Source organism: Streptomyces sp. NPDC021115, assembly GCF_044333065.1.
In the GTDB taxonomy this organism is placed as follows: Bacteria; Actinomycetota; Actinomycetes; order Streptomycetales; family Streptomycetaceae; genus Streptomyces.
This window is the reverse complement of the sequence record NZ_JBIRQF010000022.1, coordinates 1-53,225: the sequence shown is the minus strand read 5'-3', so window position 1 is coordinate 53,225 and position 53,225 is coordinate 1. Positions and strand designations below refer to the sequence as shown.

The following is a 53,225-nucleotide window of genomic DNA, read 5'->3' as shown; positions in this document are numbered from 1 at the left end:
ACGCGTTCCGGATCGACGCGGTGGCAGGCGCCGAGGCGGACGCCACGTCGGGGGCGGAGACCGCGCCGGTGCCGGTGCCGCCGGTGCCGGAGCCGGAGCCGGACGCGAGGCCGGATGCGAAGCCGAGCGCCGAGCCCAGCGGCGAGCCGAGCCCCACGCCGACCCCGACCCGCCGCCTGGAGCGGAGCCCGATGGCGGTGCCGCAGAGTCCGGATGCCGCCGAGCCGGACCAGGGCTCCGATGAGGACCTGGACGTGGATACGGATCCGGGCACCGGCACGGACGGGACGGGCGCCGCGGACGAGGCGGATACGGAGGCGGACGACACCGGTACGGACACCAGTGCCGACGCCGGTACGGACACCAGTACCGACAGCGGTACGGACACCGGCACGGAGACGGGCTCCGACACCGGCGCCGACCTCGGCACCGAGACCGGCACCGGCACCGAAACCGACACGGGCACCGGGACCGACCCCGGCTACGACACCGAAGACCCCAGTACCGAAGACCCCAGTACCGAAGACCCCGGCGCCGAAGACCCCGGGGCCGCCGAAACCGACCCCGGCCAGGACCAGGGCGACGACCAGCAGGACGACCAGCGCGAAGATCAGCGCGACGACGAGGGCGACACCGAGCAGGGCCACACCGGGCGACACTGGAAGCCGGAGCTGGCCGCCACAGGCCGTGACGTCCGGCTCGCCGGACTCGGTGTCCTCAGTGCCGGGATGGTGGCCGCGGGTGCCGCCCTCGTCGCGAAGTCCCGGCGCGCGAGGCGCTGAGGGACGCTGCCGCTAACCGCCCCGGGGCCCCTCGCCCCGGCGGCGGAGCTCGTCGTCGACCTTGTCCGAGCCGCGCTGGATCTGCTCCGAGTGCTTGCCGCCGGTCTTCTTGTCGGCGGTGTCCGCCCCCTTGCGTGCGGCCTGTCGGCTCTTGTCGGGGTTCTTGGCGATCGCGTCCTTCAGCTTGTCCATGATGCCCATGGCGGTTCTCCTTACGGTTACCGTCGGCTCGGGTCGCGTTCCCCCTCACCTCAGGATCGGACAGCTGTGCGGGTCTGTCGCGCCGAGGGCGCGCTGAGGCCGCGAAGCCCCCGGTTAGGCTGTTGGCGTCGCCAGACGCCCAGAGGGGTCACACGGTCAAGCCGAGCGGAGAGCAAGCAGTGGCAGAGCGCAAGCCGATCGAGTCATGGCTCACCGACATGGACGGGGTGCTGATGCACGAGGGCATACCAGTGCCCGGTGCCGACGCCTTCATCAAGCGGCTGCGCGAGTCCGGCAGGCCGTTCCTCGTGCTCACCAACAATTCGATCTACACCCCGCGCGATCTGCACGCCCGGCTGTCCCGGATCGGCCTCGACGTGCCGGTGGAGAACATCTGGACGTCGGCGCTGGCCACCGGCCAGTTCCTGGACGAGCAGCGGCCCGGCGGCACCGCGTATGTGATCGGGGAGGCGGGGCTGACGACCGCCCTGCACGACATCGGTTACGTCCTGACCGACGTCGAGCCGGACTACGTCGTGCTCGGCGAGACCCGTACGTACAGCTTCGAGGCGCTGACCAAGGCGATCCGCCTGATCAACGACGGCGCCCGGTTCATCGCGACCAACCCCGACGAGACCGGCCCCTCGGCGGAGGGCGCGCTGCCCGCCACGGGCTCGGTCGCGGCGCTGATCACCAAGGCGACGGGCCAGGAGCCGTACTTCGTCGGCAAGCCGAATCCGCTGATGATGCGCGCCGGGCTGAACGCGATCGGCGCGCACTCCGAGAGCAGCGCGATGATCGGGGACCGGATGGACACGGACGTACGGGCCGGTCTGGAGGCGGGCATGGAGACGTTCCTCGTGCTCACCGGCGTGACCCAGGCCGACCAGGTGGACCGCTTCCCGTACCGGCCGTCCACCGTCGTGGACTCGATCGCGGACCTCGTGGAACGCGTCGTCTGATCGCCCCCGTCTGAGCACCCGTTCGGAGCAGGACCGGGTCCGCAGCGGATGCGGTGCCCGGCCCGGCGCGTGAGCCTCGAGGTGGGAGGTTCACGATGCGCATTGCCACCCTCACGCTCTGTACGGCAACGCTCAGTCTGCTCGCCTCAGGACCCGCCCTCGCCGATCAGCGCCACGACGGAACCGCCACGATCCGGGTCAGCCCGCTGGCCATCGCGCCCGGCGCGGAGGTGGAGGTGCGGGCCTTCGGCTGTCAGGGCACGGTGGCGACGGCGACGTCGCCGGTGTTCGTCGACGACGCGGAGCTGACCCCCGACGGGAACGGGCTGTTCAGCGAGGCGACGATCCGTTCGACGGCGGCCAAGGGCGCGCATCGGGTCGCCGTGGACTGCGGCGGCGGCATGGAACCGGGCGCCCGGCGGGTGTGGGTCGCCGTGGAGCGACCACCCTCGCCCGTCGCGCCCGTCCACGCGGGCGGCGGCGGCGCGCCACGGCCCGCCGAGGGCGCCGAGGGCGACGGGGACGACGAAGGCTGGGACGACGACGAGGGCCGGGACGACCAGGACCGGACGCCGTGGGGCAACGTCGGCGGCGCGGCGGCGTACGGCCTGGTGCTGTCCGGCGGGACGGCGGTGGCCGTCGCGGGGCTCGCGGTACGACGGCGTCGGCAGCGGCAGCGGGTGGGTGGCGATGTCTGACTCGCGTTTCTCCGGAGAGTCCCGCTTCCCGGGGGCCGGACGGCTGGCGATGGGCCTGGCCTGGGCGGCGCTGCTGCTGGGGCTGTGGATGTGGGGCCGGGACATCACTGACGGTACGGGCGCTCCGGCGCCGATGACGGGGGACGCGGCCGCGGTCGGCCGTCCCCCGGCGCATCCGCTGCCCGAGGCGCACCCCCCGCTCGCGGCCGCCCGGCCGGTGCGCGTCGACATCGCGGCGGTGGGGGTCCACGCGCCGGTCATCGGCGCGGGCCTGGACCGCAAGGGGGCGGTGAAGCCGCCGTCGTTCAGCCGCGCGAACTCCGTCGCCTGGTACCGGGGCGGGCCCGAGCCGGGCACGGTGGGCGCGGCGCTGCTGGTCGGCCACGTCGACACCCGCTCCAAGCCCGCGGTGTTCTACCGGCTGAGCGACCTCCGGCGCGGGGAGAAGGTCCGGGTCGCGAGGTCGGACGGCTCGACGGCGGAGTTCACGGTGGAGGACGTGGCGATGGTGTCCGCCAAGCGGTTCGACGCCCGCCGGGTGTACGGGGCGCGGAGCGACGGCCGGGCGGAGCTGCGGCTGATCACGTGCGGCGGACGGTTCGACCGCAAGACCCGGACGTACTCGGCGAACGTGGTGGTGTCCGCGTACCTGACGGCCACGCACCCGGGCACGACGCGTTCCGTACGTCCCACCGCACCCGGGAACGCGGGCTGACGTCCGCCCGTTCCGGTAGCGGGAGACAGTCCCGGGGAGGGGCGGCCGCATGGGCGGGTTCCTGCCGTATCTGATCTTCATCGGCGCGCTGGCCGCCGTCATGGGCTGCTTCGCCTGGCTGGCGGTCCTGGCCCGCCGCCGGGGCGTCGCGGGCTCGGCGATCCGCGCCGCCGTGGCGGCACATGACCAGGCGTGGCAGGTGTCGGGCTATCAGTCCCATCTGGAGATACGGGCACAAGCGGAACGCAAAGCACCGATCGAGTCCCCGGACCTTCCCTGGCATCCCGCGAGCCGTGACCTCGGCTCGCCGCGCCCGGCGGCCCGAGGCCCCCGCCGGGGTGGCCGTCTGCGCCGGACGCTGCGCCGCCGCTTCCGTCGCGGAGGTGCGTAAACACCGCGCGAATCGCGCCGGACGGGCGAAAACCCGCCTCCCCTCGATGATGCGGGCCCGGGCGGCCGAAGCGCTGTGCAAGGATGGATTCGACCGGCTTGTCCCACCCGGGGGCCCACTGTCCACCCCCGGAGCGTGCACCCAAGGGGGAGTGGATGTACGGCAGTTACACCGGCCGTCGGCACACCGTTGCCCGTCACCACGACCGTAAGCGGAATCTCAGGCGCGACGGCGTGGCGGCTGCCGGGGCGCTGCTGTCGCTCGTGACGCTCACCGGCTGCTTCGGCGCCTCCGAGGGCCCCGAGAAGAAGGACCACGCGGCGGCCCCGCCCGCCCGGCAGCAGCAGCGCCCCAAGGCCACCGTCCCCTACTGGGTCAACCCCGACGGCAGCGCCGCCAAGCAGGTCGCCGCGTACCGCAAGAAGGGCGCGAGGGGCGATGCCCAGCTGGTGCAGAAGATCGCCGAGCAGCCGGTCGCCGAGTGGCTGGGGGTGGACAACCCGGAGGGGCAGGCGCGCGGCTTCACCGAGGCCGCGAAGCACGCGGACCGCGACGCGTTATTGGTGTTCTACAACATCCCGCACCGCGACTGCGGCCAGTACTCCAAGGGCGGCGCGGCGGACGGCGCCGCCTACCGGGCGTGGCTCGACAAGGCCGTCCGGGGCATCGGCGACCGCCCCGCCACGGTGATACTGGAACCCGACGCGCTGCCGCACGTGGCGGACGGCTGCACGCCGAAGAAGTTCCACGAGGAGCGGTACGACCTGCTCACCGGCGCCGTCGACAAGCTCAAGGGCCTGCCCCGCACCAAGGTCTACCTGGACGCCGGGAACCCGCGCTGGATCAAGGACCCGCACGCGATCGCCGGGCCGCTCAAGCGCGCCGGGATTGCCAAGGCGGACGGCTTCGCGCTCAACATCTCCAACTACCAGACCACCGCGGAGAACAAGACCTACGGCAAGAGGCTGTCCGCGCTGGTCGGCGGCAAGCCCTTCGTGATCGACACCAGCCGCAACGGGAACGGCCCGGCCCCCGGGAAGAACGACCCGGAGGCCTGGTGCAACCCGAAGGGCCGGGCGCTGGGCGAGCCGCCCACGGTCGACACCGGCGACAAGAGCGTCGACGCCTATCTGTGGATCAAGCGTCCGGGCGAGTCGGACGGCCCCTGCAAGGGCGGCCCCAAGGCGGGCCAGTGGTGGCCGCGGTACGCGCTCGATCTCGCCCGGAACGCCGAGTAGCCATCGCTCAGCGGGAGGCGCCCTTGGCCGCCGCGGGCGCCTTCACCGCGGGCGCCTTCGCCGCGGGCACCTTCACCCACACCGCCTCCGAGGGCGTCCCCTGGTCGTCGACCGCGTTGAGCATGTAGTAGCCCGGCGGCACCAGTGAGCTGTCCTTCGGCAGGGTCACCGTGATGCCGTCCTTCGTCCGCTTGAAGTCGAGTGCGATCGAACGCTGCTCGACGTTGGTCACATGGGTGAAGGAGCTGGGTCGGATCAGCCGCATCTTCTTGATCGCCGAGGCATGCTCGCTCTTGTACGTGGTGCTCGCGCCCAGCTCGACCGTCCTCGGCCCGCCCCCGGCGGCCAGCTTTGGCCGGGAGTCCCGGTACAGATACGGCGGCCGGTAGAGGTCGATCTGCTGCTGGAACTCGCCCGGCTTGGTGTTGGCCTCGTCCTGGAACAGCGAGTCGGAGCCGAAGGTCATGACCCGCCCGTCCGGCAGCAGCAGCGCGCCCGAGTGGTAGTTGCGGCCGACCAGCGGGTCGGCGACCGACCGCGTGCGGTTGGTCTCCGGGTCGTACAGCTCGGCCTTCAGCACGTTGGTGTCGCTGCGCCCCCGGTAGTCGCCGGAGCCATTGGTGGTCAGGACGTTGTCGTCCGGCAGGATGACGCTGCTCGGATAGCGCACCTTCTCGTACAGATCCGGTCCGTCCTTGAACCGCGGCTTGTCGTCCTTCAGATCGACGATCCTGGTCCCGGCGGTGGACCGGGTGGACTCGCCGACCCCGCCGCCGCCCAGCACCATGAACCGCTGGTCCTGCGCCGGCGGCAGCATGACCGACATCGAGGTCTCCATCAGCTTCGGGTCGCTGATGCCCGGCACCACCTGGAACTTGTTGCTCTTCAGATCCCAGATCCCGGGCGTGCGGCCCTGGTCGTCCGGACCGTATCCGGCATTCGACCCGGTGTAGAAGACGCGGCCCTTTTCGGTGAGGAAGAGGGCGGGGTAGGTGGGGAAGAAGCGCTTCTTCGGAAGGTACTTCCACTTCTTCGTCTTCGGGTTGTAGATCTCGTTCTTTCCCGGCACCACCTGGCCGATTTCATCGAGCCCGGACACGGCCAGCACCTTGCCGTCCTGAAGGGACGTCAGGGTCGGATACCAGCGGGCCTCGTTCATCGGGTCGACGGTGATGTACCGCTCCGACTCCGGGTCGAATTCGTAGGCCTGCTTGATGCCCTGGAAGTCCTTCTTGTCGAACGACAGCTTCTGCGCGATGCCGTAGAAGTTGTGCTTGTCCTTGCCCTTCAGTCCGGCGATCCGGTAATTGTCCTCGGTCCCGGTCTGGTACTTCGCCCCCCTGCGGCGCGCCTCGACATAGACGCGCGCCGTGCTGGCGGTGACGGTGACCTTTCCGGTCTTGGCGTTCGTCTTCTTCTTCGCGCGCGGCACGAGGACCGGGTCCTTGGACTCGAAGGTCTTGCCGTTCTCCTTGCCGGTGAAGCGCGTCCCGGCCGGGAAGGTCTTCGGCTTGTCCGGGTCCTCGTTGTGGACGAACATCAGCCCGCCCGCCTTCTCGACGTCGCCCTTGAGCTTCTCGTACCGCTGGGTACCGCCCGCCACCAGCAGTTTTCCGTCCGGGAGCTGGGTGTGCCCGGAGCAGAAGAGGTCCTGGGGCGTGGGGATGTTCCGGTACGTGTTCTTCTTCGGGTCCCACAGGACCGTGCGGAAGGACTTCGCGTCGAAGTTCTTGGCGTTGTTCCCGGAACCGGCGACCAGCAGCACCTTTCCGGTGTGCAGCAGGGCGGCGTGGATCGTATTGATCCGATAAGCCTTCGGGACATTGACGACGTCCCAGTGGCCGTTCTCGGCCTTGTAGTCCGGTTGGTTGATCTTGTAATCGTGATACTGCGCGGAGCTGAATCGGTAGAGCGCCGGGCCGTTCATCCCGGCCAGCACGGTCACGGCCGCCGCACCGATTCCGAAGCGGCGGGTGCGGCGACTCGGTCGGTACTTCACGTCTTATCGTCCCCCAAGAGCGGGCTGCGTTGTCCGTTTCTCCTGGCGGACGGTCCACCGCCAGGCGATGATCGGAGCGGCTGTGATAGCCAGGGCGAGTGATGCCCAAACGGTCATCGCTGGATGACTGTGGCCGAAGTAGAAGGAAGAGGCGAGCGACCCGCCGAAGACCACCAGGAAGAAAAGGTGGATCCGGAACGTACCGAAGAGGGTGTCGGGGCTCGACGAGTCGCCCTTGGGGGTGACGACGAAGCGGCTCTTCCGGCGCAGTACGGCATCCATCAGGGAACGCGCGTAAATCGGTGCGGACATCGCGGACATCACCATTCCGGCCACGCCCCCCGACCCTTCTGGCTCATGCGGGGAGACGTTGTGCCGCCGGTTCCAGACGTAGAGCCCGATCTGGAGTGCGGAGGCGTTGCCGTAGAGCATCATCCAGATGGCGGGGTCGATCTGGATGCCGGACGCCCCGAATCCGAGGAACAGCGCACAGCTGATCCCGGCGAGGATCCAGTTCAGCGCCGACATCGGATAGAAGATGACCATCAGGGTGTAGTTGAAGAGCTTCCCCACCGGCAGCGAGAAGGGTGCCTTCCAGAACTGCTTGAGGATCGTCTCGTAGGTGCCGCGTGACCAGCGCAGCTGCTGGGTGAAGAAGTCCGTCCACGCGTTCGGCCCCTCGCCCACCGCGAGCACGTCCGGGGTGTAGACCGAGCCCCACTTCCGCCCGGTCGCCGGGTTGCGGTGCCGGTGCAGCTCGAAGCCGGTGGCCATGTCCTCGGTGATCGAGTCGTACAGCCCGCCGATGCCCTTGATGGCGCTGATCCGCACCGCGTTGTTGGTGCCGACGAACATCGGCGCGCGGTACGCGTTCCCGGCGCGCTGGATCAGCGCGTGGAAAAGGAACTGCTGGCTCTCGGCCGCCTTGGTGACGGCCGCGTCGTAATTCCCGTACACCTGCGGGCCGACGACGAAGGCGATGTCCGGGTCCCGGAAGTAGCCGAGCATCCGTTCCAGATAGTTCGGCAGCGGGACGTGATCGGTGTCGACCGAGGCGAAGAAGTCGTATGCGTCGCCGTGGGCGTCCAGCCAGGCGTTGTAGTTGCCGTGCTTGGTCTTCGCCCGGTACGGGCCCTTGGCCTGGTTCCACTTCTCGACGCCCTTGCGGGTGAAGTGGCGCACGCCCAGGCGCGCGCAGATCTCTCGTACCTCGAGGTCGTCGCCCTCGTCCAGCAGCCAGACGTCCAGCTCCCCCCGGTGCCGTACGCGGACCGCCGCCTGGAGCGTCTTCGTCACCATCTCGATCGGCTCCTTGCCGGGCACGAACGTGGTGATGAAGGCGACCTTCGTGCCCGCCTCGGGCACGACCGGGACCGGATCGCGGGCCACGAGCGTCGCGTGCGCGTTGGACGCGACGTTCATCGTGCGGAATAACTCGATCAGCCCGATCGAGACCAGCATGACGGCGTCCAGCACCGCCATCGTCGGGCTGACGCCGTCCCGGTCGGTCCAGTGCGCGGGCTGGATCAGCCACACCAGCAGCCCCAGCGACACCAGCGGCGCCGCCCCCAGCAGTAGCGCGGCCCGGATGCGGTGCGGCTCGTCGGCCAGCAGGCTGCGGTAGCGCACGCGGTACGGGGCGGACGGATCGGGCTGGGTGAGCGGTCCCGCGAGCCTGCTGTAGTGCTCGTAGTCGTACTTCGGCAGCGGCCGCCGCCGGTGAGCGCCCCATCGACCGTTCTGCTGCTGTCGCGGGATGCGTAAGCGCGTCGTGGTGGACGGGTCGTACGAATGCTGCCGGGCGCCTGTCGGCGTCGACGTCATGAGTTATTCCCCCCGCACGCGGGCTGGTGCGTGTCGTCACGTATCTCTTGCCGGCACGACCCCCCACGGCCGTACGGGCACGATAGTGGAGGCGATCAATCCGTCGAATGGAATCGAATACGGAATGGTCGCCTTCTGCTTGTGCGCGAAGCGTGCCGGACCCCTCTCGTCCGGTTTCCCCCCGGGGCATCCCAACGGCCCGTGTTCCAGGGCGCGTTGGTGGGTGATGCACCCAGATCAGGGCCTCGAAGGCACTCGCATGATCACAAGGCGAAACGCGTCCTTATGCGGACAAAGGCGCCCAATGTGTTGCGGCTGCGTCTGGTCACGAAAACGGCTTATTCGTGATGCGGGGAACGCAGTCTGTTGCGAATGTTGCAGAAGTGGTCGCGGATCGCCTCTTCGGCGCGTAAGGCGTCGCCGGAGCGCACGGATTCCAGAATCCGCCGGTGCTGGGCCAGGGTCTCCTGAGGATCCGTGGGTACGTCCACCAAATCCGTACGCACCCGGTGGAACGCGTCCCAGAACGCCTCCAGCACCTCGCTGAGCAGCGTGTTGTCCAGGCTCCCGTACAGCGCGGCGTGAAAGGCGCGATCGGTCTCCGCGTGCACGGCCCCCTCGGCCGCCTCCGCCTCCATCCGCCCCACGATCGCGTCCAGCGCGTCGAGGTCTTCCGCCGGTATCCGCCCGGCCAGCCGCGCGATCAGCCCCGTCTCCACGGCCTCCCGCAGCTCCAGCAGCTGGAGCAGGCTGTCCTCGCCCCGGTAGTGACCGGCGACGGTCCGGAAGATCAGCCCCTCGATCATCGGCGCCATCGACATGGGCCCCACGTAGGTCCCGAAGCCGTGGCGGATCTCCACGATCCCCATCGCCTGGAGTGCCTTCAGCGCCTCGCGCACGGAGTTACGGCTGACTCCGAGGAGTTCCATCAGCTCCGTCTCGGTGGGCAGCGGGGCCCCGGAGGGGAGCCGCTGGTCGACGATGAGCCGTTTGATGCGCTCCTGGATGTCGCCCGCCATCCCGCCCCGCGCCTGCCCCTGCGCCGCCACCGCCACCTCCGATTTCGGTCAGCTTAGCGCCAGCGGCGGGCGGCGGTGTCGGTCGGTTGTCGGGGGTTGTCGGCCCGCTGTCGGCGGAGCGCTGGATGGTTGGCAGACATCCAGCCCGCGACACATTTCGCAAAGGACTCACCATGACTGCTGACGTCACCATCATCGGCGCCGGACTCGGCGGCCTGACCCTCGCCCGCGTCCTGCACGTGCACGGCATCCCGTCCACGGTCTACGAGGCGGAGCCCTCGCCAGCGGCGCGTTCACAGGGCGGGATGCTCGACATCCACGACTACAACGGCCAACTCGCCATGCGGGCCGCCGATCTGATGGACGAGTTCCGTGGCCTGATCCTGGAGGGCCGCCAGCAGTACCGGTTCCTCGACCCGGACGGGACGGTCGTGTTCGACCAGCCCGACGACGGTACGGGCGGACGCCCGGAGGTGCAGCGCGGTGAGCTGCGGCAGATTCTGCTCGACTCGCTTCCCGAGGGCACCGTCCGGTGGGGCCACAAGGTCAGCCGTGCTCGTGCGCTCGGTGACGGCCGCCATGAGGTGACGTTCGCGGACGGTGGTTCTGTCGTGACGAAGCTGCTGGTCGGCGCGGACGGCGCGTGGTCCCGGGTCCGGCCCCTGCTCTCCGACGCCACGCCCGCGTACGCCGGTACGTCCTTCGTGGAGACCTGCCTGTATGACGCCGACACCCGCCACCCGGCTGCCGCGAAGGCGGTCGGCGGCGGATCGCTGTTCGTGCTCGGCCCGGGCGGGAGGAAGATCGGCGCGCACCGGGAGCGTGGCGGGACCCTGCACACGTACGCGATGCTGTCCGAGCCGCAGGAATGGTTCGCCGCGATCGACTTCACGGATGAGCGCGCGGCGGTCGCGCGGATCGCGGAGGAGTTCGACGGCTGGGCGCCGGAGCTGACGGCGCTGATCACCGAAAGCGACACCGCGCCCGTTCTGCGCCCCCTCTACGCCCTGCCGGTCGGGCACCGGTGGGACCGGCTGCCGGGAGTGACCCTGCTCGGCGACGCCGCCCACCTGGCACTCGTGGACGGCGAGGGCGCCAACCTGGCCATGCTGGACGGCGCCGAACTCGGCCAGGCCCTGGCCGCTCACCCCGACGACGTCGAGGCCGCCCTCGCCGCGTACGAGCAGGCCATGTTCCCGCGCAGCGAAGCGGCAGCCGCCGAATCGGTAGCGGCCAGCAACCCCACGGCCGAGGACCTGATCGCCTTCTTCACAGCTGGGCGGTGAAGGCGGCCCAGGCGGTGCGGGGGATGGCGAGTTGGCCGGTCTCGGGGTCCTTGGAGTCGCGGACGTGCACGGTGTCGGGGCGTATGGCGACCTCGACGCAGTTGCCGCCGCCTCCGCCGCTGTAGCTGCTCTTGAACCAGTCGAGTTCGGTGCTGCTGCTCATAGCGCTCCTCGCATCTGCTCCAGCAGGCTCGTAGTGGCCTGAGGGCTGAGAGCCTGTGAGCGCAGTTTGCCATAGCGCTGGAGCATCGCACTTACGGCTTTTGGGTCGGTGACCAGGACGCTGGTGTCATGCGCTTCGATGTAGCCGACCCACCGGTGGTCTGCCGTCTCCGCCAGACACATGGGCCCTTCGAAGCCGAAGTGGTCCTCTTGCCGCAGCGGCATGACCTGGATTTCCACGTTCCGGCGGGCCTGCTGTTCAAGGAGGTGGTCAAGGAGGTCCTTGGTGACCTCGACGCCCCCGAAGCACCTGTCCAGTAGCGCCTGCTCGATGATGAAGCTGAACGAGGTGTTGGGCAGGTCGTCGAACAGCCTCTGCCGAGCAAGCCGTGCGATCACCTGCTGCTCGCACTGTTCTGTCGAGACATGCGGGATGTAACGCTCGAAGACTGCGCGGATGTACGGCTCCGGCTGAAGCAGTCCCGGCACGACCGCGCACTCGTACGTGAGGAGCGTTGCCGCTTCCTCCTCAATCCCCGCCCAATGTTGGAACCAGGCCGCCAGTCCCACCTTCCGGGTCAGGCTGCGATACGCCGCGCCCAGAACCCGCGCGGCCAGCGCACCCAGCACCTCCTCCACTCGCGGGACGAGTTCCTTCGGGGGGAAGCGCCTGCCCTGCTCGATCTTCGCGACGTACGTCACCGAGTACCGCACACGCGGGGCGAACTGTTCCTGCGTCAACCCCCCCTTCATCCCGCAGAGCCTTAAGCACCGCGCCAAACGTCTTGAGGCTGTCCGAGACTTCGGGTTCGCTGTTGTCTGCTCCCATACGTACATGCTCACGCGCGGTGACCACCCCAGTCCAGCGAGTCAACTGGTACAGCCAAAACTGGGTGGGTGTCATACCTGGCCGCAGCCCCGCCCCCACCGCAACGCTTCCGCCCATGACCGCACCACAGGACCAAGTCCCCGTCACCGTACGTACGTTCGCGCAGCGATTCTCCGTCACCCGACGTGGGGCCAGGCTCGCCCGGCTGCTGGCTGCGACCCAGTTCGCCTCCTGGGGGCTCGGCCCCAGCGACGCGGCCGTCCTCGTCGTCGCGGAACTGGCCGCCAACGCCGTCCTCCACGGCCGCGTCCCGGGACGGGACTTCGCCCTCCTCCTGCGGTACGACCACGTGACGGGCCGTCTGGAGATCGAGGTGTCGGACACCCACGACCGTCAGCCCGCCCCCAGGGCCCCAGCTCCGTGGACGAACAGGGCCGTGGCCTGCTCCTGGTCGAGGCGCTGGCCGACCGCTGGGGTGTCAAGGAACGCCGTGGCCCCGGCAAGACCGTCTGGGCTCACATCGCCTGCGGCCGCCGATAGACTCCGCCACGCGACGACGGGGGATCTTCCTTCGGCGACCCCGGGAGTCCTCCATGCCGCACACGTCCACCGACCCGTCGGCCACGACCGCCCCGCTCGGGCCACCGCCGCCGTTCGATCCGGAACTCGCCGTGGCGCTCGCGGCCATCACGGAGATCCTGCCGCCGGGCGGGTCCGGGGCCGACCCGGGGGAGACGCCTCCGGAGGACGTACCCGGGATGGCACCCGTGACCGACGCGGACCTGGCGCGCGGCGGGATCTTCCGCGTCGCGGAGCGGTCCGTTCCGGGTCCGGCGGGCGCGCCGGAGGTCTCGTTGCTGATCTGCCGTCCGGCCGACGCGGCCACGCCGACACCGGCGCTGTACCACATCCACGGCGGCGGGATGATGGTCGGCGACAACCGCACCGGCCTGCCCGACATGCTCGACCTGGCCGAGGAGCTGGGGCTGGCCGTGGTGTCCGTCGAGTACCGGCTGGCGCCCGGAACCCCGCATCCGGGGCCGGTCGAGGACTGCTACGCCGGTCTGCGCTGGACCGCCGAGCACGCCGAGGAGCTGGGCGTCGACCCGGAGCGCATCGTCCTCGCGGGTGGCAGCGCGGGCGGTGGGCTCGCGGCGGCCGTCGCCCTGATGGCGCGGGACCGGGGTGGCCCGGCCCTGTTCGGGCAGTTGCTGATGTGCCCGATGCTGGACGACCGTAACGACACCCCGTCCGCCCACCAGATGACCGGCGTCGGGGTGTGGGACCGCGCCTCCAACGAGGCGGGGTGGACGGCGCTGCTCGGTGCCGCCCGGGGCACGGACGACGTCTCGCCGTACGCCGCGCCCGCCCGCGCGACCGATCTGTCCGGGCTGCCGCCCGCGTTCATCGACGTGGGCTCCGCGGAGACCTTCCGCGACGAGGACGTCGCCTACGCCAGCCGCCTGTGGCAAGCCGGGGGACAGGCCGAACTGCACGTCTGGCCCGGTGCGTTCCACGGTTTCAGCGGCATGGCCCCGCACGCCACCATCTCCCGCGACGCGCGGGCGGCGCGGCTGGTGTGGCTGCGGAGGCTCTTGGCGCCGCGATAAATCGATTCCCGGGCCCGGGCCGTCTCCGTACACTGCCGCGCATGGCATGCCGCATCAGTGAGCTGGTCATCGACTGCGCCGACGCCGAACGGCTCGCCGCGTTCTGGAGCGAGGTCCTCGGCTACGTCGAACTCGGCCGGGACGACGACGGAAGCATCGAGATCGGGCCGCCCGACGTCGGCTTCGGCGGCCCGCAGCTCACCCTCGTCCTCAGCCCGAGCAGCGACCCGCGGCCCGAGAAGCTGCGGCTGCACATCGACGTCAACGCCACCGACCGCGACCAGGACGCCGAACTGGCCCGCCTGCTCGCGCTCGGCGCCAGGACCGCCGACGTCGGCCAGACCGGCGCCGAGAACTGGCACGTGCTGGCCGACCCGGAGGGCAACGAATTCTGCCTCCTGCACCGCCGCATCCAGCCGCTCTGACGCAGGGCCTACCTCGTCGTTCCCAACCGGTGTTCGACGGCGCCGCGCATCGCCACCGCCCGTGGACCGTCGTAGTCGCCGAGCAGCCTCAGCGCCTCTGCCCAGTGCCGACGCGCCGCTTCCGGGTCGTCGCCGAGCAACGCGTCCGCCAAGCCGTCGAGCGCGATGGCCTCGTGCCAGGCGTCTCCCAGGGTGCGGTGGGCGGCCGCCGCCTGACGGTGGAAGTCGGCGGCCTCGGCGTGACGGCCCAGGCGGCGGTACGTCTCACCCACCCCGTGCCAAGGCCAAGGCGCCCTCGGCATCGTCCTCGAATAACGCGGACGGGTCGGCTTCCTGGGCCCGGGTCATGGCTGCCTCCCACTCGATGTGACCGCGGGCGCGGTCGTCACCCAGGGTAGTAGCGTCGGTACGCGGGTGGCAGGGTTACCGCGTCGGTCCTGCCGCCCGGGCGACGTGGAGGCAGCTTTCGACGAAGTCCCGGGCGGCGCCCGGGGTGACCGTGTCGGCTTGGTGCACGGCGCGGTTGCGGAGGGTGCGCAGGCGGTTGACGACGGCGACCATGTCGGGCGGCAGGTCGCTCGTCAGCCCGCCGAGCAGCGCGTTCCACGCCATGACGACGGCCCCGGCGGGCGACGCGTCGACCATGGTCCGGGCTTCCTGGAGCTGTTCCGCCTGGGGTGCGGCCGACTGCCGATACGAGGGAGGAGCCCAGGCGCCCCCGGAGGGCTGAGGCTGTACCGGCGGGGGTGGCGGGGGCGGGAACTCCTCGGGTTCCTCATCCTGATCCGGTGCGTAAGGGCCGAGCCCTTCCTCCACGCGCTCGGGGTGCGGCGCCCGCTGCCCGGCCGGTGGGGGGTACGTCGGCCGGGGCTGGGGGCGTGGCGTCGGTACCCCTTGGCCGAAGGGCCACGGCGCGTCGGCGAGGGCCGCCTCCTCCGCCTGGGTCAGCACATCCCGCGCCTGCGTCTCGAACTCGATCGCGCCCGCCGGGGTCTCCAGGCGCGTCATGCGCGTGAACGCCTCGCGGATATGGCTGCGCAAGCCCCACACCAGGCCCACGGTCACGGCGGGCCAGACCAGTGCCTCTATGTACTTCAGAACGAGTTCGGCGATGTCCACCTAGGCATGATCGCAGGTCAGATCCATGTCCTGGGTGCCGATGACGGAGAGGAGTTCCAGCTGCGAGGCGCCCTCGGTGCCGGGCGGGGCGGTGAACCACAGCAGGCGCTGGGCGCCGTCCTCGCTGAACAGGGTGTGGCAGTCCAGCTCGATGACGCCCAGGGCGGGGTGGACGATGCGCTTGTGGTCGATGCGCCGGAGGGCGATGTCGTGGGTGTCCCAGAGGGTGGCGAACTCCTGGCTTCGCCGCCGTAGTTCGGCGACCAGCCCGGCCACCGTGGCGTCACCGCCGCGCCGGGCGGCCACGGCCTGGAGGTCGGCGACGAAGGCCCGGGAGTGGTGGGGGTGGTCCTCGGCCGGGTAGATCGCGCGGGCGCCGGGGTCGGTGAACCAGCGGTGGACGAAGCTCGCCGCCGGCCCCCGTACGGCAGGAGGCGGGCCGAGGAGCGCGACGGCCAGCGGGTTCTGGACGAGCGTTTCGTGGAGGTCGGTGATGACCTGCGCGGGGGTGGTCGTGAGCCGGTCCAGCAGACCGAGCAGCGCGGGCTGGACGTGCGCGGCCGGTCCGTGGGCCGCGGGGGGTACGCGGCGGTCGGCGAGGTGGAACAGGTGGTCGCGCGCGTCACCGTCCAACCGCAGCGCCCGCGCGAGGGCGGCCAGCACCTGGGCGGAGGGCTGGGCACCGCGCCCGCGCTCCAGCTCCGTGTAGTAGTCCGCGGACAGCCCGGCCAGCTGGGCGACCTCCTCACGCCGCAACCCGGGCACCCGGCGCCGCGGACCGGCGGTCAGCCCGACGTCGGCGGGGCGGATCCGGTCGCGGCGGGATTTGAGGAATGCGGCGAGCTGCGCGTGGTTCACGCCGCCCATCGTCGCGCGTGGCGGCGCGCCGAACCAGGGGACGTCAACCCCTGGGTGCGCACAGCCCTGGCTGACGCGGATACACCGGCCCAGGCTGAGGGCGCACGATCCCTCGTACCGGAGAGAGAGAACCACCATGCCTTTCGCGAACTTCAAGGTCCCCGCCGGAACCCTCGACGAGCGGCAGAAGGAGCAGATCATCACGCGCACGACCGACCTGTACGCCGAGATCTACGGCGAACGGGCCCGCGCCAACACCCTCGTCCTGGTCGAGGAGGTCACCGACGGCGGCTGGGGCATCGGCGGCGACGTTCTGACCCTCGCCAAGCTCCAGCAGACCCCCGAGGGCTGACGCGATCAGCTCGCCCGGTCACCGTTCCCCGTCCACTCCATGCCCCAGCCGCTCAGTTGTCCTGGGGCATCGGTGCGCGTTCGGCGGATTCCCTTCGCTCGGGCGTCCCGTACCCCTCGGCTGTCCCCGGATCCTGCCGTACCTCGGAGCTGGACGTGCCCGAGTCGGGCGCTGTCGGGGCGGATGGCGGGGACGGCTCGGCGGAGCTCCCGGGGCGGAGCGCGAGGACGGTGGCGGTGGTGGCCACGACAGCCCCGAGGACGGCGAGCCTGCGTACGGACGAGCGCTTCACAGCGGCCTCCATGAGTTTCTCGGAACCTGGTGTCTGCCTCCGTGTCCGCCCGACGCCCGGGCACACGGAGCGGTTCCCGGGCTGGCCACTCGTCCTCCGCGGCGGCCTGCTCGACATCTGCGAGCGCGCGGTGCCGGTTCCGGCCGCCCGGGGTAGTCGGGCAACAAAGGCTCCTGGGGTCTCAAGTGGGCGTGTTTCGGCCCTGATCCAGCGGTGACGCACGGCATGTATCGCACAGAAGGTAGCGTTCCGGGCGGTTGTCGCAGGCAATATATCTCCTCATATCGCCCTATCAAGAAATACTCGGTCACGATGCGCGACATCGGGGCTCTGCGCCATCTGCCTCGTTCCCGTAACAACACCTCTGGGTTCGAACTGTTTTGCGGCTAGGGTCACCGCCGACCGCGAGGTAAGCGCGTGCTGTGCGGGCGCGTCACCGCACGCAGGGGGATGACGCCTGCGGGCGGCGAGCCTCAGTACCCTCCGCTAGAGGAAGGACCATGAGCGTGTCCAGACGCAAAGCCGTCTTGGGTGTCGTCGTCGCCGTCGGTGCCCTGGCCGCAGCGGCGTTGACCGCACCGCAAGCCGTCGCTGCCGAGAAGCCGGACGTACAGCTCTCGAAGAACGCCGACGCCGCGACTCGCTCTCTCGTCCAGGCCGACCCTCAGGCCGCCGCGGCTGCCGCCACAGTGTGCGGCTCCGGCTTCGACACTGTGAACAAAGCGACCCCGCTGCCCAAGGGCACCGACCCCCAGCTGCGCTTGGCCCTGCTGTTCACCTACATCAACAAGAGCGGCAAGGGGTGCGCGATCTTGGACAACAATGTTGGCCAAGCGCGATACATGTATCTCAAGGTCTGCGAATGGGACGGCACCAACTGTGACACCGACTCCGGGACCTTTAGCGAGTTTGCGGGCCCGGTCTACGTGCCCAGCGTCGCCTGCGCTCCGGTGACCGCCAAGATGGGGAAATCCTCCAGTAACCTTTTCATCGACTACAAGAGCGAATACGAGTTCCTTTGCAACTGAAGGAGCTTTGAGATGAGGGGATCCTGCATGACCCGGAAAGTGGCGCGCTCTCTCACTGTGGCGGCTGTGGCTGCGTCGGTCGCCCTCGTTGCGACCGCGTGTGGAGCTCAGTCTGCCGAGAGCGTAGGCAGCAGCGGACCCTCCTCGGAGGGAAAGCACCTGTCAGCGGAAGGGCGCACCTCTTCTCCCGAGGCAACCCACCAGGATCCCGGCGCCAAGGATCAGCTCTCCCGGAACGCCCGTGACGCTGTGGAGGAGCGGGCCAGGAACAGTGTCAGCGGAGATCCTGTCGGCCCGAGGAACACCGACATTCCCCGGCCGCAAGACTATGGCTTCGGGAAAGCCGTGGACAAGGCGCAGGGCGGAGAGGTCATCGCCTACGAGCCCCGTCTGGACGGCGGTCGGATGGTGGTGCCTGTCACGATCAGCAATGAGGGCAAACAGCGGGCGTCATACGAGGTCACCGTCACGGCAGTGGGGAATACGGGATCTTCCGCGGTGACGGTGACGAAAAAGGCACCTGGCGTTTTCCCGGGATCGACCTGGCCCACACAGGCCGATGTCACCACGAGCGAAGTCAAGGACGCCAAAGAATTGAAGATCACCTTGAGGGTGGTGAAGGAAAATTATGGACGGTGATCCGGTTCCCGTTGGCTGGATTGTGTCCTGATCGAGTCGTTCACGTCGATAAAGCCAGGGCGGCCGTCCTTGGGCGCTTTCGGCATGGGCTATGTCATCGAGATACGAACTTCTGAACCGTACGAGCGGTCGCAATGGGGAAGGGATCGTCATGGCTGATGAAATGGTGAAGCGAGCGCAGCGCTTCGTGAACGACATCTACGGTAGTTCCATCGGAATGACCGTCGACGAAGACGGGAAGACTGGCTGGAACACCATGTATGCCCTGACCCGAGCCCTGCAATACGAATTAGGGATCACGGCGTTATCGAACAGCTTCGGTCCTACCACCCTGTCCAAGCTGACGTCGAAGTACCCGAAGCTCAACGCCGGCACGATGCCGTCGGCGAACTTCTGCCGCATCATCCAGTCCGGTCTGTACTGCAAGGGCTATGACGGCGGTGACATCGACGGCACATACAGTTCACGTGTCCAGGCCAGCATGGCCAAGTTCAAGAAGGACATGGGAGTCGACGCGGCCTATCCCGGCAGCGATCTGACCCCGAAGGTGTTCAAGGGTCTGCTGAACATGGACGCCTACGTTACCGTCAACAACGGCTCCGACCAGATCCGGGCGATCCAGCAGTGGCTCAACGGCCGCTACGTAAACCGTAGCGACTTCTTCATCATTCCCTGCGATGGGCATCACTCCCGCGATGTCGCCAAGTCCATGCTCTTTGCCATCCAGTACGAACTTGGCATGGCTGACGGCACCGCCAACGGCGTCTTCGGGCCGGGTACCCAAGCAGGGCTGAAGTCCCATACGGTCTCGACCGGCTCCTCGGGTACATGGGTGCAACTGTTCTCTGCTGGAATGGCCCTCAACCAACGGCCCGTCGCATTCACGTCCAGCTTCACGTCGGCCTTGGCGTCAGCGGTATCCGACTTCCAGGCGTTCGTTAAATTGTCTGTCACCGGGAAGGGCGACTTCTCGACCTGGGCCTCACTCCTCGTCTCCTACGGCGACCAGGACCGCAGAGGAGAAGCCTGTGACGGCGTCACCAGGATCACCCCCGCACGCGCGGCGGCGCTCAAGGCAGCGGGCATCAAGTACATCGGCCGCTACCTCACCAACCCGGACCCGACCCCGAGTGGCAGCACGGCTGAGAAGGAAATCCAGTCAGGCGAGCTCCAGACCATCGCTGACAACGATCTGCGCTGCTTCCCTATCTACCAGACATACGGACGCGGTGCCGACGACTTCAACTATCCCCTCGGGCGTGCAGCAGGACAGGCCGCGATCAATGCCGCACTCGACCACGGCTTCAAGTCAGGTACCCGGATCTTCTTCGCCGTGGACTTCGACGCCGTCGACAATGAGGTCACCAACAACGTGCTGCCTCATTTCAAGGGCATCCAGGATGCCATGGCCGACGACGGCAACCGATACAAGGTCGGCGTGTACGGGCCTCGGAACGTGTGCACTCGGGTCGCCGAGGCCGGGCACTCCTCGGCATCTTTCGTATCCGACATGTCCTCAGGGTTCTCCGGAAATTTCGGCTACCCGCTGCCCGCCGACTGGGCCTACGACCAAGTCGTCACCCGCACCGTTGGCTCGGGCGATGGAAAGATCGAGATCGACAACAACATCGCCTCCGGCCGGGACGTCGGACAGGGATCATTCAACGCACCGCGTGTCAGCAAGCCCGACGGCCGTCTGGACCCGACCGTCCTCACTGCCATGCAGACGGACGTCGGCAAGTACATGGAGTCCCTCGGGTACCCCAATGATGGCGGCACGAAGAGCTATCAGCACTGGAAGTGTTTTCAGACGACTGTCATGGACCACGATGCACTCATCACGGACCTGTCGAACAGGTACAACATACGTAAGGCGTTGATTCAGACGTCGGCGTACTGGGAGATGCGGCATATTGATCCGCTCGATGAAGCAGCCTGGCTGGCGGTGATCGCCGCGTACAACACAACAGGTGAGTTCATTCGGGACACCTCCACGGGAATCGCCAAGCAACGGGCGGTCAGCCTCGTCGGGGCATGGAACCACTGCCTCAGCATGGGATACGTGACGGGTCGGCCGATCCTCGACGTTTCCAAGGATGCGGACAAGTACTCCATATGGAAGAAGGCGCACGATGATGAGGAGTTCGCACTCACCAGCGTCTTCATGATCGACATGTGGGACATTGACGGAAAGCCGGGCGGGGACGATGACTCGCCGAAGATGAGGCGTCCGAGCCTCAGCTACACCGATTCGGAGATCTACGAAGTCCTGCGCCGCTACCAAGGCCCTGCGGAGCCCGCGTTCTCCGAAGCGAAGAAGCGGATGGGCTTGTACTACGTGATGGAGAAATACAACTCCATCTCCCGCAATATGTTCTGATAGGAGCCGCCTGGTGTCAGGGACCGAACCCTACGCAGGCCACGACCCCATTGCCGTGCTCCTGCTATCCCTGGTCGGCGTCACCGCCACCTTGTGGCTTGCCGTACGCGGGATCAGGTTATTGGCAGGTGTCCGTACTCCCATGTCGATGGGGGCGAGGATCAAAGCTCTCGCGACTATGGCGTGGGCCGCAGCGGTCGGCATGTACACATGGGGAGTCTTGCACCTGTTCTTCCTCGACGAAACGGGCCAGTCTCAGGCATGCAACGCGGCCATCGGAACGGAACGCCTCACCGGGTACGCCCCGTCGTTCATCCCGCTGCGGTTCGGATGCCGTACGAGTGAGGGCCACACCGTTGAAGCGGTCATTCCCTCATACATCAACGCGGCCGCAGCTCTGCTGGGAGTGTGCGCTGTCACGCTCACCGTGTTTGCGATTGCCCAGCTCAAGGAGGAGAAGAAGTGACGGCCCCCATTTCGCGGCGCACTGCTCTGCGGCGCGCTGCCTTCATAGCCGCAGGTACAGCCGCCGGAACCCAACTGCTCGCCACACCCGGGTACGCGGCGAGCGGGACCCCTGACCCGAGTTCGGCGCGCAAGGCGCTGGAGAGGGCCAGGAAGCGCAATGAACGTGTCCTGACCGGCACCTTGTCGAAGAACGGGTGGGAGAAGGAGAAGCTGGCGGATGACCGCGGCCACATATACACCCGGCCTGTCCCCGGCACCCCGGTCGACATCCAAGTGCGCATGGGTGACGTGGAAACCGTTCTCGTCCACGTGATCCGCCGCTTTCACTACGAGATCGACGAACTCCGCCGCGGCGACGTCATCGGCTGGAAGTCTCCTAACGCTGTGCGTAAGAGCCTGCCGGAGTCGAACCAGGCGTCTGGAACCGCGGTGCAGATCCGTCCTGGCCACTATCCGGCCGGCACCCGTGGCGGCTTTTTCCTGAATCAGCAGCTTGTGATTCGGGATATTCTCGCCCAACTCGGGGGCGTCGTCAGATGGGGTGGAGACGACCGTAGACCGGACGAGTCGCTGTTCTACATCGATGTGCCTCCGGGGAGCGAGCGCCTGGTCGAGACGGCGGACATGATCCGGGGGTGGACGAAGACCCCGGGCGAGGGCGCCGGAGCACCGGTGGATGTCCGGGACCCCCAACGGCGCCGAGCGGCCGCAACCCTCGAACGTCGACAGAAGACCGAAGCCTGATCAGCGCGGCTGGGGCCGCTCAGCGGCTGATCAGCCGCATGAAGTGAAGGCAGCTTTCGATGAAGTCGCGGGCGGCGGCGGGGTCCGGGCTTCGCTGAGCTGTTCGCGCCAGAGCAGTGGGGGTGGCTCGATCGCGGGCGTCATCGGGGCCCCTCCACGAGGGAGGGGCGTGACCGGCGGAAGGCCGCGGTGTTGCCGTGACCGGGGGACAGGAGGCTGGTACAGCGGCGGTGGGTCGGCGGTGGCCACCTCTTCCGCCTGATTCCGCAATTCCCCTGCCTGCGTACGTCCAGCACCTGGTGCGCGCTGGGCGGCTGGGCGAGCACGGTGCACCGGGCGGACGGCAGGCCCCACACCGCGGGGTCGGTCAACACCTCGCGCAGACCGTCCGGCCTGCCCGCGACGGCGGGCAGGCCGGGCAGCGTGCTGTACGTGTGCGCGCCGATCAGCATGGCTTCCGAACGGGCCGGGTCGGGAAGGACGGTCTCCGCCCCAGCTTCTGGGGATCCGCTCGACCGTCTCGGGCGACGCCTCGTGAACGGTGACCGACTCGCCGTCGCGTTCGAGCCGTATGAGCGGTGGGCTGGGCCGGGAGCCCCAGCCGCCCGGGGTGTGAGGGGCGGGCGGGCTAACTGGGCGGCGCACCACGGGAGTTCGGGCCGTTGGGCGCCACCGTGCGCCGGTGGCTCGGTCTTGGTCTGGGTCGGGGGATGCGGGAGATTCGTCCGGGCGGTCAATTCAGACGCTCGCGCATCTTTCATTCTGGAGGGGAACATGTCACCCATTCGCACCTTCGCTGCCGCGGTCCTCGTCGCCGGTGTTCTCGCGGGAGCCGGTACGGGCGCCGCGCTGGCCGCGCCCGCGGCCAGCCATTTCGACGACGGCAGCTTCGAGACGCCCCGGGTGGCGGCCAACACGTTCGTGAACATCGGGACCGGAGGGACCATCGGGCCGTGGAAGGTGGCCGCCGGGAACGTCGACCACATCGGGGGCGGGTTCTGGCAGGCGGCCGAGGGGGACCAGTCCGTCGACCTCAACGGGGGCGCCGCGGGCACGGTGAGCCAGAACTTCACCACGGTGCCGGGCAAGCGGTACACGGTGACGTACTCCCTCGCCGCCAACCCGGCCGGTGGTCCGGCCGTGAAGACCGGAAAGGTCCTGGTCGACGGCCAGAACTTCCAGGACTTCAGCTTCGACAGCACTGGCAAGACCATGACGAACATGGGCTACGTGACCCGCGAGGTGTCCTTCCGGGCCACCGGCGCCACCACGACCCTGGCGTTCGCCAGCACCATGTCCGGCGCCTACGGTCCGGTCATCGACGACGTCTCCGTCCGCGCCTGCGACCCGTGCCCCTCCTGCGGCTGATCGCGGCGGCCTGAACCGACCGCGTACGAACCGCCCCGGCGCCCTCGCGCGCCGGGGCGGTTCGTGCTGCTTCGTGAGAAGATCCGTCGCGTCGTGGGGCGGGACCAGCCGTGGAGGCGGATGATGTACGCGATATCCCTGGGGGACGACGGTGCCGAGCTGCGCCCGCTCGATCCGTGGCAGGCCGAGGAGTTCCTGGCCCATATGGAGCGGGGACGGGAGTTCATCGGGCAGTACATCGGGCTGGCGGACGCCGTCACGGACCTGGAGTCGAGCCGGGCGTACCTCCAGTCGTACGCGCAGAAGGCCGCCACGGACACCGGCCGCATCCACGGCATCTGGGTGGACGGCAAGCTGGTCGGCGGTGTGCTCTTCCGCACGATGGACGTCGCGCAGGGCACCGCCGAGGCGGGCTGCTGGCTGGAGCCGTCGGCGGTGGGCCGGGGCCTGGTGACCAGGGCCGCGCGCCTGATCATCGACTGGGCGGTTGAGGAGCGCGGCATCCACCGCGTGGAGTGGCTGGTCGCGGCCGCGAACGAGCCCAGCAAGGCCGTGGCCCGCCGGCTCGGGATGACGAGGGACGGCGTGCTGCGGGAGAGCTTCCTGTACCGGGGGCAGCGGATCGACAGGGAGGTCTGGTCGGTGCTCGCTCCGGAGTGGCGCGCGGTCCGGCGGACGTCCTAGCCAGGGCTTCCTTCATCAGGGCTTGGCTCGTCAGGGTTTCCGTGGGCGCGGCCGCACCACCGCCGTGCCCGAGTCCAGGTCCACGGTGCTGCCGGGCGGGGCACCGGAGTCCGGGTCGTCCCGCAGGGCGAGTCGGCGTTCCTTCTGCTCCTGGACGTGCCGCCGCGAGGGGTGGAACACCTCGGCCAACGCCTCCGCGTTCGCGGCGCCGCTCCCGCCCCCGCCGTACCTGCGCCGGTGCCAGGTGACCCAGGTGAACAGCGCGATCCAGAGAACAACGGTGACGATGCCCACCGTCATCAGCATGTGCTCTCGCCTCCAGGAGTCCGGAAACGCGACTGGGGTTTCCCGGTCGTACCGGAAAACCCCAGGTCAGCGGCGTAAAGCCAGGTGCGCCGCCAGGGACTCGAACCCCGGACCCGCTGATTAAGAGTCAGCTGCTCTAACCAACTGAGCTAGCGGCGCCTGCTGACAGCGGAATCCTACCGGACCTCGTGGGGTGGTCCGGACCAGGCGTCGAGGCGTCCTTGTTATTGGTATGGACATGACCAATCGTCCTGGCTACGCTCCACTTGGTCTAGACCGCATCGCACGGCTCGTAGAAGCACCCCACGTCTTCAGGAGCGAAGCATGCGCAAGAAGATCCGCGCCGCCGCGGTCGGCATCGGGCTCGCGGCGGTCACCGTTCTCGCGACCGGCGGCAGCGCCACCGGTCACGGCTACACCGACTCACCGCTCAGCAGGCAGAAGCTGTGCGCCAACGGGACCGTCGCCAACTGCGGCGACATCCAGTACGAGCCGCAGAGCGTGGAAGGGCCCAAGGGGTTCCCCTCGGGCGGGCCCGCGGACGGGACGATCTGTGCGGGCGGCAACAGCCGGTTCGCGCAGCTCGACGATCCGCGCGGCGGGAGCTGGCCCGCGACCAAGCTGACCGCCGGGAAGAGCTACACCTTCAACTGGCGCTTCACGGCCTCGCACGCGACCACGGACTTCAAGTACTACATCACCAAGAATGGCTGGAACCCGAGCTCCAAGGTGACCCGGTCGAGTCTCCAGTCGTCGCCCTTCCTGACCGTGCCGTACAACGGGCAGCGGCCGCCGTCCACGCTCTCCCACTCGGGGACGATCCCCAGCGGGATGACCGGACGGCACGTCATCCTCGCCGTCTGGACCATCGCCGACACCGGGAACGCGTTCTACGCGTGCTCGGATGTGCAGTTCTGACAGCGAAAAGCCGCCCGGCCGTTCGTGGCCGGGCGGCGTCCGTCGGGTTACGTCACATCAGGCGTCGAACGTGCCCGCCTTCGCACCCCGCAGGAAGGCGGCGAGCGTCGAGGGGGCCGTGGTGAGGACCACGCCGGGGGCGTCGCTCTCCCGGATCAGGAGCCGTCCGCCGCTGGCGGCGATCTCCACGCACTGGCCCTCGCCCACGGAGTACGAGGACTTGCGCCAGCGCGGACGGTGCTGGTTCCCGGCGAACGGTGCAGAGGTACATGAGGTGTTCATGTGTGGGGCCCTCTTTCTCATACGAGATCTGCGATGAGGCCCTTCGACGCATCCGGAGACAGTGCGCTGTCGGCGATGCGGCCGAAGGCGTCGACGAAAACGTTGACGTCGTCGACTCCTTCGACGTACGTGGGCCCGCGCAGGTTCTCCTGGGAGACGAGATCCGGCATCGGACCAGGGAAGCCCACAAGTGTGAACGCGCCCGCGTCTCCGGGGTTGGGCGCGGCGTCGATCGGCATCACCTGGAGTGTCACCGTCGGCCACTCCGCGACGTCCAGGAGCCGCCGCAGCTGCTCGGTCATGATGGCCGGGCGGTCGGCGAACCGGCGGCGCAGCGCCGTCTCGTGGATGACGGCCCACAGCTTCAGCGGGGCGTCCTGGCGGGTGAGCACGGCCTGGCGGGCGAGCCGCACCTCGGCGAGGGCGTTGACCTCGGCCGCGCTGCGGGCCCTGGCGTTCGCGGCGATCGTCTCGCGCGCGTACTCGGAGGTCTGGAGCAGTCCGGGGACGACCAGCGGGGCGTAGTCGCGGACGGAGTCGGCGTCCGACTCCAGCGATATGTAGTCGGCGTAGGCCGGGGCGACGACTCCGCGGTACGTCTGCCACCAGCCCCGCTTGCCCGCGCCCTTGGCGAGCCCCTCCAGCGCGGCCCGGACCTCGCAGTCGGTGACCTCGTACGCCCGCAGCAGGACCTCCACCTCCGTGGTGCGGATGGTCGCGTTGGCGTTCTCGATGCGCGAGAGCTTGGGCGCGGTCCAGTGGCGGGCGCCGGGGGAGCCGTTCGCGGTGGCGTTGAGCGCCTCGGCGGCCGCGTCCAGTGTCATCCCCGCTTCGGTGCGCAGCCTCCGCAGAGTTGAGCCCAGACGCCTGCGCCGCACGGTGGGCACTGGCTGGTAGGACATGGCGTCAGTCTGACCTATCGCCATCCGGGGTCACCAGGCGGCATATGCCAGTCTTGAGCTAAAGGGTCGAAACATTGCGAGTGACACCGTCGATGAGCCAGGATCGCTCTTGCGACACGGCGTCAGTGCGCTGCGCTTTGGAGGGGCCTCGGACCATATGGCAGACAACATCCCGCAGCGGTACGAGTTCCGCCTCCGCGTCCACCCGCAGAAACTCGCCGAGGTGCGTCGCGCCGTCGGCGCCCGGCTGCGTCTGTGGGGACGCGAGGATCTGATCACGCCGGCGGCGATGTGCGTCACCGAACTGCTGTCCAACGTCCACAAGCACGCGGCCTCGCCCGAGTGCCTACTGCTGCTCGAAAACCGTCCGTACGGGATATGCGCCGCCGTCCGCGACTCCGAGACATCACTGCCCGTGGTCAAGGAGCCGGACTTCCTCTCGGAGTGCGGGCGCGGAATGTTCCTGCTCAGCAAGACCGCCCATGAATGGGGTACGGATCTCCACGACGGCGGCAAGACGGTCTGGTTCACGCTGCGTGCCGAAGCGGTGGATGGGTGACCACTCGCGCCGGTAACCTTGCGCACACGGAGAGTTGAGGGCACGCCAGGGGGGGGGGGGGGGGGAGCCCATGGATCCGGTGACGACGGGTGCGCTGGTCACGGCGGTCAACGCGGCGGTATCAGGTGCCGGGGGCGAGGCGGGGCGACGGGCCATGGAATCGCTCGGCGCGCTGGCCCGCCGGGTATGGCGGCGCGGCGACGCGGAGCCGGTGGGCGAGCCCGAGCCGGTCGCCATTCCGTACGGCGACGAGGAGCGGCTGCGCCAGCTGGCCGATCTGCTGGTCGAGCGGTCGCGGCAGGACCCGGAGTTCGGGCGCGATCTGGCCGCCTGGCTAAGGGAGTTCGGTGGGCCCGCCGAGGGCGGGGCCGGGTCGGCCGGGTCGGTGCACAACTCCGTCTCCGGGACCATCTCGGGCCCGGTCGTCCAGGGCCGCGACTTCCGCGGGGGGATCCATTTCGGGCCGCGGTGACCACGCCGCGCAACGCCGTGCCCCGTCCCGGGGGGCGGTGGCAGCAACCGGACAGGGCTCCTTTCGCTTCGTGGCGGAGTGTCTCCGGATCGCGACTGATCGTGTCCGGATGGCGATCGCATGAGCTGACGGTTAGTAACTTGCTGACAACGAGCACCGCTTGATGGGCGGTCGAGCGCCGGATCGCGCTCTGACGCGCCGCACTTGGTCTATTCTTTACCTCACGCCCCGCGTTGACGCCGTCGCTGTGCGCGAATTACTGTCATCAGTGATTTCGCACCATGCCGCCTCCGCGTATTGAGCATGCTGAGGCACGGAAATTCCAAGAACCAGGCCGGTATTCGCAAACCTAGGTAACTGTCGCCCTCCAGGGGAAGTCATGGTTGGTCTTGTGACGATGTCCGAGCCTTCTCCTGAGCATGAGGCGGACTCCTCGGCCCCCGCCATGACCGGTGACTACGTCGAGCGCGCCCTGCTGGCCGCCCGCGATCTGATCGAATCCACCGTCACCCGGCACCGGCGGGAGCTGGCCCAGGACTCCTGGGCGGGGAAGGCTCTCGGGCAGGTGCCGCTCGCCGAGGTCGTCGACACGCTCGTGGACGGGGCCGAACGGACCGTGAGCGTCGTCCTGTCGGGCGGCGAGGAACAGTCGGAGGTCGTCTGCGCGGCGCTCGCCCGGCCGGCCCGGGGCGGCCGCGGCCGCCGCGCGGTGCGGCTGCTGTGCCTGCCGCGGGCGCTGGGCGCGGCCCGGGTGCGGGCGCTGGCGCGCACCGACCCGCGCTGCGAAGTCCGCGTATGCGACGGGGAGTTACCGGAGGCGCTGTTCATCGACGGCCAGATCGTCTACGTACGGAACGAACCGCCGGACCCGGCGCGGGACGGCGGGCGGCAGGCGTCGCTCGTCGAGGATCCCGCCGCGGTGCAGGCCCTGGAGCTGATGTTCGCGGGGACCTGGGGGAACGCCGTGGCGCTGGAGGACTATCCGCGGCTGGGCGGGCGGCTGTGCCCGGCGGACGCGCGGCGCATCCTGGAATGCCTGCGCACGGGTCACACCGATGAGGTGGCGGCGCGCGCCATGCAGGTGTCGCTGCGGACCTACCGCCGCTATGTCGCGGAGATCATGCGGGAGCTGGGCGCGGGGTCCCGCTTCCAGGCGGGGGCACGGGCGGTGGAGCTGGGACTGCTGCCGGACCACTGACCCGCCCGTTCGCCCCCGGCGCGGGGTGCGAAGCGCGCGGCCCATGGCACTCGAGACCTTGACCACGTCGCGAGGCAGGAATAACGACATGAAGGATCCCGGTGATCCGGGGGACGTTCTGGAGCGGACGTTACGGGAGGTGCGGGCCCTCATCGAGGCCACCGTCGTCGAACACCGGGCCCGCAGGACGAGAACGGGGCAGTTCACCCAGGTGGGGATGGCGGACGGGGCGTTCCTGGCCGCCGCCGAACAGGTGATCGCCAGGGCCCGGGCGCGGGTGGACGCCGTCTTCCCGGAGGCGCCCGGCCGGATGGCGGGTGCGCACGCGGCGCTCACGGCGATGCTGGGGCACGTGGACGACGGCGCGGTGCGGGTGCGGGTGCTGCGCGGCCGGGCCGGTCCCCCCGGGGGCTCGGGCGGTTCCGCCCTGGCGGGCCCCGCGCCCGTACCCACGCCCATCCCGGGCCCCACGCCCCCGCCCGGACCCATGCCCGAACCCACGCCCGCACCCACGACCGAGCCCGCACCCACGTCCGAGCCCGCGGCCGAACCCACGACCGAACCCGCGCCCGCAACCCGGCCCGCGCAGGTCCGCATCGCCCCGGTGCCCCTCCCCACGGCCCTGATCGCCGACGGCCGCACCGCACTGGTGTGTACGGATTCGGCCAACGGGCGGCACACCTCGGTCATCGAGGATCAGGTGGTGGTCGGCTCCCTCTACGGAATGTTCCGCTCCATCTGGGCGGGCGCCACCCCCGCCCCGCGTCCGCTCGACTTCGGCAACCGCGCCCGTACGGAGATGGTGCGACGGGTGCTGACGCGGCTGCGGGACGGGGTCACCGACGAGGCGGCCGCCCGCGATCTGGCGATTTCCGTGCGTACGTACCGCCGCTATGTCACCGGGATCCTGGAACTGCTGGACGCCAACTCGCGCTTCCAGGCCGGGGCGCGCGCCTCCGAGCTGGGGATTCTCGGGGAACGCTGAGGAGAAGGGGCGAAGTCGGGCGCCGGGAAATGGTTTCGTTTTCCCATCGACATTGTGAACCGGTGTGCGCTGGGGATAGGTTGCAACGCGGGCGTGCCGTGACCTGGCAACAGCCGGTAATACAAGGGGATTTGGGGATGGGCGAGGGGTACGGGAGCGGTACGGCGGCCACGACGGTCGCGCGCGGTGAGCCGGATGCGGTGACACCGGAGCGGGCGCCGCATTCACCCCGGCCGGGGCGGGTGCGAAAGGCCCGCGAGAACAGTGGCGAGCGCCGTACGGGGGGTATGTTCCGGGGAGTGCTTCCGCCGCTCGTATTCGGGCTGGCGCTGCTTCTCGTCTGGGATCTCGTCACCCGTACCGGAGCGGTGGCGGAGTTCTATCTTCCGGGGCCGGTCGACTTGGCCGCGCATTTCATCGATCAGATACTGCACGATTCCCTTGTCGACTACACCTGGGAAACCGTGCGAGAAGCGCTGGCCGGAAGCGGTATGGGAATCGGAGTGGCACTGCCGCTCGGCTATCTCATCGCCCGCAGCGACCTGGCGGCCGCCGCGCTCCAGCCGTACATCGCCGCTTCGCAGGCCGTGCCCGCGGTGGCGCTGGCCCCGCTGCTCGCGCTGTGGCTCGGCTACGGGCTGCTGCCGATCGCGGTGCTCTGCGCGCTCCTGGTCTTCTTCCCCATTCTCGTCAACACCGTGCTGGGGCTGCGCGCCCTGGACCCCGAGGTGCTGGGCGCCGCCCGGGTGGACGGCGTCGGGTGGTGGGGGATGCTCTGGTACATCGAGTTCCCGCTCGCCCTGCCCAGCATCCTCGCCGGGGTCCGCAACGGGCTCACGCTCTCCATCACCGGCGCGGTGGTCGGGGAGTTCGTCATGGGCGGCGAGGGCCTGGGGCAGCTGCTGGCCGTGCAGCGCCAGGCGGCCGACACCATCGGCCTGTTCTCCACCCTCGTCATGCTCGCCCTGCTCGCCGCCGGTCTGTACGGGGTGGTCCGGCTGGTCGAGCGGTTCGCGCAGCGTGACTGACCAACCCTGTTCGATCCACGAGTCGATTCGCGAGGAGAAGTACGTGCGTTCTGTGCAGACGACCATGAGGACCGTCCTCAGACAGCGGGTTCTGGGGGCGGCTCTCGTGTCGGTGGTGGCCGCGGCCACCCTGACCTCATGCGCCGAGGAGCCGAAGGACGCGGAGGGCAAGGGCGGCAAGAGCATCACCGTAGGGTTGACCTACACCCCGAACATCCAGTTCTCGCCCTTCTACGTGGCCGCCGAAAAGGGTTACTACAAGGACGCCGGGCTCAAGGTGACGTTACGTCACCACGGTGCTTCCGAAGACCTCTTCGGGGCGCTGACGTCGGGCAAGGAGGACGTCGTCTACGCGGGTGGCGACGAGATGCTTCAGGCGCGCGCCGCCAAGAATCTCCCCGTCGTGGACATCGCGACCTTCTACCAGAAATACCCCGTGGGCCTGATCGTGCCCAAGGACTCCGACATCAAGAAACCGGCCGATCTCAAGGGCCGTAAGATCGGGACCCCCGGCCCCTTCGGTGAGACCTATTTCGGTCTGCTCGCCCTTCTCAAGGAGGGCGGACTTTCCCCGAAGCAGGCCAAGATCCAGAACATTGGATTCACCCAGCAGGCGGCCCTGACCGGAAACAAGGTCGAGGGCGTGATGGGCTATCTGAACAACGACGCCATTTCCTTCGAGGAGGCGGGCAAGGAAGTCCGGTCGATTACGCTCGACGCGGGGGACAAGGGCGATCCGCTGGTCGGGGTCGGTCTGGGCGCCAAGAAGGACGTGCTGGAGAAGCGCGGCGACGACATGAAGAAGTTCGTCGCGGCGTCGCTGCGCGGGCTGCGCTACGCGATGGACAACCCCGACGACACCATCAAGCTCAGTGAGAAATACGTGCCGGGGCTGCGCGGCGAAAAGCAGCAGAAGAACGCGATGGCGGTCCTCAAGGCCACGCTGCCGATGATGAAGACGGACCAGGGCGAGGTCGGCGTCAACGACGCGCAGACCTGGGCCCGGATGGCCGACTTCATGTACGACCAGGGGCTGCTGGAGAAGAAGGTCACCCCTGAGGACGCGTACGACAACGGCTATCTGCCGAAGTCCTAGCCGGTCGTGGGAGGGACGGCCGCCGCGCGCCGGTGCAGCGCGGCGGCCACCGCGAACGCGGCCCCGGCACCGGCCGCGAGCGCGGTCCAGCCGCCCGTCGCCGAGGAGTGGGCCACCACGAACAGCCCGAGCGGCGGGCCGGTCGCCGTGCCCAGGTTCCAGGCCAGCGAGGCCAGCGCGCTCGCCCGCCCCACGGCCGCTTCGCCCGACCAGCGCAGCAGCAGCGGGTAGAAGGCCGACGAGTACGTCAGCTCGCCCGCCGCGAACACCACCGCGAAGGCCAGCAGCAGCCCGTGACGGAGGACCGGCGCCGCACCCTCCCCGGCCAGTGCCGCCCCCAGCCCGCAGCCGAACGCCACCACCCACAGCACCGGCCCGGCCGCCAGGCTCACCGTCTCCGGCAGCCGCTCCAGCCAGCGGGCCAGCAGCGGCTGGAGGGCGACCAGGGCGAAGGAGTTGGCCGCCACGACCGTGCTCACCCAGCCGAGCGTCACGGCCATGTCGTCGTGCATCAGCAGCGGGACCGTGGCCTCGATCTGGGTGAAGCCGACGATGGCGAAGAGGGCCTGGGCGAGGATCAGCAGCGCCATGGGGCGGGCGCGCAGCAGATCGCGGTAGGTGGCGTTCTCCGGGCTCTCGTTTACGGGGGTGGGCCGCCCGGTGCTCCGGGGACGTACGTACCAGATCGCCGCGGTGAGGGGCAGCGCGGCGAGGGCGTTGGCCAGGTACAGCCAGCGGAGCGTGCCGGTGGGGGTGTGCGCGCCCTGGAGCGCGAGCCCCGCGGCCACCGAGCCGATGCCGATGCCGACGTTGTTGACGATGTGCCGGACGGTGAACGCGGTGCGGCGGCCGCTCTCCGGCACGGCCGCGTCCACGACGCCCACGATCGACGCGTAGAACAGCCCGAAGCCGACGCCCACGCACGCCCCCGAGGCCAGCACCAGGGACGTGGTGTCGGCCGGGGCCAGCATCCCGTACCCGGCGGCGAGCGCCGCCCCGCCCAGCACCCCCACCCGGTGCGGCCCGTGCCGGTCGGCCAGCGGGCCGCCGACGAGGGCCGCGGCGAAGCTGGCCGCGGCCATAGCGACGAAGTACCCGCCCGCGGCCCGGGCGCCGAGGCCCAGCAGCTCGCTGACGTAGATCGCGGTGAACGGGAAGCACAGGCCGTTGCCCAGGGTGGACACCAGCAGGGCACCCATCAGCAGGGTGAAGCGGTGCCCCAGCGGCTGCTGCTTGCCGGTCACGGGGGGCACGGGGGTCACGGGGTGAGCGCGGCGCGCAGCGCGAGCAGCTTCTCGACCGCCCCCAGGTCGTACGGAGCGGGCAGCGACAGCACGAGGTGCACCGCCCCGGCCTCCGCGAACGCCTCGGCCAGCGGCAGCTGATCCGGATCGACCATGACCGTACGGGCCACCTGCCCCGGATCGCGGCCGACCCGCTCGCACCACGCGTCCAGGACGCCGTTCAGCTCCCGGAACTCGGCCACCGGGTCGGTGGCGGCCCAGCCGTACCAGTTCCACCAGTCCGCTTCGCGGGCCACCAGCTCCAGGGTGCGCCGCCGCCCGGCGCCCCCGATGAGCAGCGGAAGCGGGCCCGCGGGGCCCGGGTTGAGCGTGGCCAGCCGCTCCTTGACGGCCGCGACGGACGCGGCGAACGCGTCCATGCGCCCCGCCGGGCCGGGGAACGGTATGCCGTACGCGGTGTGCTCCGCCTCGAACCACCCCGCCCCCATCCCCAGCACCAGCCGCCCACCGCTGAGCTGGTCCACGGTGCGGGCCATGTCGGCGAGGACGTGCGGATTGCGGAAGGCGGTGCAGGTGACGAGCGGGCCGATGGTCGCGTGCCGGGTCTCGACCGCCATCGCGGCCAGCAGCGACCAGCACTCCAAGTGGGTGCCGCCCGGGTCGCCGGTGTGCGGGAGGAAGTGGTCCCACGTCCAGAGCGAGTCGACGCCGAGGGCGTCCGCCTGCCGCCAGGCGGCGCGGAGGTCCTGGATGCCGGTGTGCTGGGGGTGGAGCTGTACGCCGATGCGCAAGGGGGTTCCTCTCGGTGGTTGTTTGTTCCCCAGCCCCGCCCCTTCCCGAGCCATGGGCTCCGCCCCTGGACCCCGCCCCCGGCGGGAGCCCCCCGGCCCGCGGGGGGAGGCGGGCCCGCGCCCCGCGGGGGGAGGGGCCGCGCTTCCTGGCGGAGGGCCGCTGCCGGGCGGGGCGTCTTGCCGGGGGCGGGGCTGCTCTCGTCGGGTGGGTTGTTGGGTGTTCCCCCTGCCGGGGGGCCTCGGCGGGCGGGCGCCGCTCGCCGTATCGCTGCACCGGGTGCTGCCGTGGCTTGTCGGCAGCCGGGGCGCGCTGGCCACCGCGTAGGAGTCACCGGGGCACACGGGGGCCGTGGGGGCTACGGGGCGACGATCACTCGGTAGACCGGGGTCGTGGATGCCTGCTTCAGGGCCTGCTCGACCTCGTCCAGCCCGTAGCGCGCCGTGACCAGGCTCTCCAGGCGGGGCGCCAGCGTGCCGCCGCGGAGGAGTTCGGCGGCGGTGCGCCAGTCGGCGGGTTCGTGGCTGAAGGAGCCCGTCACCGTCAGTTGGCGGCGGTGGACCTCGTAGCCCGGGAGGTCGGCGGGCGGGCCGTCCGGGGGGCCGCCGAAGAGGACGATCGTGCCGCCGTCGGCGACGGCGGCGAGCGCGGCGGCGATGCACTCGGCGCTGGCGATGGTGACGAACACGACGTCGGCGCCGGGGAGTTCGGCCACGTCCGAGGGGGGTACGGCCGCGTCGGCGCCGGACGAGGCGACCGCCGCGCGGCGCTGCTCGTCGCGCTCCACGACCGCGACCCCGCGCGCCCCCAGTTCGCGGGCCACGGCCAGGTGCAGATGGCCCATGTACCCGGCGCCGATGACGGTCACCCGGTCCCCGGGGCGGAAGCCGCCGCGGCGCAGGGAGTGGACGACGCAGGCGAGGGGTTCGCCCATGGCGGCGACCGCAGGGTCGGTGTCGCCGACCGACCAGACGCGGGAGGCGGGGAGCACGATGTGGTCGGCGAGTCCGGCGCCCATGGCGATCGCGCCGTCCGCCTCGCGGACCCGGCCCTGGAGGGCGACGCAGATGGCGGACTGGCCGCGGCGGCAGGCGCGGCAGGCGCCGCAGCGGGGGAGGCCGTCGAGGGTGACGAGGGAGCCGACGGCGGGCATGTCCTCGAGGTCGGCGGCGGCTGATCCGACGCGTTCGACCCAGCCGGAGATCTCGTGTCCGGCGGCGGCCGGGTAGACGGTCATGCGCCCGGCGTACAGGTTGGCCTCCATGGTGCAGATGCCGCACGCCGCGATGCGCACCAGCACGTCCGAGTCCCCGACCTCCGGCACGGGTATCCGTCTTAACTCGACCTCGCCTGCCGCGGTGATGACCGCTGTACGCATGGGAACAGCCTTCCGGAATACGGACGTTGTGCCGGGAGGCTATGCCCGTACCCCCGGGGAGGCAAGGAAAGGATCACGGTCCGTCAGCGGGTGCTCTCGGCGTACGAGGAGGCCCGGCGGAAGGTCCACCAGATGATGACCGCGCCGACCGCCGCGGCGATCGCGCCGATCACCGCGGCGACGTGCATGGCGTGCACGAAGCCCTGGTCGGCGAAGTCGGACAGCCGCGGCATCCGCAGCCGGTCGGCGATGAGCCGGGTGGCCTCGGGGGACTCCTCGGCGGCGTCGGCGGCGCCCGGCGGCAGCCCGTCCAGCTTGGGGGTGATCTCGCCGCGGTAGACACCGGCCAGGACGGAGCCGAGGACCGCGACGCCGAGGACGCCGCCGATCTGCCGCATCGCGTTGTTGACGGCGGACCCGGCGCCGGTGCGGTCCTCGGGGAGGACGGAGATGATGGTCTCGGTGGTGGGGGCCACGGCGGCGCCCATGCCGAGCCCCTGGAGGATCAGGAAGACCCAGAACAGCCCCAGCCCGCTGTGCTCGTCGAGGAAGACGTACGCGAAGAAGCCGACCGTGGCGATGACCATGGCGACGCCCACGACGGCACGCACCCCGTACGCCCGTACGAGCTTCGCCGAGAGCGGGGCGCCCAGCAGCACGCCGATCGCGACGGGGGCGATGGACATCCCGCACTCCAGCGGGGTCTGCCGGTGGACGCCCTGGAGATAGAAGCTGGTGTAGTACATCGAGCCGTTGAGGCCGAAGAAGGTCAGCATCACGGCCACGCTCGCGCCGGTGAACCGGCGGTTGCGGAAGAGCCGTACGTCGAAACTGGGGTTGGCGACCCGCAGTTCGACCAGGACGAACACCAGGACGAGCACCGCGCCGACGGCGAACGCGCCGAGAATGGCCGGATCGTTCCAGTCGTTGCGGTGGCCGCCCTCGATGACGGCCCAGACGACGGCGAAGAGCCCGACCGTGGAGAGCAGCACGCCCAGCGGGTCGAACTTCTGCCGCACCTTGGCGGCCGCCCCGGGCAGGAACACCAGCGAACCGGCGACGCACAGCACGACGATCGGCACGTTGACGAGGAAGACCGAGCCCCACCAGAAGTGGTCGAGGAGCGCCCCGCTGAGCATCGGCCCGGTGGCGATCGCGATGCCGCTGGAGCCGGACCAGATGGCGATGGCGGTCGCCCGGTGCCGTTCGTCGAAGACCTGGGCGATCAGCGCGAGCGTGGCGGGCATGATGAGGGCGCTGCCGACGCCCATCGCCCCGCGGGCGACGATGAGTTCGGTGGCGGAGCCCGCGTATCCGGCCCAGGCGGAGGCGCCGCCGAACACGAGCATGCCGGTGAGCAGCAGATTGCGGTGGCCGTAGCGGTCGGCGAGGACCCCGCCGGTGAAGAGCAGGACGGCGAAGACCAGCGTGTAGGAGCTGATGCTCCACTGGAGCTGGTTGGGGCTGGCGCCGAGCCCCTCGTCCGGGTCGGCCAGTGTCTTGAGCGCGACGTTGAGGACGGTGTTGTCGAGCCAAACCGCGAGTTGGGAGAAGACCAGCACCGCGAGGGCGAGCCATTGACGACCGGTGGGCGATCCTGGTGTGCCCGCCGGTGCCGTGTCGGTGATCGCGGTGTTCTGTGCAGCCATGGGGGCGGCGCCTTTCGGGGACCACTGAAGGGTGGGGGGTCCGCGCTCGTACGGCAAGGGACGGCTTGCTGGCTCAAGGCTTGCTGACTGGGGCTCAACGCTTGCTGGCTCAAAGAGGAAGTTACCAATCTGCCGAGCCGGGGCGCAGCCCCTTGACCCCGCCCGGGGGTCTTCCGTCACACGAGGGCGGTGATATTTACCCCGGTGACCGCCCGTTGAGCCATGATGTTCCTTGCCGTTTCGGCAGATGGCTCGTTACTGTGCCCCGACTGGGGAACGGGGGGTGTCCTTTGAGCCATTTTGGAATTCAACCAAATGACCGTACGCCCATTGAGGGTATCGACGGTATTGACGGCGAGACGGGCACGAGGAGAGCGGTTCGTATGGAGCCGGAAGCCAGGTCGGACAACCTGGAGGAGGCCCTTGGCCAGGCGTTACGGCTGGTGGAGTCGGCCGTGCACCACCACCGCCGCTCCGTGCTCGCCTCGGCGACCGCGGAACTCCCGGTGGACGGCGAGGTCGTGGCCGGATGGGTGGCACGGCTGGTGCTGCGGGCCGAGCGTGACGTGATCTGGAGCCTGCCCGAGGTCACCAACGAGGAGCACGCCCGGCTGGTCGCGCAGACCCTCGCACAGCTGTCCGGCAAGGGCGTGCGGACCCGGATGCTGTGCCCGCCGCGGGTGATCCGCGGGGCGATGTGGCAGCGCACGGTCGGCACGGTGCCGCGCCTGGAGGTACGGGTGTGCGGTTCCGTACGGCAGGAACTGGTCGCGGTCGACGGCGTGGCGGTGATCGCGCCCGAGCGCTCCCCTGGCGAGCCCGGCGGCTCCCGCGCCTCCATGATCCAGAACTCGACGGTGGCCGCGATGCTGCACCGGCTGCTGTGCGGGATGTGGGACACCGCGCTGCGCCCGATGCGGCCGCTGTCGTTCGAGGGCGGGGCGCGCGGCCGGGTGCTGCGCGAGGTGCTGACGCTGATGGCCGAGGGCTACAAGGACGACGCGGCGGCCCGGAAGCTGGGTCTCTCGGTGCGTACGTACCGGCGCTACGTGGCCGACATCATGCGGGACCTGAACGTGGAGTCACGCTTCCAGGCCGGGGTGCGGGCCGTGCGCGCGGGGCTCATGGAGGCGGAGCGCGACTAGTGGACTGCTGCGACGGGTAGCCGGATTCCGGCTGATTTGCGCGGTCTGTGGGTATCACCGTGGCAGCTTGCTGCCGATTGGGCATCCTGACGTTCCGGTAACCCGCTGCGCAGTGCAGCTTTATGACAGCCGTGGTTGTCGTGCGGTTGGCTTCACGGGCGGTGTGACAGGTAGTGGACTCGGGGCTTGTCGGCCCCGGAACCGCCGCATAGCGTCAACGTCAGTCGTCGCTTTGCCCATGCCGAAAATGGAGGTGCGCGGTAATGGCCGCCATCGTCGAAGAGCGTCGGGAAACCATCAAGGAAATCGTCACGGATATCCTTGAGATCGATCCGGACGAGGTCACCGAGACCAGCCTCTTCAAAGAAGAGCATGACGCGGATTCGCTGCGGGCCATTGAAATACTTGCGGCGCTCGAAAAAACGTTCAACGTCGTCATCGACCAGTCCGAGCTGGGCCGGATGGTGAACCTCGAGGGCGTCTACGAGGTCGTTTCCGACGCGGCAGGCTGGTGACGGGGCTCTAGGCCAACTCCTCGGAAGGCAGAGCGATATGCGTGGTGAGTCGGGTCGCAGGGTCGTCGTCACCGGTCTCGGGGCGGTGTCCGGCATCGGCATCGGCACCGCGGAATTCCTCGCCGGACTGCGCGCAGGGAAGAGCGCGGCACGGCCGGTCACCGCGTTCGACACCGAGGGTTTCGAGCATGCGATGGCATGCGAGGTCCCGGACTTCGAACCCGGGCGGTGGATCCGCAATCTGGACGTGGAGAACCTGGGCCGGGCGAGCCAGTTCTCGGTGGCGGCGGCCCGCATGGCGGTGGCCGACGCCGGTATCGCGGAGGACGCGCTGCGCGCCGTCCCGTCCCTGATCTCCATCGGTACCACCGACGGGGAGTCGGGCGATCTGGACCAGCTCGTCGAGACGGAGGTCGATCTCGGACCGGAGCGGATGGACCCCACCGTCGCGCGCCGGGTGCCCGCGGGGCGCCTTTCGGCCGTCATCGCGGAGGAGTTCGGCTTGAGCCGGACGGAGGCGGTCACCCTCCCCACGGCGTGCGCGGCGGGCAACTACGCCATCGGCTACGGCTACGACGCCATCCGCGGCGGGGACGTGGAGATCGCCCTGTGCGGCGGCGCCGACGCGCTGTGCCGCAAGACCTTCACCGGCTTCTACCGGCTGGGGACGATAGCGCCGGAGCGCTGCCAGCCGTTCGACAAGGACCGCAAGGGCATCCTGACCGGCGAGGGCGCGGGCGTCCTCGTCCTGGAGAGCCTGGAGTCGGCGCTGGCCCGCGGCGCCCGCATCTACGCCGAAGTCCTCGGCTACGGCCTCAACTGCGACGCCGACCACCCCGTCGCGCCCAACCAGGACAGCGTGGCCCGCTGCATGCGGCTCGCCCTGGACGACGCCCGGATCAAGCCGGAGGAGGTCGACTTCATCTCCGCGCACGGCACCGGCACCAAGGCCAACGACATCACCGAGGCGCGCGCCATCCGCCAGGTCTTCGGCGAGGCCGCGCCGCCGCGCACCGTCTCCATCAAGTCGATGATCGGCCACTCCATGGGCGCCGCCGGGGCGCTCGCCTCGATCGCCTGCGCGCTGGCCCTCACCGAGGGGTTCATCCCGCCGACGATCAATCATGTGGAGACCGACCCGGAGTGCGGCCTGGACGTCGTGCCGAACGAGGCCGTGGACGCCGAGCTGAGGGTCGTACAGAACAACGGGCTCGCCTTCGGCGGCAACAACGCCGTCGTGATCTTCGGCAAGCGCGGCACGGACTGGAATTGACCATGAGTCAGCTGGTGACCGGCGCGGGCGCCGTGGTGAGCGTGGGGGAGGGCGTCGACGAGGTCTTCGCGGCCCTGTGCGCGGGCACCAGCGGACTCGGTGAACTGCGCGGCTTCGACGCCGGCCGCTACCGGGGGCGGCACGCGTACGAGATCGACGACCGGCCGGGACCCGGCGCCGATGTGCCCGGCCGGGCCACCGCCTGGCTGCTCCGCGCTGTCGGGGAGGCGGCGCGGCAGGCCGGGCTCGGTGAAGACCTGAGCGGGGTGCCCGTCCTCGTCGGCACCGGGCTGCGCGAGCTGCGCTCGGCGGAGCTCGCCTGGCGCGACGGCACCGCGTTCGACACCGAGGCGCGGCTGCACTTCGGCACCGCGCTGAGAGAACGTTTCGGCGCGGTGCGCACCCACACCTTCGCGGGGGCCTGCTCGGCCTCGCTGTACGCCCTCGCCCTCGGCAGCGACCTGCTGGCCACCGGCGCCGAGGACACCGTGATCGTGGCCGGGGTCGACACCCTCACCGAGTCCATGTACGGGCTGCTGGACCGGGTGAACGCCGAACCGCCCGACCGGGTCCGGCCGTTCGACCGGGAGCGCCGCGGGGTGCTGATGGGTGACGGCGCCGCCGCGGTGGTGCTGCGCCGGGAGGAGTCCGGCGCGCGCTCCGGCGCGCTCGGCAGACTGCGCGCCGTCAGCATGAACTGCGACGCCCGCCATGTCACCGCGCCCGACGCGCAGGGCATCGTACGGGCGGTGCACGAGGCCCAGCAGCGGGCGGGCGTCACCCCCGGCGACATCGACCTGGTGCTGCTGCACGGCACCGGTACGCAGCTCAACGACACCGCGGAGGCGGCCGCCATCGCCGAGGTCTTCGGGCCCGAGGTGACGACGCCGCTGATGACCGCGATCAAATCCATGACCGGCCACACCTCGGGCAGTTCGGGCCTGGTCAGCCTGATCGTCGCGCTGAAGTCGCTGACCTCGGGCCGGGTGCCGCCGACCCTCGGCCTCACCGATCCGCTGCCCGAGGCGGCGGACTTCCGCTTCGTCCGGGAACCCGGCGCGGCCGAGAGCCTGCGGTTCGCCCAGATCGACGCGTTCGGGTTCGGCGGGGTCAACGCCGTCGCCATCGTGGAGAGGGCGGGCCGGTGAACGCGCCCGGCACCCCCGTCGTCGTCTCCGGGGTCGGGCTGGCCCTGCCCGGCGCGGACACCCCGGACGCGCTGCTGCGCGCCTCGCACGCCCCCGGGCACGCGCCCGAGCCGTTCGACACCGGCGCCCGCATCGGCCGCCGCGGGCACCGCTACAAGGACCGGGCGACCCAGCTCGCGCTGTGCGCCGCGCTCGACGCGTTATGCGACGCCGCCCTCGTCCCCGCCGACGGCGCACCCGGCGCTCAGGGCGGGCAACTGACCGTGCCGGGGGACACCGTCGGCGTGGTGGCCAGCTCCAACCTGGGCAACCTCGACACCGCGTGCCTCACCGCCGCCGCGATCGCCGAGGACTCGGCCCGCTCGCTGAGCCCCATGAGCCTGCCCAACGCCTCCAGCAATGTGATCGCCTCCTGGATCGCGATCCGGCACGGGCTGCGCGGCCCCAATCTGATGCTCTGCAACGGCCCGACGTCCGGTCTCGACGCCGTCCACTGGGCCGCGACGCTCGTGGCCGCGGGCCGCGTCCGCCGCGCCCTGGTGGTCGGCGTCGAGACCCACAACGCCGTCGTGGCGGACCTGCTCGCCCGGCCCGCCGACGACCTGCTGGACGGCGCGGCCGCCCTCGTCGTGGAGGGCGCGCGCTGGGCGGAGGAGCGCGGGGGGCGCGCGGTGGCCGTCCTCGGGCCGTATCAGCGCCGGGCGGGACTCGCGGGCTGCGTCCGGGCGCTGCTGCCGGAGGGCGGCGAAGGGCCGGGTGTCTGGTTCACCCCGGAGCGCTACGAGGAGCCGGGCGCCGACGGCCCCGCGCTGCCCCCGTCCGTACCGCGGCACGACGTCACCGCCGCCTTCGGCCGCGCCTCCGGCGCGCTCGGCGTCCTCCAGTGCGCCGCCGCGGTCGGCTGGCTCGGCACGGCCGGGGCGGAGGCGGGGACCGGGACCGGCCCCGGGGAGGCGCTGATCACCAGCGGCGACGACACAGCGGACGCGGTGGCCGGGATGCTGCTGCGCGGGCCGGGCGAGCGGCGGATGTCAGAGGTTTCAGCGACGTCGAAGGTTCCAGCGATGTCGGAGATTTCAGCCATGGAGTGCACCTGATGAGAGCCGCCGCCCCGCCGATGTCGACGAAGGCCCTGCTGGCCGACACCACCACGGTGCGGCTCCGGCCGCGGTACGAGGGCTCCAACATCTGCACGTGGATCGGCTTCAAGCACGTCAACTACCTGCTGGAGGAGGCGGTGCTGGTCCACTTCGCCCGCTCCGGGGCGCCCGCCCGCCGGCTGTACGAGGAGCACGGACTCGGGCTGGACATCGTGGCGCTGGACAGCCGCATCCTGCACGCCTTCCACATGGACGACGAGGCCGATGCCGAGGTGGTCCCGCACACCTCCGACGGCGATACGGAGCTCACCTTCCGGGTGACCCTGCGGGTCGTCCGCGACGGCTCGACCCTCAAGGCCGTCACCGCCACGGCCCGGGTCTCGCTGCGCGCCGACACCTATCTGACCGGCCCCGCCGAACCGCCGGGCGAGTTCGGCCGGTTCACGGTGGACCGGCTGGGCTCCGACGCGCTCACCGCGCCGGTTCCGGCGGTTCCGGCGGTGGCGGACGGCGACGAGCGGGCCGTCCTGGCGGCGCTCACGGAGGGCCGTAACGCCCACGCCTGGAAGTGGAACATCACCTACCCCTACTGCCACTTCACCGAGCGGCTCCAGATGTCCGGCTATCTGCGGCTGATGGAGGAGGCCAAGGACCGCTTCGTGAAGTCCCGCGGCATCTCCATCAAGACGCTGCTGGACGACCGCCGGTGGATACCGGTCGTGCCGCGCTCCTCGATACGGATCACCGACGAGGCGCTGATGGAAGAGGACCTGTACACGGTCTACACGGTGGAGGAGATCTTCAAGGACCTCACCTACACCGCCCGCATGGACTGTTACGCGGTCCGCGACGGCGCGCTCACCCGCACCGCCACCGGTTCCATCGTGCACGGCTACGCGCTGATCGAAAACCGCCGCGACTGGCATCTGGTCCCCTTCGACCAGCGGGTGCTGGACGCGCTGTCCGGAAAGCCGAGCGGCACCTGATGGACGACATCACGGTCACCGGAGTGGGCGCGCTGTCCCCGCTGGGGACGGGCGTCGACGCCTTCTGGCGCGGCATGCACACCGCGCCACCCGCCCCGTCCCGGGTGCCCGACCCGCTCGCCCACATGGACCATCCGCGGATGTATCTGGTGCCCGAGGCCGACGTGCCGGAAGGACCGGCCGAGTGGGCGGGGCTGCCGCTGGGGCGCGGTTCGCGGTACGCGGTCGAGGCGGCCCGGCAGGCGGCCAGGGACGCGGGGCTCGCGGAGCCGGGGAGCGTCGATCCGCGCCGGGTGGCCGTCGCGATCAGCAGCGGCATGGGCGACACGGACCTGCACGAGACGTGGTGGACGGGCGAGGCCCCGGACTCCGGCCGCTGGGCGCCCGTCTTCCCGGTGGCCTCGGTGGTCGGCGGGCTGCTCGGCGCCCGCGGCCCCAACGTGTGTGTCAGCAACGCCTGTTCGGCCAGCGGCTACGCCCTGTCGGTGGCCGCCGACCTGATCCGCTCGGGCGAGGCGGACGTGGTGTTCGCGGGCGGCGCCGAGGCGTACTCCCGGGTCGCGCTCGCCTGCTTCAACCGGCTGGGCGCCATCGACCCCGAGCGCTGCCGCCCGTTCGCCGCCGACCGGCGCGGCACGGTCTTCGGCGAGGGCGCCGCCGTGCTGGTGCTGGAGTCCGCCGGGCACGCCCGCGCGCGGGGCGCCGGGCCCGGCTACGCCCGCCTCGCGGGCACCGGCTGGAGCTGCGACGCGCACCACGCGACCGCGCCCGAACCCGGCGGCGAGCAGATCGAGCGGGCGCTGCGGGAGGCGCTGCGCGAGGCGGGCGGGGGCGAGGTCGGCTTCGTCGTACCGCACGGCACCGGCACCGACCTCAACGACGTGGTGGAGAGCCGGGTGCTCAGCACGGTCCTGGGCACGCGGCCGCCCCCGCTGTACAGCCTGAAGGCGCTCATCGGCCACACCGGCGGCGCGGCGGGCGCGTTCGCCGCGCTGTCCGCCGCCCTGATGCTGCGCCACCGCACGCTGCCGCCGAACGTGCCGGTCGGGGCGCCCGATCCGCAGTGCGCGGTGCCGCTGCCGTCCGCGAGCACCCCGCTGACCGGTGGTTACGGGCTGGTCAACGCCTACGCGTTCGGCGGCAACAACATCTCCCTCGTCTTCGGGGAGGCCCGCTGATGGATCTCCTGGTCACGGGCGTGGGCGAGGTGGACGCCGACGGTTTCGACTTCCGCGTGGAGCTGGGCCGCCGCGGCTACAAGTACCTGCCCAGTGCCTCCCAGTACGTGCTGGCCGCCGCCAAGCGCGCGCTCGCCGACGCGGGCGAGGACGCCCTGACGGCGGCCGGGCCCGAGCGCCGGGGCGCCGCGGTGGGCACCAACAGCGCGGCCACCGCCCTGCACCACGCGATGGACCGTACGGTCACCGGGGCGAGCGCCGCCGAGCTGAGCCCGGTCACCGCGCCCTACTTCTCCATCAACCTCTTCGGCAGCCGACTGGCCACCGAACACGACCTCAAGGGCTTCAACCTCACCGTCACCAGCCCCCGCGTCGCGGGCCTGGAGGCGCTCCAGACCGGCGCCCGAGCCGTCGCCGCGGGCCGCGCCTCCCGGCTGCTCGCCGGGGCGACGGAGGAGGCGCTGCCGGAGGGCGAGCCGGGCGCGTACGCCTCGGAGGCCGGTGCCGTCGCGCTGCTGCTGGAGCCCGCGGCGGCCGTCGCGGAGCGCGGCGGCCGGGCGCACGGGCGCGTCGGCGTCCGTACGGCCTTCCTGCCGCCCGCCCTCGCCGCCACGGCCGACGGCGCGCCGCAGGCCGCGGAGGCGCTGCGGGACGCGCTCGCCGCCCTCGGCCACCGGCCGGGCGACCCGCTGACCGTCACCGCCGTGCTGGACGAATCGCCGGTGGGCGAGGCCGTCGCGGCGGCGTTCCCCGGGGCCGCACGCGTCCCGGCGGGCTCGGGCTGCCTGGCGCCGCTGGCGCGCGTAGCCGCCGCCCTGCGGCGGCCCCCGGACCACGCACACGCCGTCGTCACCGCGGCGGCCGAGGGCAACACCGCCGTCTGCCTCATCACCCCTGATGGACCGGGCGGTACGGAAGCGAGCAGCCGACCAGGCGGACTACGGAGGGCGAGCGGCCGATGATCACCTCACTCGAAGGATCCTGGTGCCTGGTCCTGGGCGCCTCCAGCGGCATGGGCCTGGCCATCGCGCACGAGATGGCCCGCGCGGGCGTCGGCGTCCTGGGCGTCCACTTCGACACCACCGAGGGCCAGCAGAAGGCGGCGGTCGCCCAGGAGGAGATGCGTGCGCACGGCGTCGAGGCGCACTTCTTCAACGCCAACGCCGCCTCCGCCCGCACCCGCGAGGAGCTGCTGCCCCGGTTCGAGGAGCTGACCGGCGGCAACGGCGTGCGCGTCCTGGTGCACTCCCTCGCGTTCGGCACCCTGCTGCCGTACGTCGCTCCCGACGGCGAGGACAGCCTCACGTCCCGTCAGATGAACATGACGCTGGATGTGATGGCGCACTCCCTCGTCTACTGGACCCAGGACCTGTTCACCGCGGGCCTGCTGCGCCAGGGCTCCAAGGTGTACGCGATGACCTCCGCCGGAGGCACCCGCGTCATGCCCCACTACGGCGCCGTCTCCGCCGCCAAGGCCGCGCTGGAGTCCCATGTACGCCAACTCGCCCTGGAGCTGGCCCCCTCGGGCATCGCCGTCAACGCGCTGCGCGCAGGCGTCACCCCGACCCCGTCCATGGAGCGCATCCCCGACAGCGAACGGCTCGCCGAGTACGCCCGGGACCTCAACCCGCACCGGCGGCTCACCCGCCCCGAGGACGTCGCCGAGGCGGTCTCGCTGCTGTCCCGCACCGACTCCTCCTGGATCACCGGCAATGTGATCGGCGTGGACGGCGGTGAGCTGCTGACATGACGGACCATCTGCTGATCGAGAGCGGCGGCCCGCAGACCGGGCCCGCCTGCGAGCGCTTCGTCGGCGACGCGGCACGGCTCGCCGGGGACGGCCACCGGGTGGTGCTGTTCCTCGTCGAGAACGGCGTCGGCGCGGCCCTGCCCGGTGCCGCGCCCGGCATCGAGGCGTTCCTGCGCGACGGCGGCGAGGTGTGGGTGGACGCCTTCTCCACCGCCCAGCGCGCCCTGCCCGCGTACGATCTCGCCCCCGACGTCCGCATGGTGGAGATGGACGACGTGGCGGCCAAGCTGCTGGAACCCCAGGTGAGGGCGGTGTGGCACTGATGGCCCGGCCGATCCCCGCCACCGACGTGCTGCTCAACCTCTTCGGCGCGCCCCACCAGAGCGACCTGGTCACCTCGGCGCTGCGGCTGGCCACCGCGCTGCTCGACCGCGGCGCCCGGGTGCAGATCTGGACGTGCGGCGACGCCACCGGGCTGACCAGCGCGGCCCTCGGCGACACCAAGCCGCGCGACCTCACCGACCTGGAGCGCCGCCATCCGTCCACCGCGCTGATCGTCCGCGATCTGCTCGCCGACCACCCCGACCGGCTCTACTGGTACGTCTGCCGCTTCTGCGCCGACGACCGGGGCGCCGCCGACCAGATCCCCCAGGTCAGCAAGCGCTCCCCGTTCCTGTTCGCCGAGCACGTCAAGGCCGCGGACAAGGCCCTGGTCATGGGGGTGTGCTGAGCCATGCCGGACCAGGCCCGCTGGCTGCTGATCATGGAGAAGGCGTACCGCGGCTCCGTCGAGACCCAGTTCGCCGACGCCCTCTACGTCGTCCCCGATCTGCACCGGCAGAGCGGCGGGGGCTGCGATCTGGCGCTGCGCGGACCCGCCGTCGGCTACGCCCTGCGCACCGCGCCCCAGCCGCCGCTGCGCCTCGGCGGACGCACCCTGGACACCCTGCCCGATCCGCGCGCGTCCGTCGCGAAGGTGCTGGACGCCGGGGTGACCGTGCTGGTCGAACGGCCCGACCTGGCCGCGCTGGGGAGCACCGCCGCCGACCGGCTGCTGCCCGGCGTGCGGGTGATCGAGGCGCACGGGCTCGCCGCGCGATGGCCCTCCTACGAACAGGTGTGGTTCCTGTGAGCACCCCGTCCGGCCCCCGGGCCACTACCGAAGGAGTATCCGCACCCATGGTCAACGCTCCCGCCGCGGTCAGCCCGGTCATCTCCGCCTGGACCGCCGTATCGCCCCTCGGGCTGCGGGCCGCGGACTTCAGCAGCGGGCTGGGGTCCGGCCGCGGCACCGGTAAGCCGCTCGACCCCGAGGAGTGGTCGGTGCCGTTCCGCGAGGCGTGCCTCGTCCCCGACTTCCACATCCGGGAGATCCTCGGCCGCAAGAACACCCGCTCCATGGACCGGGTCACCGGCCTCGCCGTCACCGCGATCCGCCATCTGCTGTCCGGCGAGCCGGAGGGCACGGGCGGCGGCGACGGGACCGAGCGGCTGCCGGGCGTCGGCGAGCACACCGGTATCGCGCTCGGCACCAGCACCGGAAGCGCCCAGTCCATCATGGACTTCACGCGGGACTCGCTCGTCGGCGCCAAGCCCTTCTTCGTGGACCCGGCCCGCTTCCCCAACACGGTGATGAACTGCGCGGCGGGCCAGTCCGCCATCTGGCACGGCCTCAAGGGCCCCAACACCACCATCGCGGGCGGCAGGGCCGCCGGGCTGCTCACCCTGCGGTACGCGCTGCGGCTCCAGCGCGCGGGCCGCGCCCGGACCGTGCTGTGCGGGGCGGTCGAGGAGTTCACCTCCGCGCGCGCCTGGCTGGAGTGGCACACCCGCGCCGACGGCGATGCCACGGCGGTGCTCGGCGAGGGCGCCGCGGTCTGGCTGCTGGAGACCGCCGACGAGGCCCGCGAACACGGCCGCGGCGGGCTCGCCGAGGTCGCGGGCGTGGAGTTCGGCTTCGCCACGGACCCGGCGGCGGCCCGTACGGCGCTCGCCGACGCCGTGACGCGGCTGCTGGACCGTACCGGCACCGCCCCCGGCGACGTGACGGTCCTCGCCGACGCCCAGGCGCCCGGTGCCGGGGGCGAGGCCGAACGCGCCGCCCTCGCCGACGTCCTCGGCGGCCACCAGCCGCTGCGGGTGGCGACGGCCGACGCGATCGGCGACACCTGCGCCGCCTCGGCGGCCTTCCAGATCGCGGCCGTCCTCGCGCTCGCCGAGCGCGGCGAGATCGCCCCCGGCAACCCCGCCCTGGTCACCACGGTCGACCGGGACGGCGTGGTCGGCGCGGCGCTGCTGCGGACCCGGTGACGGGCCGATGAACACAAGGAGTGCCCATGACAGGCAGTGAGACATCCGCGGCGGGCGTGCGCACCGCGGTCGTCTTCCCCGGGCAGGGCGCCCAGAAGGCGGGCATGGGCAGGGCGTGGCGGGACACCGCGTCCTGGCCGCTGGCGGCCGGGATCTCCGAGCACACCGGGGTCGACGTCGAGGAGCTGCTGCTGACGGCCGACGACGCCACGCTGCGCCGCACCGACCTGGCGCAGCTCGCCGTCTTCGCGTACCAGGTGATCGCCCATCACGAGGCGTCCGCCGCCGGGCTGCTGGGCGAGGCGGCCGCGTACGCCGGGCACAGCCTCGGTGAGTACACCGCCCTGTACGCGGCCGGGGCGCTGCCGCTCGCCGACGCGGCTCGGCTGGTCGCCGCCCGCGGCCGCGCCATGCGCCGCTGCGCCGAGGGCGCGCCCGGCACCATGGCGGCCGTCGTCCGGCTCGACGCCGACACCGTGGACGCGCTGACCGGCCGGGTGCGTTCGGAGGGTCCGGAGGTGTGGCTCGCCAACCTCAACGCGCCCGGCAACCTCGTCGTCTCCGGCACCGCCGAGGGCGTCGACCGGTTCGCCGCCCTGGCCGCGGACGGCGGGGGCAAGGTGATCCGGCTCGCCGTCGGCGGCGCGTTCCACAGCCCGCTCATGGCCGCCGCCGCGGACGAACTGCGCGCGGCCCTGGAAACCGTGGAGTTCGCGCCCGCGCACACCCCGGTGGTGGCCAATGTGGACGCACGCCCCCACCGTGGCGGCGAGGGGTGGCGGGACCGCGAACTCGCCCAGCTCACCAGCCCGGTGCGCTGGGAGGAGAGCGTCCGGACCCTCGAAACCGGACTGGGCTGCGCCCGGTTCGTGGAGCTGGGCCCCGGCCGCCAGCTGACCGGGATGATCCGCCGGATCGCGAAGGACGCGGCCACCGTCCCGGTCGAGTCGCCCGCCGCGCCGGCCGCGTCCCCCTGAGATCCCCGAGCCCCCTGAAGACCCCCGAGAGCGGAAGGAAACCCCATGGCCGACGCCACCGCCGCGCTGGACCTCGACGAACTGCGCACGTTCGTCGCGGAAGTCCTCGATGTGGAAGAGGAGGAGGTGACCGACGAGGCCGACTTCGTCAAGGACCTCGGCGTCGACTCGCTCATGGCCCTGGAGGTCATGGTCGAGCTGGAGAAGAAGTACGCGGTGAAGCTGGAGGAGCGGGAGATGAAGAGCATCACAACCCTGCGGAAGGTGCACGACCTGCTCGCCGCGAAGCTGGAGAAGTGAGGTGACGGCGACCGCGTGCGGACCCGTCGACGGCACCGTGGAGGTGCTCGACCCCGGGGTGCCGGGGGAGCGGCCCGCCCGGTGCGTGGCCGTGGTCGGCGGTACGGAGAAGGTGTTCGCCGGCCACTTCCCCGGGTTCCCGATCTTCCCCGGGGTGTGCGTCGTCGAGTACGTCCAGCGCGGCGCCCTCGCCACGCTGCCCGAGCCGGGGGGCACCCTGGCGGCGGTCGAATCCGCCCGCTTCCTCGGCCCGGTCTTCCCCGGCTCCACCCTGAGCTGCGAGTTCACCTGGACACGGGACGACGCGACGGGCGCGTGGCGCTGCCGGTCCGAGGCCACCACCGAGCGCGGGGTCGCCGCCCGCGTCCGGCTGCGCTTCACCGCCCGCGAGGAACGGGAGGCCACCCGATGATCACCGTGGATCAGATCAAGCGGGTGCTGCCGCACCGCTACCCCATGCTGCTCGTCGACCGGGTCACCGAACTGGTCCCGGGGATGCGCGCCTCCGGCCTCAAGGCCGTCACCTGCAACGAGCCCTGGTACGAGGCGATCCCGGACGACGCGCCCGCGGAGGCGTACCACTACCCCTGGACGGTGCTCCTCGAATCCTGGTGCCATGTGGCGGGGGTGCTGGTGGCCTGGGAGGAACCCAATCCGGATGTGCTGGAGGGCATGGCGATGCTGCTCGGCGGGATCACCGACGCCGGGTACCACCGCCCGGTCCTCCCCGGCGACGTGGTCGAACACCATGTCCGGCTGGACCGGCAGGTCGGGGGGACGTACATGTTCGAGGGGGAGAGCCTGGTCGGCGACGCGACCGTGCTCACCGTCGGACGACTGGTGATGACGATGCGCCCGGCGGCCGAACTGAAGGCCCCGGCGGGAGAGGTGACGTAACACCATGTCCGACGCGCACAGCAAGGTGGCCCTGGTCTCCGGCGGCTCCCGGGGCATCGGCCGCGCGACCGTACTGCGGCTGGCCCGGGACGGCTACGACGTGGCGTTCTGCCATCAGTCAAGCCCCGACGCGGCCCGCGCCCTGGAGGAGGAGGCGGCGGGGCTCGGCGGCGGCCGGGTCGTCGGCCGCCAGACGGACGTACGGGACGCGGACGCGGTGCGCGACCTCGTGGCGTTCACCGAGAACCGGCTAGGCCCCCTCGACGTGGCGGTGGTGTCCGCGGGCATCGCGCGGGACAATCCGCTGCTGCTGATGAAGGACGAGGAGTGGCGGGGCGTCATGGAAGTCAACCTCGACGGCACGTACCACATATGCCGTTCGGTCGTATTCGGGATGATGAAGCGCAAGTCCGGATGCATCATCAACATCTCCTCGGTGGCGGGCGTGCACGGCCATGCGGCACAGTCGAATTACGCGGCCTCCAAGGCCGGGATCATCGGCTTCACCAAATCGCTCGCCAAGGAGGTCGGACGGTACGGCATCCGGGCCAATGTGGTCGCGCCGGGCTTCGTGGAGACGGACATGACGGCGGCGCTGTCCGAGAGTGTGCGCAAGGAGGCGGAGCAGAGCATCCCGCTGCGCCGCTTCGGACGCCCGGAGGAGGTCGCCGACATGGTCGCGTACCTGGTCGGGGCGGAGTATGTGACCGGAGCGGTGTTCCAGGTCGACGGTGGGATCGTGATCTGAGCGAGTGAGCGAGCGGGTGGCGGTCGGAACGATCCGAGCGGTCCCGGTGAAGGGGGACGGACATGACGGCCAGGCGCAGTAGGGTGCCGCGGTTCTATTTCAATTTCCGCAGCCCGTACAGCTGGATCGCCTACCGTGATCTGATGGACCGCTTTCCGGATGTCGCCCAGGCGGTGGCATGGCACCCCTGGTGGGAGCCGGACGCGGACAGCGAGCACCGCATGGCCGAGCACCGGCGGTCCTTTCCGTACACGCCGATGTCACGCGACAAGCATCTGTACATCCTCCAGGACGTGCGCCGCCTGACCACCGAGCGCGGGCTCGCCGTCACCTGGCCGGTGGACCGGGACCCGGTCTGGGAAGTACCGCATCTGGCGTATTTTCCCGCGCTGGACGCGGGGGTCGGCCCCGCGTACATCGAACGGGTGTACCGGGCCCGCTGGCAGGAGGGCCGGGACATCTGCGACCGCGAGGTCATCGCGGACATCGCCACCGGCCTGGGCCTCACCGCCGCGGCGGCGGACCGGCTGGCCGGGGCCGCCGACGACCCGGAACTGCGCGCCGGGCGCGGGCTCCGGGCGCTGCTGGAGCTCAGCGGGGACGGGGCGTTCGGCGTGCCGTTCTTCACCCTCGGCTACGACAAGTACTGGGGCGTGGACCGGCTTCCGGCGTTCGCCGGGGCGGTCCGCTCCCGCGACGCGCCCCCTTCCGCTCCCCCCACCGCCCGTACGCCCGTTCCCGGGCCACCGGCCGACGCGGACTTCGTGGCCGCCCGGTCCGGCGACCAGGGCCACGCCGGGGGTTGCGGGTGACGCCCCGTACTCCCGCGTAACCGCCATCCTGACGTACCCGCCCCGCTGCCCCACCGCACGGCACCGACCGAGACGAGACCGCCCTGACCGCCGACGGACACTCCACCCCCTCCCGGAGGACGCCGATGCCCGAGCCACCCCGGACGCCGGTGCGGCCACCCTCGCCGGTGTCCCGCGCCCTCTCGGTCGCGGCGTTGCCGATAGCCCCGCTGTACGGGGCCCAGCTGGCGTATCTCGCCTTCCATCCGCGCGACCGGACCCAGCATGAGCACCCCCGGGACCACGGGCTGCCCTGCACGGATCTGGAGATCCCGTTCGGCCGCCGGAAGCGGGTGCACGCCTGGCTCTGCCCCGGTTCCACCGAGAAGGTCGTGGTGCTCGCGCACAGCCTGGGCGCGGGCAAGGACCACAGCCTCGGCCACGCCAAGTTCCTGCACGACGCCGGGTACACGGTCTGTCTGTTCGACCACCGCAACCACGGGGCCAGCAGCGACGACCGGGCGCTGTTCGGGCTCGGCGACCGGTTCGCCAGCGATGTCACCTCGGTGGTGTCCTGGCTGCGCGGCAAGCAGGGGTACGCCACGGCGCGCATCGCCGTCTACGGCTTCTCCTTCTCCTGCTTCTCGGCCATGTGGGCGCTCACCCACGACGGGTTCGAGTTCGACGCGCTGGTGTGCGACAGCGGCCCGGGGCACGACGTCCCGCCGCTGCTGCGCAAGTACCTGGAGGCGGAGGCGCTGCCGATGCCGCCCGCGCTGAGCGGCGAGCCGTCCCGCTCCGTCGTGACGCGGGCCCTGTGCGCCCTGGGGCCCGCGATGCTGCGCGCCCAATGGCCACCGCCGGCGACCGGCAAGTTCGCCAAGATCCCACTCCTGTTCATGTCGGGCGAGCACGATGCGATCGTGCCGCCCTCCTCGGTGGACGCGCTGGCCGAGCGCTATGCGCAGGCCGAGACGCACGTCCTTCCGGGAGCCGAGCACCTGCTCGGGCTGCAAAGCGATCCCGAAGGCTACGCGAGCGTGGTACTGGATTTCCTCAAGCGGGCCCTGGGGTAGCAACGTGACCGTCCGCGCCGGACGGCAACTTCTGAAGAGGGAAGAGAGAGCATGCAGAAGGTGCTCATCGCCAATCGTGGCGAGATCGCTGTCCGTGTTGCCCGTGCCTGCCGGGATGCCGGGATCGCGAGCGTAGCCGTCTACGCCGATCC

At 70.7% G+C, this 53,225-nt stretch carries 62 protein-coding genes, 1 tRNA gene and 2 pseudogenes (1 of these 65 running past the window's edge); 46 read left to right on the top strand and 19 right to left on the bottom strand.

Annotation, left to right across the window (positions count from 1 at the left end; translation table 11 throughout):
- Nucleotides 1-782: the 3' portion of a hypothetical protein gene (locus ACH4TL_RS39295; protein WP_398328374.1), read on the top strand. The gene continues 583 nt to the left of window position 1, outside the view; 782 of the gene's 1,365 nt are visible here — the last part of the coding sequence; its start codon lies beyond the left edge, outside the window; it ends in the stop codon at nt 780-782.
- Between the two features lie 12 nt (nt 783-794).
- Here the strand turns inward: ACH4TL_RS39295 and ACH4TL_RS39290 are convergent, their stop codons facing one another.
- The gene (locus ACH4TL_RS39290) at nt 795-983 is read right to left on the bottom strand and encodes an antitoxin (RefSeq protein WP_398328377.1); all 189 of its coding nucleotides are present in this window, start codon (nt 981-983) and stop codon (nt 795-797) included.
- A 179-nt stretch (nt 984-1,162) separates the two neighbouring features.
- On the opposite strand from ACH4TL_RS39290, the gene ACH4TL_RS39285 reads away from it, so the two are divergent.
- From ACH4TL_RS39285 to ACH4TL_RS39265, 5 genes are all read left to right on the top strand, one after another.
- Entirely contained in the window at nt 1,163-1,945 is a 783-nt protein-coding gene (locus tag ACH4TL_RS39285; RefSeq protein ID WP_009717567.1) for an HAD-IIA family hydrolase, read from the top strand.
- Nucleotides 1,946-2,040: 95 nt separating this feature from the next.
- Entirely contained in the window at nt 2,041-2,643 is a 603-nt protein-coding gene (locus ACH4TL_RS39280; protein ID WP_398328381.1) for a hypothetical protein, read from the top strand.
- The gene (locus tag ACH4TL_RS39275) at nt 2,636-3,358 is read left to right on the top strand and encodes a class F sortase (RefSeq protein ID WP_398328384.1); all 723 of its coding nucleotides are present in this window, start codon (nt 2,636-2,638) and stop codon (nt 3,356-3,358) included. Before ACH4TL_RS39280 ends, ACH4TL_RS39275 begins: the two co-directional genes overlap by 8 nt.
- A 49-nt stretch (nt 3,359-3,407) precedes the next feature.
- Nucleotides 3,408-3,749, top strand: a complete 342-nt coding sequence (locus ACH4TL_RS39270; protein ID WP_398328387.1) for a hypothetical protein — start codon at nt 3,408-3,410, stop codon at nt 3,747-3,749.
- A gap of 155 nt (nt 3,750-3,904) precedes the next feature.
- Nucleotides 3,905-4,987 (top strand): glycoside hydrolase family 6 protein, encoded by a 1,083-nt coding sequence (locus ACH4TL_RS39265; RefSeq protein WP_398328390.1) that lies wholly within the window; start codon nt 3,905-3,907, stop codon nt 4,985-4,987.
- A 7-nt stretch (nt 4,988-4,994) separates the two neighbouring features.
- Here the strand turns inward: ACH4TL_RS39265 and ACH4TL_RS39260 are convergent, their stop codons facing one another.
- From ACH4TL_RS39260 to ACH4TL_RS39250, 3 genes are all read right to left on the bottom strand, one after another.
- Nucleotides 4,995-6,986 (bottom strand): galactose oxidase-like domain-containing protein, encoded by a 1,992-nt coding sequence (locus ACH4TL_RS39260; protein WP_398328393.1) that lies wholly within the window; start codon nt 6,984-6,986, stop codon nt 4,995-4,997.
- 3 nt (nt 6,987-6,989) lie between these two features.
- Complete coding sequence (locus tag ACH4TL_RS39255; RefSeq protein ID WP_398328397.1) at nt 6,990-8,810, bottom strand: glycosyltransferase family 2 protein; 1,821 nt, start codon at nt 8,808-8,810, stop codon at nt 6,990-6,992.
- 338 nt (nt 8,811-9,148) lie between these two features.
- Nucleotides 9,149-9,829: a FadR/GntR family transcriptional regulator gene (locus tag ACH4TL_RS39250; RefSeq protein WP_398328551.1), complete on the bottom strand. Its 681-nt coding sequence runs from the start codon at nt 9,827-9,829 to the stop codon at nt 9,149-9,151.
- A gap of 173 nt (nt 9,830-10,002) precedes the next feature.
- Between ACH4TL_RS39250 and ACH4TL_RS39245 the strand changes: the two genes are divergently transcribed.
- Complete coding sequence (locus ACH4TL_RS39245) at nt 10,003-11,115, top strand: FAD-dependent oxidoreductase (RefSeq protein WP_398328400.1); 1,113 nt, start codon at nt 10,003-10,005, stop codon at nt 11,113-11,115.
- On the opposite strand, the gene ACH4TL_RS39240 is transcribed toward ACH4TL_RS39245, so the two are convergent.
- The gene (locus tag ACH4TL_RS39240) at nt 11,099-11,278 is read right to left on the bottom strand and encodes a DUF397 domain-containing protein (protein ID WP_398328403.1); all 180 of its coding nucleotides are present in this window, start codon (nt 11,276-11,278) and stop codon (nt 11,099-11,101) included. The genes ACH4TL_RS39245 and ACH4TL_RS39240 overlap by 17 nt on opposite strands.
- Nucleotides 11,275-12,106 (bottom strand): annotated as a pseudogene (locus tag ACH4TL_RS39235) (helix-turn-helix domain-containing protein). Before ACH4TL_RS39235 ends, ACH4TL_RS39240 begins: the two are co-directional and overlap by 4 nt.
- Nucleotides 12,107-12,221: 115 nt before the next feature.
- Here ACH4TL_RS39235 and ACH4TL_RS39230 point away from each other — a divergent pair.
- The 3 genes and pseudogenes from ACH4TL_RS39230 (at nt 12,222) to ACH4TL_RS39220 (ending at nt 14,141) form a co-directional block, all read left to right on the top strand.
- Nucleotides 12,222-12,646: pseudogene (locus ACH4TL_RS39230) on the top strand (ATP-binding protein).
- Between the two features lie 53 nt (nt 12,647-12,699).
- On the top strand, nt 12,700-13,716 hold the full coding sequence (locus ACH4TL_RS39225) for an alpha/beta hydrolase (RefSeq protein WP_398328406.1): 1,017 nt from the start codon (nt 12,700-12,702) through the stop codon (nt 13,714-13,716).
- Nucleotides 13,717-13,757: 41 nt separating this feature from the next.
- Nucleotides 13,758-14,141, top strand: coding sequence for a VOC family protein (locus ACH4TL_RS39220; RefSeq protein ID WP_398328409.1), 384 nt, complete (start codon nt 13,758-13,760; stop codon nt 14,139-14,141).
- Between the two features lie 8 nt (nt 14,142-14,149).
- Here the strand turns inward: ACH4TL_RS39220 and ACH4TL_RS39215 are convergent, their stop codons facing one another.
- From ACH4TL_RS39215 to ACH4TL_RS39205, 3 genes are all read right to left on the bottom strand, one after another.
- Nucleotides 14,150-14,413 (bottom strand): hypothetical protein, encoded by a 264-nt coding sequence (locus ACH4TL_RS39215; RefSeq protein ID WP_398328412.1) that lies wholly within the window; start codon nt 14,411-14,413, stop codon nt 14,150-14,152.
- Between the two features lie 151 nt (nt 14,414-14,564).
- Nucleotides 14,565-15,260 carry a hypothetical protein gene (locus tag ACH4TL_RS39210; RefSeq protein WP_398328415.1) on the bottom strand — a complete coding sequence of 232 codons (696 nt, stop codon included), beginning with the start codon at nt 15,258-15,260 and terminating at the stop codon, nt 14,565-14,567.
- The gene (locus ACH4TL_RS39205) at nt 15,261-16,127 is read right to left on the bottom strand and encodes a helix-turn-helix domain-containing protein (RefSeq protein ID WP_398328418.1); all 867 of its coding nucleotides are present in this window, start codon (nt 16,125-16,127) and stop codon (nt 15,261-15,263) included.
- A gap of 127 nt (nt 16,128-16,254) precedes the next feature.
- Here ACH4TL_RS39205 and ACH4TL_RS39200 point away from each other — a divergent pair, with 127 nt between their 5' ends.
- Nucleotides 16,255-16,470 (top strand): tautomerase family protein, encoded by a 216-nt coding sequence (locus ACH4TL_RS39200; RefSeq protein WP_398328421.1) that lies wholly within the window; start codon nt 16,255-16,257, stop codon nt 16,468-16,470.
- A gap of 52 nt (nt 16,471-16,522) precedes the next feature.
- Here ACH4TL_RS39200 and ACH4TL_RS39195 read toward each other — a convergent pair whose 3' ends face one another.
- Nucleotides 16,523-16,762 carry a hypothetical protein gene (locus ACH4TL_RS39195; RefSeq protein ID WP_398328424.1) on the bottom strand — a complete coding sequence of 80 codons (240 nt, stop codon included), beginning with the start codon at nt 16,760-16,762 and terminating at the stop codon, nt 16,523-16,525.
- A 500-nt stretch (nt 16,763-17,262) separates the two neighbouring features.
- On the opposite strand from ACH4TL_RS39195, the gene ACH4TL_RS39190 reads away from it, so the two are divergent.
- The 5 genes from ACH4TL_RS39190 (at nt 17,263) to ACH4TL_RS39170 (ending at nt 22,021) form a co-directional block, all read left to right on the top strand.
- Nucleotides 17,263-17,790: a hypothetical protein gene (locus tag ACH4TL_RS39190; RefSeq protein ID WP_398328427.1), complete on the top strand. Its 528-nt coding sequence runs from the start codon at nt 17,263-17,265 to the stop codon at nt 17,788-17,790.
- A gap of 345 nt (nt 17,791-18,135) precedes the next feature.
- Nucleotides 18,136-18,429 carry a hypothetical protein gene (locus ACH4TL_RS39185; RefSeq protein ID WP_398328429.1) on the top strand — a complete coding sequence of 98 codons (294 nt, stop codon included), beginning with the start codon at nt 18,136-18,138 and terminating at the stop codon, nt 18,427-18,429.
- A gap of 151 nt (nt 18,430-18,580) precedes the next feature.
- Complete coding sequence (locus tag ACH4TL_RS39180) at nt 18,581-20,809, top strand: glycoside hydrolase domain-containing protein (RefSeq protein WP_398328432.1); 2,229 nt, start codon at nt 18,581-18,583, stop codon at nt 20,807-20,809.
- A gap of 13 nt (nt 20,810-20,822) precedes the next feature.
- Nucleotides 20,823-21,275, top strand: a complete 453-nt coding sequence (locus tag ACH4TL_RS39175) for a hypothetical protein (protein ID WP_398328435.1) — start codon at nt 20,823-20,825, stop codon at nt 21,273-21,275.
- The gene (locus ACH4TL_RS39170) at nt 21,272-22,021 is read left to right on the top strand and encodes a hypothetical protein (RefSeq protein WP_398328438.1); all 750 of its coding nucleotides are present in this window, start codon (nt 21,272-21,274) and stop codon (nt 22,019-22,021) included. Before ACH4TL_RS39175 ends, ACH4TL_RS39170 begins: the two co-directional genes overlap by 4 nt.
- A 140-nt stretch (nt 22,022-22,161) precedes the next feature.
- On the opposite strand, the gene ACH4TL_RS39165 is transcribed toward ACH4TL_RS39170, so the two are convergent.
- Nucleotides 22,162-22,473 (bottom strand): hypothetical protein, encoded by a 312-nt coding sequence (locus ACH4TL_RS39165; RefSeq protein WP_398328441.1) that lies wholly within the window; start codon nt 22,471-22,473, stop codon nt 22,162-22,164.
- A gap of 322 nt (nt 22,474-22,795) precedes the next feature.
- Here ACH4TL_RS39165 and ACH4TL_RS39160 point away from each other — a divergent pair, with 322 nt between their 5' ends.
- Together ACH4TL_RS39160 and ACH4TL_RS39155 are read left to right on the top strand one after the other, a co-directional pair.
- Entirely contained in the window at nt 22,796-23,389 is a 594-nt protein-coding gene (locus ACH4TL_RS39160) for a choice-of-anchor C family protein (RefSeq protein ID WP_398328444.1), read from the top strand.
- Nucleotides 23,390-23,512: 123 nt separating this feature from the next.
- Nucleotides 23,513-24,073 (top strand): GNAT family N-acetyltransferase, encoded by a 561-nt coding sequence (locus tag ACH4TL_RS39155; protein ID WP_398328554.1) that lies wholly within the window; start codon nt 23,513-23,515, stop codon nt 24,071-24,073.
- A 30-nt stretch (nt 24,074-24,103) separates the two neighbouring features.
- Here the strand turns inward: ACH4TL_RS39155 and ACH4TL_RS39150 are convergent, their stop codons facing one another.
- Nucleotides 24,104-24,379, bottom strand: a complete 276-nt coding sequence (locus ACH4TL_RS39150) for a DUF6191 domain-containing protein (protein ID WP_398328447.1) — start codon at nt 24,377-24,379, stop codon at nt 24,104-24,106.
- 85 nt (nt 24,380-24,464) lie between these two features.
- A tRNA-Lys gene (locus ACH4TL_RS39145) sits at nt 24,465-24,538 on the bottom strand.
- Between the two features lie 165 nt (nt 24,539-24,703).
- On the opposite strand from ACH4TL_RS39145, the gene ACH4TL_RS39140 reads away from it, so the two are divergent.
- Complete coding sequence (locus ACH4TL_RS39140) at nt 24,704-25,297, top strand: lytic polysaccharide monooxygenase (protein WP_398328450.1); 594 nt, start codon at nt 24,704-24,706, stop codon at nt 25,295-25,297.
- A gap of 57 nt (nt 25,298-25,354) precedes the next feature.
- On the opposite strand, the gene ACH4TL_RS39135 is transcribed toward ACH4TL_RS39140, so the two are convergent.
- Together ACH4TL_RS39135 and ACH4TL_RS39130 are read right to left on the bottom strand one after the other, a co-directional pair.
- Entirely contained in the window at nt 25,355-25,579 is a 225-nt protein-coding gene (locus ACH4TL_RS39135; RefSeq protein WP_398328453.1) for a DUF397 domain-containing protein, read from the bottom strand.
- A gap of 17 nt (nt 25,580-25,596) precedes the next feature.
- Complete coding sequence (locus ACH4TL_RS39130) at nt 25,597-26,481, bottom strand: helix-turn-helix domain-containing protein (RefSeq protein WP_398328456.1); 885 nt, start codon at nt 26,479-26,481, stop codon at nt 25,597-25,599.
- Between the two features lie 157 nt (nt 26,482-26,638).
- On the opposite strand from ACH4TL_RS39130, the gene ACH4TL_RS39125 reads away from it, so the two are divergent.
- From ACH4TL_RS39125 to ACH4TL_RS39100, 6 genes are all read left to right on the top strand, one after another.
- A complete protein-coding gene (locus ACH4TL_RS39125) occupies nt 26,639-27,040 on the top strand; it encodes an ATP-binding protein (protein WP_398328459.1) in 402 nt (133 codons plus the stop codon).
- Between the two features lie 70 nt (nt 27,041-27,110).
- Nucleotides 27,111-27,512 (top strand): hypothetical protein, encoded by a 402-nt coding sequence (locus ACH4TL_RS39120; protein WP_398328462.1) that lies wholly within the window; start codon nt 27,111-27,113, stop codon nt 27,510-27,512.
- 397 nt (nt 27,513-27,909) lie between these two features.
- Nucleotides 27,910-28,710, top strand: coding sequence for a response regulator transcription factor (locus tag ACH4TL_RS39115; RefSeq protein WP_398328557.1), 801 nt, complete (start codon nt 27,910-27,912; stop codon nt 28,708-28,710).
- Nucleotides 28,711-28,798: 88 nt separating this feature from the next.
- Nucleotides 28,799-29,695, top strand: coding sequence for a DNA-binding response regulator (locus tag ACH4TL_RS39110; RefSeq protein ID WP_398328465.1), 897 nt, complete (start codon nt 28,799-28,801; stop codon nt 29,693-29,695).
- Between the two features lie 464 nt (nt 29,696-30,159).
- A complete protein-coding gene (locus ACH4TL_RS39105) occupies nt 30,160-30,723 on the top strand; it encodes an ABC transporter permease (protein WP_398328560.1) in 564 nt (187 codons plus the stop codon).
- 43 nt (nt 30,724-30,766) lie between these two features.
- On the top strand, nt 30,767-31,819 hold the full coding sequence (locus tag ACH4TL_RS39100; protein WP_398328468.1) for an ABC transporter substrate-binding protein: 1,053 nt from the start codon (nt 30,767-30,769) through the stop codon (nt 31,817-31,819).
- On the opposite strand, the gene ACH4TL_RS39095 is transcribed toward ACH4TL_RS39100, so the two are convergent.
- From ACH4TL_RS39095 to ACH4TL_RS39080, 4 genes are all read right to left on the bottom strand, one after another.
- Nucleotides 31,816-33,081, bottom strand: a complete 1,266-nt coding sequence (locus tag ACH4TL_RS39095; protein ID WP_398425442.1) for an MFS transporter — start codon at nt 33,079-33,081, stop codon at nt 31,816-31,818. The two genes, ACH4TL_RS39100 and ACH4TL_RS39095, sit on opposite strands and share 4 nt — an antisense overlap.
- Nucleotides 33,078-33,854 carry an LLM class F420-dependent oxidoreductase gene (locus ACH4TL_RS39090; protein ID WP_398328474.1) on the bottom strand — a complete coding sequence of 259 codons (777 nt, stop codon included), beginning with the start codon at nt 33,852-33,854 and terminating at the stop codon, nt 33,078-33,080. The genes ACH4TL_RS39095 and ACH4TL_RS39090 overlap by 4 nt, the downstream gene beginning before the upstream one ends.
- 356 nt (nt 33,855-34,210) lie before the next feature.
- The gene (locus ACH4TL_RS39085; RefSeq protein WP_398328477.1) at nt 34,211-35,230 is read right to left on the bottom strand and encodes a zinc-binding dehydrogenase; all 1,020 of its coding nucleotides are present in this window, start codon (nt 35,228-35,230) and stop codon (nt 34,211-34,213) included.
- A gap of 83 nt (nt 35,231-35,313) precedes the next feature.
- On the bottom strand, nt 35,314-36,879 hold the full coding sequence (locus tag ACH4TL_RS39080; RefSeq protein WP_398328479.1) for an MFS transporter: 1,566 nt from the start codon (nt 36,877-36,879) through the stop codon (nt 35,314-35,316).
- A gap of 383 nt (nt 36,880-37,262) precedes the next feature.
- Here ACH4TL_RS39080 and ACH4TL_RS39075 point away from each other — a divergent pair, with 383 nt between their 5' ends.
- The 21 genes from ACH4TL_RS39075 to ACH4TL_RS38975 form a co-directional block, all read left to right on the top strand.
- Nucleotides 37,263-38,024 carry a LuxR C-terminal-related transcriptional regulator gene (locus ACH4TL_RS39075; RefSeq protein WP_398328481.1) on the top strand — a complete coding sequence of 254 codons (762 nt, stop codon included), beginning with the start codon at nt 37,263-37,265 and terminating at the stop codon, nt 38,022-38,024.
- Nucleotides 38,025-38,287: 263 nt separating this feature from the next.
- Nucleotides 38,288-38,539 carry an acyl carrier protein gene (locus ACH4TL_RS39070; protein ID WP_385437103.1) on the top strand — a complete coding sequence of 84 codons (252 nt, stop codon included), beginning with the start codon at nt 38,288-38,290 and terminating at the stop codon, nt 38,537-38,539.
- A gap of 37 nt (nt 38,540-38,576) precedes the next feature.
- Nucleotides 38,577-39,812 (top strand): beta-ketoacyl-[acyl-carrier-protein] synthase family protein, encoded by a 1,236-nt coding sequence (locus tag ACH4TL_RS39065; protein WP_398328485.1) that lies wholly within the window; start codon nt 38,577-38,579, stop codon nt 39,810-39,812.
- Between the two features lie 2 nt (nt 39,813-39,814).
- Nucleotides 39,815-40,960 carry a beta-ketoacyl synthase N-terminal-like domain-containing protein gene (locus ACH4TL_RS39060; RefSeq protein ID WP_398328488.1) on the top strand — a complete coding sequence of 382 codons (1,146 nt, stop codon included), beginning with the start codon at nt 39,815-39,817 and terminating at the stop codon, nt 40,958-40,960.
- Nucleotides 40,957-42,057, top strand: coding sequence for a beta-ketoacyl synthase N-terminal-like domain-containing protein (locus ACH4TL_RS39055; protein WP_398328491.1), 1,101 nt, complete (start codon nt 40,957-40,959; stop codon nt 42,055-42,057). The genes ACH4TL_RS39060 and ACH4TL_RS39055 overlap by 4 nt, the downstream gene beginning before the upstream one ends.
- On the top strand, nt 42,057-43,046 hold the full coding sequence (locus ACH4TL_RS39050) for a hypothetical protein (RefSeq protein WP_398328494.1): 990 nt from the start codon (nt 42,057-42,059) through the stop codon (nt 43,044-43,046). Before ACH4TL_RS39055 ends, ACH4TL_RS39050 begins: the two co-directional genes overlap by 1 nt.
- Nucleotides 43,046-44,224 carry a beta-ketoacyl-[acyl-carrier-protein] synthase family protein gene (locus tag ACH4TL_RS39045; RefSeq protein WP_398328497.1) on the top strand — a complete coding sequence of 393 codons (1,179 nt, stop codon included), beginning with the start codon at nt 43,046-43,048 and terminating at the stop codon, nt 44,222-44,224. Before ACH4TL_RS39050 ends, ACH4TL_RS39045 begins: the two co-directional genes overlap by 1 nt.
- Entirely contained in the window at nt 44,224-45,186 is a 963-nt protein-coding gene (locus ACH4TL_RS39040; RefSeq protein WP_398328500.1) for a beta-ketoacyl synthase N-terminal-like domain-containing protein, read from the top strand. The genes ACH4TL_RS39045 and ACH4TL_RS39040 overlap by 1 nt, the downstream gene beginning before the upstream one ends.
- Nucleotides 45,183-45,974 carry an SDR family oxidoreductase gene (locus tag ACH4TL_RS39035; RefSeq protein WP_398328503.1) on the top strand — a complete coding sequence of 264 codons (792 nt, stop codon included), beginning with the start codon at nt 45,183-45,185 and terminating at the stop codon, nt 45,972-45,974. Before ACH4TL_RS39040 ends, ACH4TL_RS39035 begins: the two co-directional genes overlap by 4 nt.
- The gene (locus tag ACH4TL_RS39030; protein WP_398328506.1) at nt 45,971-46,297 is read left to right on the top strand and encodes a hypothetical protein; all 327 of its coding nucleotides are present in this window, start codon (nt 45,971-45,973) and stop codon (nt 46,295-46,297) included. The genes ACH4TL_RS39035 and ACH4TL_RS39030 overlap by 4 nt, the downstream gene beginning before the upstream one ends.
- Complete coding sequence (locus tag ACH4TL_RS39025) at nt 46,297-46,704, top strand: hypothetical protein (RefSeq protein ID WP_063735258.1); 408 nt, start codon at nt 46,297-46,299, stop codon at nt 46,702-46,704. Before ACH4TL_RS39030 ends, ACH4TL_RS39025 begins: the two co-directional genes overlap by 1 nt.
- A 3-nt stretch (nt 46,705-46,707) precedes the next feature.
- Nucleotides 46,708-47,106 carry a hypothetical protein gene (locus ACH4TL_RS39020; protein WP_398328509.1) on the top strand — a complete coding sequence of 133 codons (399 nt, stop codon included), beginning with the start codon at nt 46,708-46,710 and terminating at the stop codon, nt 47,104-47,106.
- A gap of 47 nt (nt 47,107-47,153) precedes the next feature.
- On the top strand, nt 47,154-48,284 hold the full coding sequence (locus tag ACH4TL_RS39015; RefSeq protein WP_398328512.1) for a beta-ketoacyl synthase N-terminal-like domain-containing protein: 1,131 nt from the start codon (nt 47,154-47,156) through the stop codon (nt 48,282-48,284).
- A 26-nt stretch (nt 48,285-48,310) separates the two neighbouring features.
- Nucleotides 48,311-49,261, top strand: coding sequence for an ACP S-malonyltransferase (locus ACH4TL_RS39010; protein WP_398328515.1), 951 nt, complete (start codon nt 48,311-48,313; stop codon nt 49,259-49,261).
- A gap of 45 nt (nt 49,262-49,306) precedes the next feature.
- Complete coding sequence (locus ACH4TL_RS39005) at nt 49,307-49,561, top strand: acyl carrier protein (protein WP_398328518.1); 255 nt, start codon at nt 49,307-49,309, stop codon at nt 49,559-49,561.
- Between the two features lies 1 nt (nt 49,562).
- A complete protein-coding gene (locus tag ACH4TL_RS39000; RefSeq protein WP_398328521.1) occupies nt 49,563-49,973 on the top strand; it encodes a 3-hydroxyacyl-ACP dehydratase FabZ family protein in 411 nt (136 codons plus the stop codon).
- On the top strand, nt 49,970-50,458 hold the full coding sequence (locus ACH4TL_RS38995) for a 3-hydroxyacyl-ACP dehydratase FabZ family protein (RefSeq protein WP_398328524.1): 489 nt from the start codon (nt 49,970-49,972) through the stop codon (nt 50,456-50,458). The genes ACH4TL_RS39000 and ACH4TL_RS38995 overlap by 4 nt, the downstream gene beginning before the upstream one ends.
- 4 nt (nt 50,459-50,462) lie before the next feature.
- Nucleotides 50,463-51,206, top strand: a complete 744-nt coding sequence (gene fabG / locus ACH4TL_RS38990; protein ID WP_398328527.1) for a 3-oxoacyl-ACP reductase FabG — start codon at nt 50,463-50,465, stop codon at nt 51,204-51,206.
- Nucleotides 51,207-51,268: 62 nt separating this feature from the next.
- Entirely contained in the window at nt 51,269-52,018 is a 750-nt protein-coding gene (locus tag ACH4TL_RS38985) for a DsbA family protein (protein ID WP_398328530.1), read from the top strand.
- A 125-nt stretch (nt 52,019-52,143) separates the two neighbouring features.
- A complete protein-coding gene (locus ACH4TL_RS38980; protein WP_398328533.1) occupies nt 52,144-53,073 on the top strand; it encodes an alpha/beta hydrolase family protein in 930 nt (309 codons plus the stop codon).
- A 51-nt stretch (nt 53,074-53,124) separates the two neighbouring features.
- Nucleotides 53,125-53,225 (top strand): biotin carboxylase N-terminal domain-containing protein (locus tag ACH4TL_RS38975; RefSeq protein ID WP_344316556.1); only part of this gene is annotated, 101 nt, incomplete at its 3' end.

What these genes read in the sequence shown, in the direction of transcription:
- ACH4TL_RS39050 (WP_398328494.1), top strand. Translation starts at nt 42,057, where the DNA reads ATGAGAGCCGCCGCCCCGCCGATGTCGACGAAGGCCCTGCTGGCCGAC.
- ACH4TL_RS39190 (WP_398328427.1), top strand. Translation starts at nt 17,263, where the DNA reads ATGAGCGTGTCCAGACGCAAAGCCGTCTTGGGTGTCGTCGTCGCCGTC.
- ACH4TL_RS39130 (WP_398328456.1), bottom strand. Translation starts at nt 26,481, where the DNA reads ATGTCCTACCAGCCAGTGCCCACCGTGCGGCGCAGGCGTCTGGGCTCA.
- ACH4TL_RS39165 (WP_398328441.1), bottom strand. Translation starts at nt 22,473, where the DNA reads ATGCTGATCGGCGCGCACACGTACAGCACGCTGCCCGGCCTGCCCGCC.
- ACH4TL_RS39025 (WP_063735258.1), top strand. Translation starts at nt 46,297, where the DNA reads ATGGCCCGGCCGATCCCCGCCACCGACGTGCTGCTCAACCTCTTCGGC.
- ACH4TL_RS39075 (WP_398328481.1), top strand. Translation starts at nt 37,263, where the DNA reads ATGGAGCCGGAAGCCAGGTCGGACAACCTGGAGGAGGCCCTTGGCCAG.
- ACH4TL_RS38980 (WP_398328533.1), top strand. Translation starts at nt 52,144, where the DNA reads ATGCCCGAGCCACCCCGGACGCCGGTGCGGCCACCCTCGCCGGTGTCC.
- ACH4TL_RS39180 (WP_398328432.1), top strand. Translation starts at nt 18,581, where the DNA reads ATGGCTGATGAAATGGTGAAGCGAGCGCAGCGCTTCGTGAACGACATC.
- ACH4TL_RS39200 (WP_398328421.1), top strand. Translation starts at nt 16,255, where the DNA reads ATGCCTTTCGCGAACTTCAAGGTCCCCGCCGGAACCCTCGACGAGCGG.
- ACH4TL_RS39270 (WP_398328387.1), top strand. Translation starts at nt 3,408, where the DNA reads ATGGGCGGGTTCCTGCCGTATCTGATCTTCATCGGCGCGCTGGCCGCC.
- ACH4TL_RS39255 (WP_398328397.1), bottom strand. Translation starts at nt 8,810, where the DNA reads ATGACGTCGACGCCGACAGGCGCCCGGCAGCATTCGTACGACCCGTCC.
- ACH4TL_RS39080 (WP_398328479.1), bottom strand. Translation starts at nt 36,879, where the DNA reads ATGGCTGCACAGAACACCGCGATCACCGACACGGCACCGGCGGGCACA.
- ACH4TL_RS39135 (WP_398328453.1), bottom strand. Translation starts at nt 25,579, where the DNA reads ATGAACACCTCATGTACCTCTGCACCGTTCGCCGGGAACCAGCACCGT.
- ACH4TL_RS39150 (WP_398328447.1), bottom strand. Translation starts at nt 24,379, where the DNA reads ATGCTGATGACGGTGGGCATCGTCACCGTTGTTCTCTGGATCGCGCTG.
- ACH4TL_RS39015 (WP_398328512.1), top strand. Translation starts at nt 47,154, where the DNA reads ATGGTCAACGCTCCCGCCGCGGTCAGCCCGGTCATCTCCGCCTGGACC.
- ACH4TL_RS39125 (WP_398328459.1), top strand. Translation starts at nt 26,639, where the DNA reads ATGGCAGACAACATCCCGCAGCGGTACGAGTTCCGCCTCCGCGTCCAC.
- ACH4TL_RS39240 (WP_398328403.1), bottom strand. Translation starts at nt 11,278, where the DNA reads ATGAGCAGCAGCACCGAACTCGACTGGTTCAAGAGCAGCTACAGCGGC.
- ACH4TL_RS39250 (WP_398328551.1), bottom strand. Translation starts at nt 9,829, where the DNA reads ATGGCGGGCGACATCCAGGAGCGCATCAAACGGCTCATCGTCGACCAG.
- ACH4TL_RS39265 (WP_398328390.1), top strand. Translation starts at nt 3,905, where the DNA reads ATGTACGGCAGTTACACCGGCCGTCGGCACACCGTTGCCCGTCACCAC.
- ACH4TL_RS39110 (WP_398328465.1), top strand. Translation starts at nt 28,799, where the DNA reads ATGAAGGATCCCGGTGATCCGGGGGACGTTCTGGAGCGGACGTTACGG.
- ACH4TL_RS39160 (WP_398328444.1), top strand. Translation starts at nt 22,796, where the DNA reads ATGTCACCCATTCGCACCTTCGCTGCCGCGGTCCTCGTCGCCGGTGTT.
- ACH4TL_RS39120 (WP_398328462.1), top strand. Translation starts at nt 27,111, where the DNA reads ATGGATCCGGTGACGACGGGTGCGCTGGTCACGGCGGTCAACGCGGCG.
- ACH4TL_RS39060 (WP_398328488.1), top strand. Translation starts at nt 39,815, where the DNA reads ATGAGTCAGCTGGTGACCGGCGCGGGCGCCGTGGTGAGCGTGGGGGAG.
- ACH4TL_RS39045 (WP_398328497.1), top strand. Translation starts at nt 43,046, where the DNA reads ATGGACGACATCACGGTCACCGGAGTGGGCGCGCTGTCCCCGCTGGGG.
- ACH4TL_RS39225 (WP_398328406.1), top strand. Translation starts at nt 12,700, where the DNA reads ATGCCGCACACGTCCACCGACCCGTCGGCCACGACCGCCCCGCTCGGG.
- ACH4TL_RS39205 (WP_398328418.1), bottom strand. Translation starts at nt 16,127, where the DNA reads ATGGGCGGCGTGAACCACGCGCAGCTCGCCGCATTCCTCAAATCCCGC.
- ACH4TL_RS39290 (WP_398328377.1), bottom strand. Translation starts at nt 983, where the DNA reads ATGGGCATCATGGACAAGCTGAAGGACGCGATCGCCAAGAACCCCGAC.
- ACH4TL_RS39155 (WP_398328554.1), top strand. Translation starts at nt 23,513, where the DNA reads ATGTACGCGATATCCCTGGGGGACGACGGTGCCGAGCTGCGCCCGCTC.
- ACH4TL_RS39035 (WP_398328503.1), top strand. Translation starts at nt 45,183, where the DNA reads ATGATCACCTCACTCGAAGGATCCTGGTGCCTGGTCCTGGGCGCCTCC.
- ACH4TL_RS39040 (WP_398328500.1), top strand. Translation starts at nt 44,224, where the DNA reads ATGGATCTCCTGGTCACGGGCGTGGGCGAGGTGGACGCCGACGGTTTC.
- ACH4TL_RS39140 (WP_398328450.1), top strand. Translation starts at nt 24,704, where the DNA reads ATGCGCAAGAAGATCCGCGCCGCCGCGGTCGGCATCGGGCTCGCGGCG.
- ACH4TL_RS39275 (WP_398328384.1), top strand. Translation starts at nt 2,636, where the DNA reads ATGTCTGACTCGCGTTTCTCCGGAGAGTCCCGCTTCCCGGGGGCCGGA.
- ACH4TL_RS39115 (WP_398328557.1), top strand. Translation starts at nt 27,910, where the DNA reads ATGTCCGAGCCTTCTCCTGAGCATGAGGCGGACTCCTCGGCCCCCGCC.
- ACH4TL_RS39070 (WP_385437103.1), top strand. Translation starts at nt 38,288, where the DNA reads ATGGCCGCCATCGTCGAAGAGCGTCGGGAAACCATCAAGGAAATCGTC.
- ACH4TL_RS39005 (WP_398328518.1), top strand. Translation starts at nt 49,307, where the DNA reads ATGGCCGACGCCACCGCCGCGCTGGACCTCGACGAACTGCGCACGTTC.
- ACH4TL_RS39245 (WP_398328400.1), top strand. Translation starts at nt 10,003, where the DNA reads ATGACTGCTGACGTCACCATCATCGGCGCCGGACTCGGCGGCCTGACC.
- ACH4TL_RS39030 (WP_398328506.1), top strand. Translation starts at nt 45,971, where the DNA reads ATGACGGACCATCTGCTGATCGAGAGCGGCGGCCCGCAGACCGGGCCC.
- fabG (WP_398328527.1), top strand. Translation starts at nt 50,463, where the DNA reads ATGTCCGACGCGCACAGCAAGGTGGCCCTGGTCTCCGGCGGCTCCCGG.
- ACH4TL_RS39020 (WP_398328509.1), top strand. Translation starts at nt 46,708, where the DNA reads ATGCCGGACCAGGCCCGCTGGCTGCTGATCATGGAGAAGGCGTACCGC.
- ACH4TL_RS39085 (WP_398328477.1), bottom strand. Translation starts at nt 35,230, where the DNA reads ATGCGTACAGCGGTCATCACCGCGGCAGGCGAGGTCGAGTTAAGACGG.
- ACH4TL_RS38985 (WP_398328530.1), top strand. Translation starts at nt 51,269, where the DNA reads ATGACGGCCAGGCGCAGTAGGGTGCCGCGGTTCTATTTCAATTTCCGC.
- ACH4TL_RS39220 (WP_398328409.1), top strand. Translation starts at nt 13,758, where the DNA reads ATGGCATGCCGCATCAGTGAGCTGGTCATCGACTGCGCCGACGCCGAA.
- ACH4TL_RS39280 (WP_398328381.1), top strand. Translation starts at nt 2,041, where the DNA reads ATGCGCATTGCCACCCTCACGCTCTGTACGGCAACGCTCAGTCTGCTC.
- ACH4TL_RS39065 (WP_398328485.1), top strand. Translation starts at nt 38,577, where the DNA reads ATGCGTGGTGAGTCGGGTCGCAGGGTCGTCGTCACCGGTCTCGGGGCG.
- ACH4TL_RS39010 (WP_398328515.1), top strand. Translation starts at nt 48,311, where the DNA reads ATGACAGGCAGTGAGACATCCGCGGCGGGCGTGCGCACCGCGGTCGTC.
- ACH4TL_RS38995 (WP_398328524.1), top strand. Translation starts at nt 49,970, where the DNA reads ATGATCACCGTGGATCAGATCAAGCGGGTGCTGCCGCACCGCTACCCC.